Below are 56,759 nucleotides of genomic sequence, written 5' to 3'. Positions count from 1 at the left end.
GGTCGGATTGGCAATTGTGCGGTTCGACGCGGATAGCGACTCTGACCGAACCGTATCGGTCTCGTAACCGTGCTTCTACTTCTTCGGCTATGTAGTGGGCGGTTTCGATGTCAGAAGAGTAGATGACTAAATGCATTTCAATAAAAACTTGCCGACCGACTACGCCACGGGAGGCGATATCGTGACAGTTGATGACTCCTGGTACGGACATGGCGATCGCGTGAATTTCTTCAGGCGCGATCGCGATTTCATCGACTAACCAAGGTAAATTTTCTTTCAGAACTTCCCAGCTACTGCTAAATACTAAAAAAGCGACGGGAAAAGCCAAAATTACATCAAGCCACGGTAGTAGAGGGATACCCGATTCCTGTCCCTGCCAAACACCAATTAACCCCGTCAATACCGTGAGCGTAATCCACCCATCGCTCATCGTATGTTTGGCATCAGCAATCAAAATCGGACTGCCCAATCGTTGTCCTTCACCATCCTCGTAATAGGCAAGAAAAATATTCACGCCCAATACGATCAGCAACAACCACAATTCTGGTGCAGAAACCTTAACTAACTCTGCACCTTTAAGCATTCGCTCTATAGCTGTTTGTAAAATTTCAAAACCTGCAATGCTAATAAAACCCGCGATTCCCAAAGCTCCTATCGCTTCAAATTTTTGATGTCCGTAAGGATGATCGCGATCCGGTTCTGGTGAAGATAGGTTATTGGCAACTAGCCCCAAAATGTTGTTACTACTATCTGTCACGCTATGTAAAGCATCCGAGAACAAGCTGAGAGAACCAGTCCACCAAGCCAGGATTGCTTTGAGTATTGTCACGCTCAAATTCAGCAGTAAGGTAACGAGCAATACCTTCCGTACTGCTCCACGGTTATCGTTTCCCATACCATTTCATGTTATTTGCTCTTAAGTAGTTGTTGTTTTTGGTCATAATTGACACAAGAGTATACAAAATTACTAGATAATAAAAGACTGCTATTGTCTAGTTTTACTTATTAGCTCAAATCACCTGTTTTTAACCTACGATACGTTGTTATTCCATAAATTGAATCATATGGTTTAAATTCTCTTATGGTAAAGTCCAGTTTTACATACTATTACAATAATCAGTCTGTCTTATTGAAAAAGATTATTGTTTAGCTCGGATTGTAAGGCTAAATTTAACAGCGATCGCACCGCTTTAATAAGTAGAGCTTTTCAAAATTGTGAATTAAATTCAATTTTTGTGAGTGGCTAGTGGCTGGTGGCTAGTGGCTAGTCACTGCTCCCTGCTCCCTGCTCCCTTTCCTCATCAAAGCTAATACTGTTTGACTTGTATCCAGGTGGCTCAACGTGAATTAAAACCCGCACGGGGCTAAATTTCTCTTCCAGTTTGGCTTCTACGGCTTCAGTAATCCGGTGGGCAGTATCCACATCAACAGCATCGACAATTAAATGCATTTCAATAAAGACTTGTCGCCCTAGTAAACCACGGGAGGCGATATCGTGACAGTTAACCACCCCAGGTACGGACATGGCGATCGCGTGGATTGCTTCAGGGGCGATCGCGATTTCATCGACCAACCAAGGTAAATTTTCTTTAATCACCTGCCAACCACTCCAAAACACTAATAAGGCAACGGGAAACGCCAAAATTATGTCTAACCATTGGAGTTGAGGCAGATTTAAAACTCGTCCCTGCCAAATACCAATCAATCCTGCTAACACGGTAATCGTCACCCAGACATCGCTCATAGTGTGTTTAGCATCGGCAATCAAAATCGGACTGCCTACCCTTTGACCCTCGCGACGTTCGTAAAAGGTCACGAAAATATTCACGCCCAGGACAATTAGTAGCAACCACAACTCTGATTCAGTAATTTTTACTGGTTGAAGCCCACTAAAAATTCGCTCGATCGCTCCTTGTAAAATTTCAAAGCAAGCAATGCCCAAAAAGGCAGCTATACCTAAAGCTCCTACAGCTTCAAATTTTTGATGCCCGTAGGGATGATCTCGATCTGGTCGGGGAGAAGAAAAGCGGCTGGTAATTAATCCCAAAACGTTATTGGCGCTATCCGTGATGCTATGCAAGGCATCGGCTAATAAACTGAGCGAACCCGTCCACCAACCTATTGTGGCTTTCAACGCCATCACAAATAAGTTGAGCAATAAAGTTATCAGTAAAACCTTACGAACTACAGAACGATTGTCTAAAATCATATATAAAAATTCTGAATTTTAAATACCAAATTCGGAGTCACAAACAATTGAATTATAGGAAATAATCTTTTAATTTGTGGTTTTTATATAGAATTGAGACAATAAAAAAATTGGTAAACTGCATACTTAATGAATAAGATTAGCAATTAATTTTATATCTTTTCGCATTGTTTTGAAAAAGGCTCTTATCAGGGATAAATCAAAATAGCTGCCGAGAGACGAAGGAAGGACGAAAGAATTGCGGAGCAGCTATCAAGTCGTAAGTTGCTCCTTTGCAGTCGCAAGTTGCAAGTCAGAAGTATCTAGCCACCAGCCACTAGCCGCTATCCACGGATAACTGATAACTGTTAACTGATAGAATCAAATTTTAATTACCCGATCGTGACTCCTACACAATTAACCTTAAATTTAGTTGAAGGCTCGGTTTCCTTCAGCTTTTCGCCAACGGCAGCACGGGAATTACAGGCTGCGATCGCTCAGTTGATGGATCGTCTCAAAGCAGTTGCAGTCAAAAGTACACCGATTGGCAAAGCCACTCCTCAACCTCCGATGGAATATCGCCACATGGGAGAAGTTTTTCTCGAAGTATTTTGTAATCCTAATATTTGGGCGAGTCCTTTTGCGGCAAAAGTTCTGCTAACCATCAAGGATAGTAACATTCGCATAACTAGCGAAGCCGAACTCACTCGCATCAGCGAAGACTTAGAGCGATATTTAGCAGAAACTGAGGGCTAGAGAACAGATGAGGGAGCAGTCTAAAATCCGCTAAAGTGGTACTAAATATCAAATGCAAGAATTGGAATGTCACCACGTCTTTTACTAGTCGATGATGAACCTGGACTGCGGGAAGCCGTCAAGGACTACTTAGAAGAAAGCGGTTTCGCCGTGCAGGTTGCAAGTAATGCCCGCGAAGGTTGGGATTTATTGCAGCAAAATACTCCTGACTTGGTGATTTCAGATATCATGATGCCCCAGGTAGACGGCTATCAATTTCTGAAGCAAATGCGCGAAGATCCCCGCTTCAAACGCCTGCCAGTGGTATTTTTGACTGCTAAAGGGATGACAACCGATCGCATTCAGGGCTACAACTCTGGTGTAGATGCTTATATTCCCAAGCCTTTCGATCCCGATGAGTTGGTGGCAATTGTTGAAAACTTATTAGACCGTCGCCCCGTCAGTCAACCCTTAGCAGAAGGTGAAGCCCCCGACATCGCTGAATTAGCCAATCAAATCGCTCAAATTAAGGCAATGCTAACTCAGCGTAGTGCAATTAATACGACTCCCGCCCCAATAAAAATCGATCTAACCCCGCGAGAACAAAGCGTCTTGAATTTGGTGACAGAAGGATTGATGAACAAAGAAATCGCTCGCCGCCTGCAAACGAGCGTCCGTAACGTAGAGAAATACGTCAGCCGCCTTTTTAGCAAAACTGGTACAAATAGCCGTACTGAATTAGTTCGGTTTGCCCTAGAACATGGCTTGATTGAGTAGGTTGTAACTTATGGCTAGAAAGGCGATTGCCAGTGCGTGAAAGTATTATCCACTACAGTTTTTAGCCTACTCTACTTGAGTAAAAAGAGATAGGTGCGATGCTTCAAGGGGCAAAAAGTTCCTAGCTAACGGAGGAATTCCCTTGCATCTGAACTTGCTAGAGTTATGATGAAAGCTCAATTTAAGTGGATTGCTCCATGTTGCGTAAATTCACAATCTTGTTTTTAACCTTAACTTTATGCTGGACAACTGTAGCTTGTGGAGGACCAAATGAAGCGAATAATCCCCAAGCTACTAGAAATGTAGCCACGCGAGAAAGCGTTTCTAGCCAGCTCGCCGATGGTGAGTATCCCGTACAGCAGGCTGAATATAATGATGTTGATGGGACATATAGTTTAGTCTTACTCAATACCCCTCCTGGCACGCCCCCGGTTTACAATACTCAAAACTTACAAATGGCACGGCTGACCGACGAACAAATCAAAGCAGGTCAAAAGAGTTATTTGAAAGTAGAAAACGGACAGCCAGCTTTATATCTAACTGAAGATTTTCGGATTCAGTACGTCCATAACGTAACGGAGACGCAGACGAATCCGCAAACAGGACAGCAAGAAACCGTAGTTGTCCGCCGAGAAACGAGTTTCTGGACACCATTTGCCGGAGCCTTAGCGGGTAATATTGCTGGTCAGGCGATCGGTAGCTTGCTATTTAGACCTCAGTACTACGTTCCACCCGTCTATCAACCAGGGGTAAGCGTTCTCAGAGGCTATGGCGGTTATGGCAATACTTACGATCGCGCCGTAAGCAGCTATCGCACCCGTTACAACGCAGCCCCAGCAGCAGTTAGAAACAGACAAACCTTCCGTACTACTGGTAGAATTAGAACTCCTTCAGGCAGCACGGTACGCACACCCGCACGCACGACTAACCGTCCCACTGGATCGGGTTACGGTACTAACATTCTGCGCCCATCGGGCAATCGTAACTCCACATACAGAAGACCATCTTCTGGTAGTTTTGGTAGTGGTAGTCGCAGCCGGGGTTCTTTCGGTAGTGGTAGCCGCAGCCGGAGTTCTTTCGGTAGTAGAAGACGCTAGACGTTAAATTTATCTGCGGTAGGGGCGCACAGATGTGCGCCCTGACGAATTTTGGGGATGGGCGTTGCCAGCCCTAAGTTATGTCAAAGCAACAACTGGCGGCTGCCAGCGCCCTACTGCTCTGCCAATAACGCTGAGTTCTTGCATGAGGCGATCGAATCTTTGCGGTGTGAGGGATTGAGGTCCATCAGATAGGGCTTTAGCAGGGTTTGGATGGACTTCTATCATCAGCGAATCTGCACCCGCCGCGATCGCCGCCATTGCCATTGATGGTACGTATTCTGCCCTTCCCGTGCCGTGGCTGGGATCGATCGCGATTGGTAGGTGAGTCAGCGATCGCAATACGGGAATCACCGATAAATCTAGGGTATTTCGCGCATACTGGCGATCGAAGGTACGAATGCCCCGTTCGCACAAAATCACGTTAGGATTCCCCGCAGCCATGATATATTCAGCTGCCATCAACCATTCTTCAATTGTGGCTGACATCCCTCGTTTTAAGAAAACTGGTTTGGGTTGCGCTCCCACTTTTTTCAACAGCGAGAAATTTTGCATATTCCGCGCCCCGACTTGGACGACATCGGCAACTTCTACAATCTTGTCCAAATCTTCCGCGTCCATTACTTCAGTAATGATGCCCAAGCCCGTAGCCTCCCGTGCCGCAGCCAGCAAGCCTAAAGCACTTTCACCATGTCCTTGGAAAGCATAAGGAGATGTCCGAGGTTTGTACGCTCCACCGCGCAACAGTTTAGCTCCTGACGCTTTGACATACTGCGCCGTAGCCACGATCATCTCTTCATTTTCAACCGAGCAGGGACCAGCAATTGTCACCACTGGATGATTTTGACCGATGTGAACTGCTCTGTCGGGCGTTTCGATCGCTACGTCTGTAGGTTGTCCGTGACGAAATTCTAAACTCGCACGTTTGAATGGTTGTTCTACTCGCAAAACTTGTTCGATCCAAGGACTAATTTCTTGCATTTGCAACGGATCGAGGGCGGCTGTTTCCCCTACTAATCCGATCACAACTTTATGTTTCCCCACAATTTTTTCAGGCGTCAGCCCTCGACCGCACATTTCTTCACTAATGCGATCGATCTCTTCTTGTGGCGAACCAACTTTCATCACAATAATCATGCCAAATTCCTTATTCAGTTATCAGTTATCAGTGGCTAGTGAAAGCGTGGCTGGTGACAAGAGTTGAGTCTAACAACTAACCACCAGTCACTAACCACTCACGACTCGCTGCTCGCTAAATAAATACTTAGATGAAATTTTTATATAACGAAGGGATGAAAAGTTAAAGGTGGTGCGATCGCCATGCAAAAGCCCTGTTCGTCTCCTTTTCACCCACTCGCCTCGTTCAAGTTAGGTTAAGTACTAAAAGTTGGTGGCTGACATTTTAGTTAAACATTCTTTTGCCGATTTGCTCGCCAAGCTTCTACCATACGCCCCCAGTTAGTCTGGAACTCTTGTCCGCCCCAGATGCCTCCGATTCTATCTTCATCCCAAGAAGCAGAGAGAATACCGTAGGTAATTCCTAACACGCCTAAGCCAAAACATCCCATGCTTACCATCAACACGGCTATGGGAGGCAATCTCAACCAGCCGTTGCTCACAACTATGTAGCTGACAAAAAATGTAGATACCCCGAAAAATGTTGGTATCCCAGCAAACGCCGCCATCCGCCGTGCCATCCGACTGCTAACAACTTTAGGAATAGCGATTTCTTCCTTTTCCCGCTTCGTTAACTTGCGGTTCGGTTGTGCTTTGGTTTCTTGAGTCGCAGAGGCTTGTACCTTGGGGGGTTTTTGGCGCTTCCTAGCAGGTTCAAACGGGAGGCGATCGCTTTGCTTTTGCGGTTCTTCAGCTGCCATAGTTTCCAACCCCTTCTAACCTCGGATACCGAGACGAGCTAATAAATTCTGATATTTTTGTTTGTCTTCGCTTTGCAAGAAGCTTAACAGCCGCTTGCGCTGTCCGATTAATTTTAACAAACCCCGTCGCGAAGAGTGGTCTTTCTGATTGCTGCGTAGATGCTCGCTGAGACGGCTAATCCGCTCTGTTAGCATTGCTATTTGCACTTCAGTCGATCCCGTGTCGGTATCGTGAACTTGATATTCGGAAATAAGCTCTTGCTTGCGCTGTTGTGTCAGTGCCATGATTTACTCTTTAGTCATAAAATGCCGCGATTTTTCATTGTACCACAGGCTTTTATAGTGACCAGTTATCAGTAGAGAGTGGTGCGTGGTGCGTGAAGTAATGTAGCGCCATCCTTCAGTTCTACAATGGAAGTAAGCCACATTTGAGGAATAAGCCATGATTTGGCGCTACATGCTGGCATGGATTCCTATGGTATTTATTGGTATTATCAATGGTTTCATTCGAGAGGTGACATACGGGAAATATTTCAGTGAGTTACGCGCCCATCAAATTTCAACTGCTACTGGTGTCTTGTGGTTAGGTCTTTACATATGGGCGATCGCACATCTGTGGGGCTTTGATTCACCCAAGCAGGCGATCGCCGTTGGATTGCTCTGGCTGGGACTTACTGTTATCTTTGAATTTACTTTTGGTCACTTCGTTGCTGGACATTCATGGAGCAAGCTGCTGAGCGACTACAACATTTTGGCAGGACGAATTTGGCTCTTAGTCCTCATCTGGGTTGCGATCGCTCCTTGGTTGTTTTCCCGGTTTCTAGCTTAAGCAACAATACACAGCGCATCCATAAATCAATTTACTTTTTCATGTGTGGTATCTGGTGATAGCAAATTTCTTGCCTTGGCGGAATCAGCTGCAATTTGTGCTTTCAGTTCATCCAGGGAAGCGAACTTTTTTTCCGCTCGGATAAATTCCTCTAATTGAACGGCGATCGCTTTACCATAAAGATCGCCCGACCAATCAAACAAATGTACTTCTACCGTTAGCCCAATTCCGTTAACAGTAGGACGATAGCCAAGATTCATCACTCCAGACGCTAGAGGTAAAAGGCAAGAGGTAAATTCATCGTTTGATATTCCCCCTTGTCTTCCTTGTCTTCCTTGTCCATCATGTCTCTCACCTTCTATTAAAACCCTGACGGCATAAACACCAAGGCGGGGTAAAAACTTATTTTCGGGTAATTCAATGTTAGCTGTGGGAAAGCCAATGGTTCTTCCTAACTGCTGTCCTTTGACGACCTTACCTTGAAGAGTATAAGGACGAGCTAATAACAACTCGGCGCGTTTGACATTGCCTTCAGTTAATGCTTGTCGAATCGCAGAACTGCTAATCCTCTCGCCTTCACAGTTGTAGTTTGGCAAAATCGCCACGGGAATACCAAATCGAGCCGCGATCGCCTGTAAATCTGTTGCCGTACCGCTCCGCTGCTTGCCAAAGCGAAAATCTTGTCCGATACTAATTGTTTTCGCTTGCAGTTGTTGTACTAATATCTGTTCGACAAAATCTTCAGGACTTAACGCTGCTAGCTCTCGGTTGAAGGGTAGCAACACCAACTGCTCGATCCCCCAACTAGATAACTGCTGGACTTTTTCTGGTAGTGGTGTCAGCAGTTGGCGAGACTGTCCGCTAAAAAACTCCTGCGGGTGAGGGTTAAACGTCACCACTGTTGAATGGAAAGCCGTTAATTCCGAATTCTGACTTCCGAATTCCGAATTCTTCACGACAGGCTGAATCACTTGCTGATGCCCGCGATGCAAACCGTCAAAATTTCCCAGGGCAACAGCAGTTGGAGTTAGAGCGTTAGTAGTAGATTCAGTTATCCACACGCTTTACATTTTGACACAAACTACACTTTGACACAAACTACACTTTGGCACAAATGATTTGCTTGCCGTAAATCGCTCGTGACTTACCGATCGCACCCAGATGGAAAATTTATTTGCCGTTGACTTAATTGTTGTAAACCCGATGCACAAGTCAGGTTATATTGCAACGGCGTGACGGTAATGTAATTTTGGCGAATCGCATCCACGTCGGTAGGAATGTTTTGAGGCAAATGCAGATCCGGTTCTGGTTCCACTTCTTCTAATAGTTCCCCTGCCAGCCAGTAATAAGTTTTGCCACGGGGATCGACTCGTTTTTCAAAGACATCTACATATCGTCGTATGCCCTGACGAGTGAACGTGACTCCAGTAATCTCTGCTTGTGGCACGGGAGGAACGTTAACGTTGAGTAAAATCAATTGCGGTAGCGGTTCCCGTTCCAACTGCGCAACCAAAGACCGAGCAAAGTTAGCTGCGACTTGAAAATCTTGATGGGTAAAACTAGTAAGGCTAAAAGCAATACTAGGGATGCGCTCAATGATTCCTTCCATTGCGGCAGAAACCGTACCGGAATACAAAATATCAGTACCTAGATTCGCCCCTTGATTGATGCCAGACAGAACCAGATCGGGGGGGGTGTCAAGTAAAGCCCACAAAGCCAACTTCACGCAGTCAGAAGGAGTGCCAGAACACGCCCAAGCTTGAATTTTGGGATGAAAAATCGATTCGATCGGTTCGGCGCGGATCGGCTGATGCAGGGTCAAACCGTGTCCAGTCGCCGATCGCTCGCGATCGGGGCAGACGACAAATACATCGTGTCCCGCCTCAGCTAAAGTATTGGCAAGGGTGCGGACACCAAGAGCGTAAATGCCATCGTCATTGCTGATCAGTAGTTTCATTGGGAGAGTAGGGAGTGGCTGGTGGCTGGTGGTTGGTGGCTGGTGGTTGGTGGCTGGTGGCTGGTGGCTGGACTCTTTTCTAGTCACTAGCCACTAGTCACTAATCACTGATAACTGCTTTACACTGATAGGATAGACGCAGTTAGACATTTTATTATTGTTAGCAGCTAAAAGAGCATGACCGACCAGCCTAGTAACTTAGTCACTCAACTAGAAACGCTACGACAGGAAGCGCAAACCGCGATCGCTGCTGCCGATTGCCTGGAGCGATTGGAGGAACTCAGAGTAGCATACTTGGGCAAAAAAGGTCAGTTGTCTGCAATTATGCGGCAAATGGGTCAGCTCTCAGCTGAAGAACGCCCGCAATTTGGCTCGATCGCCAACACCGTTAAAGAAGCGGTACAAGCAAATTTAGACGACCGACGTACAAAGCTTCAAGCAGCCCGACTCCAGGCGAAATTAGAATCTGAAACTATAGATGTGACTATGCCTGGGGTTTTTCGTCCCCTCGGTCACGCCCATCCCCTCAATAGTACTACTGACAGAATTATTGATATTTTTGTCGGTCTGGGTTACACCGTAGCGACGGGACCGGAAATCGAATCGGATTACTACAACTTCGAGGCACTCAATTTCTTACCCGACCATCCAGCACGGGATATGCAGGATACATTATATCTCCCCGACGGAAATTTGCTGCGGACTCATACATCAAACGGGCAAATTCATTATATGGAAGACAACGAGCCGCCCGTGCGAATTGTGGTTCCAGGTCGCTGCTATCGGCGAGATACTGTAGATGCTACCCATGCCGCAGTTTTCCATCAGATAGAATTTTTTGCGGTAGATGAAGGTATAACTTTCACCGACCTCAAAGGTACGATCCAAATATTTTTACAAGAAATGTTTGGTGACGTGCCGATCCGCTTCCGTGCTAGTTATTTCCCCTTCACCGAACCGTCAGCTGAAGTAGACGTGCAATGGAAAGGACGTTGGCTGGAAGTTATGGGCTGCGGCGCGATCGATCCGAACGTGTTGAAAGCTGTAGGATACGACCCAGAGGTATACACCGGTTTTGCCGCTGGTATGGGTGTGGAACGGCTGGCAATGGTACTCCACCAAATCGACGATATTCGTCGCTTTTACAGTAGCGATCTGCGGTTTTTGCGACAGTTTTAAATGAATGTCATTGGTTATCCGTCTTTGGTCATTTGTAACTCAGCGAATGACCTAATGACTAGTGACGAATAACACACTCTGTTTCCAAAACTGTAACCGTAGTAGGAAGACTTATCAGAGGTGTCATACTTAGAATTTAAGTTAAGCAACAACATAAAACAGTTGCTGACTGTTTATAAGGGACAAAAAATTTCGCACGCAAAATACTTATGATAGTTATCGAGAATACAGTGAATGACGGACGATTCAACCGCGAACGAGCAAGTTTTTGGCAGAGGCGATATGCTGTTCGTCTAGGTAGGCTTTACGTACAGCTAGCAGCTAACAACGTCTTCTTGAAGTTATTTGAAGGTTCGGATAGAGATCGCCTCAACTGTTCGGCTTCCTAACTCGTTTCGGTACTATGCTATTTTTGTAGGCAGAGCCTCACAGAATTTTTTTTTGGAGACGAAATGATGCGCCCAGTCTCATTTATAACTCTAGCTCTCCTCATCACTAGCGTGCTTTCTACTACAGCACGGGCAGAGAATCGGCAAATAATTACTCAGCTAGAATTGCGCGATCGCAGCGTTAAAATTATTTCTGGTTCCCAAGGATTAAACTACTCCGTTTTTTCCCAAGATGGCACGGTATTGGATGCAAATTTGAATGAAACCCAATTGGCAGAGAAGCATCCCGAACTGCACGAAAGAATCCGTCCTGCTGTTGCTAAAGATGCTAGTAGTTCTGAGGCAATGCTGTGGATGGGTGAGTTTCCAGATATTTCTAAATAGGTAGACAAGAGAATTCTCGATCTGGCAAAACTCAACAGAATTACCAAAGACAAGCTATTGATAATCTCTCCATAATCTATTGCTGCTAGTCTGAGACACTAATCGACTAGCAGTATTCATATGGAGGATAGTCTGCATGGCATCACCTTTTTATCTGACTATCAAAGGTAAATTTGTCATAGCAGACAAAGAACCAGATGGAGATTCTGTACGCTTCATTGCTGACGATTCAGATTTATATCAAGAACTCCAGCGCAACTATCGAATTAAACCTTCTCGCGATCGCAGCGTTCAATTGCGATTTGAAGGTATAGATGCTCCAGAAGTACATTATGGCAGGTATGCCCAACCTCTAGGGGACGAAACCCGCGATTTTCTTTTAAAAAAGATGGGTTTTGCCAAAATCAAATTTCAAGGCGATCGCGTCCAATCTGCCGATCCCGATACTATATCTGGGGTAATTTTAACTCAGGCAGCTGATGTCAACGGGCGACCTATATCTTATGCACTAATTGGAAAGAATGCCGCACAGCTAGAAAACGGAGACTGGACGCAAGTTGAACCAGAACTTTTGCGCCAAACTCTTAACTTTCTAATGATGGCTGAGGGCAGAGCTTATTATACTGTTTATACTTCTACACCGCGATCGCATCGTCAAGTCCTACGGGAAGCAGCTTTAGCAGCGCGGGAAAAAGATTTAGGAGTATGGGCAGCAGATAGTACTAGTATTTTCAGATTAGTAGACTTCGATTCTATTACTCCTCCCAACGGTCAATTAATTCTACCAAAGTTATTTCGGCGCTGTACGGATTATCTTAAAGCTGTCGCTGACGGTTATAGCGGTAATCTTGCAGATTGGCTAGAAGGTGTTTCTCTCCAGCGATCGCGCAATGAAAATGATGCAGTTATTATTCGCGATCGGACTCAAGTTTCTCTGAGTAGCCTGATCGAACAATATAACAGTCAGATCGCATTTCAAGAAGATTTATTAGATATTACTTTCGTAGAAAAGACGTAACCGATTATCAATTATCAGTGTAGAGACGCTACATGGAACGTCTCTACACGTTGTCAGTGATGCAAGGGAGTACGCGAGCAGCGATCGATAACCATCAACTGTCTCCTCAATTTTAACTTTTGACTTTTAACTTTTAACTTTATTTATCTAATGCGTCATTGCTATTTCTATCCATTTAGGATAAGCATAAGATTTTTGAACTTTTAACTGCGATCCAGTGTAAGTTGTACCTATCAACTCAAATATACTTTGTAGTTTATCCATTTTCTGTGGTTCTGTTCCAAAGGTTTCTAAAGCCAGACTCCACCAGGCATTATTTTGGATAGTTAACTGAGTGAGTTCTAAGGCACAACCGTCATACAGACGTTGCGATCGCACTTTACCGATCCTCACCCAAGATTTTTGGCTCAATACATGCTTTGGTTGAAAACTTTCAGTGGTTGGATCTTCACACAACCATTTGCCCCATTTTTCTAACTTACCCTCCACCCGTTCAAAATGCAAACTCTTTAATTCTGCTTGTCGCCACTTAATTTCCAAACGTCCCTGGCGCAATTTTAATCCCATATATTCGCATTCAGGAACGTAGAGATACACGTCTTCTCTTGTTTCTGGTGCTTGCAATTGTCCGCCTAATTTATCTCGCTCAAACCAAGAGGAAACCTCTAAAGGTAACTCTCCTGAAATAAACCAACGCAGTTCCAAACTATTTAGCATATGTCATCTATTTGGGAACTGTATAACCTGCCTCTTGTGCTGCTAATGTGTTAGGAAAACATCTTAACGGCTCGACCTTATTGTATACGGGAGATTGGGGAGTGAGAGCAATTTTTCCTAATCTTTTGCTATCAATACCTTTGATTGGATTACCATCAGCACAACTTGTTTGTTGTGCTGTATCCTTTCGAGCTGATGGAGTAGATGTAGGTGCAGTATTTGTATTATTTGGTGAGCTTTGGGTATTATTCGTTAACTCACCAGATTGGTTATTACAGCCAGAAAGAATTGCAGCTGCAATAAGGATTAAGGTAGCAGCTGCTCTGCGAGAAGAAATTGAAAGTTTCATCAGCCTCAGCTTTTGTAGTGTGGACGACACTCTTGAAAATGCAACAGTTTATGCTGAAGTTGGTTGGTTAGCTTTGTCTAAGCTCGAACGTCCGCTTAACGAAAGCATTACCCGCGAAATCCCTGTAAACAAAATGCTAGCACCAACTAAAGTACCAATTATCCACGGTGCATTGAAGGGATACTGAAACCAAATCATTCCACCTAAGATTAAGGTGATAATACCGTCACCGAGTACCCAAGTCCAATTCTGTTGCGGACGCAAACGAAAAGCCAGAATTGTTTCAAAAACACCTTCCGCAAGCAGGAAACTACCTAGCAGCAAAGTCAGCGTTAATACACCTGTTAAGGGATAAACAAACAGCATGATGCCTGTAGCAATGTACAGAATGCTCAATACGAGTTTCCAAGCAAAACCCCCATCATTGCGAGTCTGAAACGCATAAAATAGCTTAGCAGCTCCAGAGCTAATTAAAATCAGTGCTACCCAAGTCTCAAAAAATATGGTCGAGACAGCAGGTAAAGCGATCGCAATAACTCCGAATATAGTGAGTAGTATGCCGACGAGCAGAGAGCGATCGATACCTTTGTTACTGTTAGAAGAAATATCTGTTGTCATTTCAATTTTCCCGTACTGGAAACAATACCATCACGCTAGATAATTTCTCTAGTACTTGGGTAGGATCTTAGGGTAGAGTTATCAGGTATCAGTTGTCAGGGAGCAGTTAATCTCGACTTACAACTTACGACTTCTTCTCTTACCATTACTCACTGTTGACTAAAATCCCATTTCCTGTAATTTTTGGGACAATTGCCTTGCTACAGTAGGATTGCTCGATTCGTAAAGTGCGATCGCTTGTTGAAATGCTGCTAAACTTTCTCTTACCTGCCCTAGTTTCAGTAATGCGACTCCTAAATTCTGATAAGCTTGGGCATATTCAGGATTGAGTTGAATGGCGCGTTCGTAAGCTGCTATCGCTTCTACAAATTGTCCCATCGCCTTTAAAGTAATACCTAAATTGTAGTAACCTAAAGCAAAATTAGGGTCGATTTGTAGGACTTTCAAATAGTTAGACTTGGCTTGAGGTAAGTTTCCTATTTTTTGCCATAAGTTCCCTAAATTGTTATAAGCACCAATTTTTAAAAAGGAGGATACATTTAACTGAGCTGCTGTTTGATACGATGCAATTGCCAGCGATATTTGGCGCTCGTAACTATAAGCAAGTCCTAAATGATAGTGGAGTTCGTACAAAATTTCCTCATTGTTTGCCGCAGATTTCAGTCCTCGTTCTAATAATTCAATTCCTGGCACAACTTTTCCTGTTTGTACGTATAAAGCTCCCAACTTACTACAAACATAAGGATCGTCAGGATGACTAGCCAAAAAGCCTGACATGATCTTCTCAGCTTGGACGAACTTATCTTTTTGTGCAATTTGCTGTTGTTGATATCCATAGTGTAAGATAGCAACCCGATCTAAGTTAGCAATTTGCCAGTGGGTTTCGCGACGAAGAATTTCCGTAACGCTATCATCAATCATGGCGTGATAGGGACGCGCAAAATAGATATCTTGATGGCGGCGAAACAAACGAGAGACTAAAGAGTAAGGTGATTGTACTGCACCAACTTCTTGCCTTAGTAAATTAATTACCAAGAAGCGATCGCCGTCCATTGCCTGTTGTAAGTTCGGGATAATTTCTGGTACTAAAATCTCATCTGCGTCTAGCACTAAAACCCAGTCACCAGTCACGTACTTAAGTGCCTCATTTCGAGCTGCACTAAAATCGTTACACCAGTTAAAGTGATATATTTTTGCCCCAAATTGCCGAGCTACTTCTACCGTGCGATCGCTAGATCCAGTATCTAAAACAACTATTTCTTCTACAACATCTTTAACACTATTGAGACACTGAGGTAGTGCTATTTCTTCATTTTTAACAATAATACAAAGGCTAGTTGTCATTTGTCACTTGTCATTTGTTATTTGTCATTTTTATCGATCGCGTCCATCTACGGTCGTAATTTTCTGAACGAGAGATTGCTTAAAAATTAAGTGCGATCGCCATAAATAATAAATGCTAATAAAAATCCGTTCAATTTCAAATTGAACGGAATTACAAGATTATCCTATCAGTTGTTGCTCGTTTGACTCAAAAGCAAAAAGCAACCAAAAGCCATCAGTTTAATGCTTTCCCATTTTGACTTTTAACTTTTGACTTTTGACTTCTTACAAGTCAGGAGGTAGCATCACTTTATCAATCGCGTGGATGACACCATTACTCGCTTTAATATCGGGTTGCACTACACTAGCATCGTTCACAGACACACCCTTGCTGGGATCGGCTTGTACGTTTACAGCACCCCCTTCTACTGTCTTGACTTCCCCAGATTTTAAGTCGCTAGATGTGACATTACCTGGTACTACGTGGTAGGTCAAGATTTTGACCAGAATATCTTTATTTTCAGGTTTCAACAGCTCTTGCAAGGCATCTTGAGGTAATTGAGCAAAAGCTGCATCTGTCGGCGCAAACACAGTGAATGGTCCCTGTCCAGAAAGAGTTTCTGTCAAACCTGCTGCTTTGAGAGCAGCTGTCAAGGTTTTAAAGGAGTCATTAGCGGCGGCTAGAGCCACTACGTTCTCCGTTGAAGGCTCAGTTGCTCCTGGTGCAGGAGTCACAGGACTAGGCGCTGTTTCTGGTGGCTGAGTTTCTGATGGGGGTGTAGTCGGTGTTGTGGGTGGCGTACCAGTACGACGGTTGTAAGGGGGTTCGTTGAAAATACTAGGTCTAGGATTAGTTGCTCCTCCACTCGACTGTTGCGCTTCCACAGGAAGTCCGATGAGGATACTAGCTCCTACAACTCCTATCAGGCTTGCTAGTAGCTTGAGCGTCTTATTGCACATTAAGCTATTGTGACTAATAGTGTGACTTGGAATTTTTCTCACTGTTGCGTTCCTCTATTGCTCCAAGAATTGTTAGACTATCGTTTCTTTGTCGTGTTCCGAGAATCTTAAGTTTTATAACATTCTCCGATCTTTTTGACAAACCGCACAAACATCCACTCTGCGAAAGGCTTTGGGTCAGCGGGGATTTTTAAGAATGGCTCGTTATAGAGACTTTGCTATTAACAGGCATTTTGAGTCAGCTCGCTAGTGTACCTCTAATAAAAAGTGGAAAAAAGATATTCGAGCTTGCATTGCGTTCGTTCAATTGCGTTCGTGCATGAGTGTCACTTCTATCAAGCTAGATTGACTTGATTTATTGCATTTAAAAAATATCGATCCCATCTGCTTGCTACTCGCGATCGCTACCCCTTTCTAAAAAATCGCTGGAATAATTGGGACTATATCAAAAGATATACTATTATCCCAAAGGAATAATTTCAAAATATTAAAATCTAATGTGTTTCGTTTCATTTTTAATCGCTCCACTTGACAGATTGCATTTAGATTTCTTAAAAGTGAATATATCAGCAGACTCAAAAGTTTATATAGTTTAATTGTTGCGTTCATATTTCTTTAGGTTATTACCTGAGGTAGAGGGAATTACAAGTTTGAAAGTGATAGATTGCACTTGAATAAATGATGGATGAGTAGAAACAGGAGTTAATGATATGTGGAACATCATTGCTTGGATTGTTTTAGGACTAATAGCTGGAGCGATCGCTAAAGCCATCTACCCCGGTCATCAAGGTGGTGGTATCCTAGCAACAATTATTCTCGGAATTTTAGGCGCATTAGTAGGGGGCTGGCTAGGGTCTGTCATCTTCCCGGGTAGCGCAGGTGCGGCGGCGGCTGGAGTAGGCGCACTAACCATACCCAGCATTATTTTTGCCGTTCTTGGTGCAATCATCTTACTGTTCATCTGGGGCTTGGTAACTCGTCGAACTGCGTAAAAACTCGATAAGAAGTTGTGAGTTTTGAAATACCTAAACTTTCCTTCCCCAAAATCTCTGCTGGGGAAGGATTATTTTGTTATTAAGTAGTGAGTGGCTGGTGGCTGGTGACTGGGGACTAGATTCTTAGTTTTGGTCTAGCCACAAGTCACGAGTCACCGATAACTGGTAGCAGGGGACTAGATTCTTAGTTTTGGTCTAGCCACGAGTCACTGATAACTGTTTCAAGGAGCAGGCAAATGATAGAACTGTATCAATTCGAGCTATCGCAGTACTCAGAAAAGGTGCGTTTAATTCTAGATTACAAAGGATTAGAGTACCGTAAAATAGAAGTCACACCAGGTATAGGACAGGTAGAACTATTCCGCATGTCGGGACAGCGACAAGTCCCAGTACTGAAAGATGGCAGTACATTTGTAGCAGATTCTACCGAAATTGCTAAGTATCTCGATCGCCAATATCCAGATAGACCTTTATTTCCCAGCGATCCAGTTCAGCGAGCATTATGCTTGATGATGGAGGAATGGGCAGACTCATCCATTGGGATCAAAAGTCGTCAAGCGCTATTTGGTGCAATTAGCCAAGACCAAGGTTTTCGTAAATCTCTCCTTCCAGAAACGACTCCCGATATTGTCAAAAGTTTAGTTGAGTTCATCCCCAGCGAAGTGCTGAAAGTTTTAGGAATTGGCGTGGGTTCTGGTCCTGATAGCGTTAAATCTGCCACGACGGACTTAAAACAAGACCTAGAAGCACTATGTTTGTTGTTAGTAGAACGTCCCTACTTGCTGGGTGACGAACCTTGCTTAGCCGATTTAGCTGTTGCAGGCTTGTCCATGCTGATTAAATTCCCTGATGGACCTTACCTCGACTTGCCGCCAGCCGTAAAAGGAAAAGGTATCCCAGGATTAGCTGACAGCATTGTATACGAACCATTTTTCATTTGGCGCGATCGCCTCTACGCTCAATACCGCAAATCTACCTTCAGCTACAGTACTGCACCCTCAGCACCCACTTCGATTAGTATTGATTAGCTTTGTTGATAGTTTTTTGCCTGGCAAAAAACTATCAATCAATCTTTTTGTAGCCACGATCGAAAATTCGACATAAGATAAGCCAAGGGAAATTGCAAATTTTGCCGTCATTAATACTATGAATTCGGCGCAACCACCCTTGGGTTCTGTTATCCAAGGTTCTCTCAGTCAAGGCTTAGAAGTAAGACTCCATCCAGATGTCTCGGTGGAAGATATGCGGGTGGGTAAATTTCTAGTTGTTGAAGGGGCGCGATCGCGTTTTTTCTGTATGCTGACAGATGTATCCCTTGGTACTTCTAGCAACAGAATTGTTGCCAACCCCCCCCATCCAGACGATGATTTTTTACGGGAAGTGTTAGCTGGTAGCGGCACGTATGGGACGATCGAACTTGCTCCCATGCTGATGTTTACTCCCGAAGAATTTGTAGAGACAACCAACGGTGTATCTTTACAAGGCAAAAAAAACGACTCGAACGGGCAAAATGGATTGGCATCCTATCAGCCGCAAAGTAGCAGCAATATCGAACTGATGCCAGTTAAAACAATTCCTCGCCACTTCAGCCAGGTGTATGATGCTAGCGAACGAGATTTCCGCGCTGTCTTTGGCTGGGAAGATGACCCCCACCGCCGCAATTTTGCCATCGGTCAACCGTTGGATATGGATGTTCCCATTTGCATCGATTTAGACCGCTTTGTAGAGCGCAGCAACGGTGTATTCGGTAAGTCTGGGACGGGGAAATCATTTCTCACCCGTTTGCTGTTGTGCGGCATCATTCGCAAGCAAGCAGCAGTCAACTTGATCTTCGATATGCACTCGGAATATGGCTGGGAAGCAGTGCGCGAAGGCAAGCAATTTAGCACCGTTAAAGGCTTAAGACAGCTATTCCCCGGACAAGTCCAAATCTATACCCTCGACCCCGCATCCACTAGGCGGCGAGGCGTGCGGGATGCGCAGGAACTTTACCTCAGCTATGACCAAATTGAAGTTGAAGATTTGATGCTGGTGCGAGATGAATTAAATCTGTCTGAAGCCAGTTTAGAAAATGCAATTATTTTACGTAACGAGTTTGGTAATGCTTGGATTAGCCAACTCTTAAGCATGACAAACGAGGAAATTCAATTTTTCTGCGAAGAAAAGCGGGGTAACAAATCGTCAATTATGGCGTTACAGCGTAAGCTGAACCGCCTAGAAGACATGAAATATATGCGCCCCGTCTGCCCGCAAAATTATATTAAACAAATATTGGAGTCTCTAACAGCTGGTAAGCACGTTGTGATCGAGTTTGGTGCGCAATCGAATATGCTGTCTTATATGCTGGCAACAAATTTGATCTCGCGCCGGATTCACCAGCATTACGTCCACCAAGCCGAGAAATTTTTGCAGACCAAAAATCCTTGCGATCGCCCCCGGCAATTAGTGATTACAATCGAAGAGGCACACCGCTTTCTCGATTCTGCCACCGTCCGCCAAACTATTTTTGGGATCATCGCCAGAGAGATGCGTAAGTACTTCGTGACGCTGTTAGTGGTTGACCAGCGCCCCTCTGGAATTGATAATGAGGTGATGTCTCAGATCGGTACGCGGATCACAGCTTTACTCAACGACGAAAAAGACATCGATGCCATCTTCACGGGGGTTTCTGGAGGGCAAAGCTTGCGATCGGTTTTGGCTAAACTTGATTCTAAGCAACAAGCTCTCATTATCGGTCATGCCGTACCCATGCCAGTCGTGGTTCGTACCCGTCCCTATGATGAGAAATTTTATACGGAAATCGGCGATGTTGCTTGGGAAGAAAAGCCTGATGACGAAGTTTTCGCCGCTGCCGAACTAGCGAAAGCCGATCTAGGTTTTTAATTTGTAAAGACGTTACCTGCAACGTCTCTACGAAAAAAAATGTATTCGGAATCTACACCAAAACTTCATCTGTTGCAGTTCGGATATCCGGAACCTGCGGCAGGGGGAGTGATGTCATCATATATAACATACCCAATAAAAATGCTTTTGGTCGAAGTGGATAAGCGAAACACTGCGCGAGATTGCCGGAATGGTTCTAGTGTAAGCCCCAAATAAGGCTTTACGTAACCTGGAATCTATTCTAAGATGAGAGTAAGAGTAAACTCATACTGACTTTAAGTTATTGGCAGAGATAGGCAAACGGAGCCAAGCCCAGATAGAGACTAAGGGTTTGCTAACCACTTATCAATTCTGAACCGATCGATCTCGGCGGTAGGAGAAACTTTCTAAAATCAATCCACGTCTCTACATCTTCCGTCAGATGTTAATCCCAATTTACTCGGATAACCTCCAAGTAGGGATAACTGATTACTTCTTGCAGCCGTCCAGCCATTAAGCATTCGTTTTGTTTACGGAGTAGACAACGCACAAATGCCCACCGAAAACACCACCACAACCACCACCGAAAATAACAATACCAGATTCACGGCTGATATGGTACGTACCTATCTGCGCGAGATCGGGCGCGTGCCATTGCTGACTAGGGAACAAGAAATTGTCTACGGCAAACAGGTACAGCAAATGATGGCGCTGCTGGATGCTAAGGAAGCTTTAGTCAAGAAGCTACGCCGCGAACCAACTATGGAAGAATGGACGGCTAAAGTCAACACGTCAGAAGCCGAACTCAACGACCTCATCCGTAAGGGACAGCGGGCTAAGCAAAAGATGATTGAAGCTAACCTGCGGTTAGTTGTCGCGATCGCCAAAAAGTACCAGAAGCGTAACATGGAATTCTTGGACTTGATCCAAGAAGGAACAATGGGTCTGGAACGCGGAGTCGAAAAATTCGATCCCATTCGCGGTTATAAGTTCTCCACTTACGCCTACTGGTGGATTCGTCAAGCGATTACTCGTGCCATTGCCCAACAAGCACGGACGATTCGTTTGCCCATCCATATCACCGAAAAACTTAACAAGATTAAGAAAGTGCAGCGCGAACTAGCACAAACCTTAGGACGCAGCCCGAATGCGGTTGAGATTGCCGAAGCGCTAGAGTTAGAACCAGCCCAGATTCGGGAGTATCTTAACCTTGCCCGTCAACCAGTTTCATTAGATGTCCGCGTCGGCGACAACCAAGATACAGAGTTGCAAGACTTACTGGAAGATGACGGGATATCGCCGGAAAACTATATGACTCAGGAATCTTTGCGTCAAGACTTGGATACCCTGCTGTCAGAGTTAACTCCACAACAGCGAGAAGTCTTGAATCTACGCTTTGGCTTGCAGGATGGCAATGAACTTTCTTTAGCTAAAGTTGGAGAAAGACTCAATCTCTCCCGCGAAAGAGTTAGACAACTCGAACATCAAGCTTTAGCGCACCTACGTCGTCGTCGTGCCAACGTGCAAGAATACATCGCCAGCTAAATTTAGTAGAGGCGCAGTGTATCGCGCCTCTGTAGATTTTTAGCCTGCTGACTTTTGACTTCTGTACGGGCGGGTTTTGAGCAAAAATTGACGGCTTTGGTGGTCGATTGATTGACTAAACCCGCCCCTATCTCTGTCTCCACATGCTAGTGCTTTTGTTTGTAATTTAGATTACAATCTATTTAGGTGGCGCTAGTATAGTTAACAGTATTCATCCCATGTAAAGGTTGTACGTGCTTGTAAAATCTTTACTCTACAAACAAATATTCGCTCTATAGCAAGAACGCCTCCCGGATTCAGGAGGCATTTTTGTCTGTATGAAGAAAGTAGAAACGTAAGTCAAACTCATACTGGTAAAGGTTTTGAATTGAATTCCCTTGTTTGCTAGTTATACCTAGCAGGAAAGAAATTTCAGACCTTTGAAAGAACCAGTGACGGTTAGTAATTATCTATATTTTCTTTAATAGCTGCTGCCAATATTATATATAGAAGCCCCTCAAAGGAGGCACAGTGAAAAATTCTATTTGTTATATTTGCGATCGCTTCAATCATAAACTCGGGCAGCTAAAATTTGTGCTATCTGCTTTAGTAACATTTATAGCGCTCGATCCTACAGCAGCTACCAGTAGCGATCGCCAGCTCGATTCTCTCGCTTCAAGAGTGACATCCACTCCGGTTAAAATTGCCAAAAGAGATAGCGTTCTCAATTCCAAAGGAAAGCTACCAACAGCAGACGGAATATATTTATACGGTCAATCACCCCAAACAAATCAGCTCGGACAAGAGTATATGATCTTTGAAATGCAACAGGGTAAAGTGACTGGAGCATTGTATTTACCACAATCAGAGTTTAGCTGTTTTGAAGGTTCTCTAAAATCAGATCGACTATCTGTAACAGTTGCCGCAGATGCTAATTCTGAAGCTGATGCGGCACAAGTAGCTGCGGTAGGTAATTCACAAATAGAAGATGATTACAGTCAAATATCATCTCCCTATGCAGTGGGGTTGCAAAACTATTATCAATTGCAAAATATTACTGACAACGATCGCCGCATTCTTACTGCTTGCCAACACAATAATCGACAATGATTCGCTACTGAATTGAATTTATATTTAAGCTCGAATGTGTTAAAACAACTAGATTTTGCCATGCGATCGCATAACACAAAAATAGCTGCAAAACTGCTTTTGCGCTTAGTTAGTGGAATTCTTATTTTAGTTCTAGCTTGTCTGTGGTTGCTCTTAACAGCAAAGCCAGCGTTGGCATAGTTTGAGTTATGCTCAATTGAGATACTGAATTTCGACGCGATCGCCGACTTTCAAGCCAATTTGAGCCGTCATTCCACTACGGAGTTCGAGAACTTTGTCGATTTCGGTATCAGTGCCGTAGGTTGGACAAGTCGTCGTTTTACACGGAGGAACATCAGCCGCGATCTCTATGACTCGTCCTTCCCGTAAAAAAATCATATCGAGGGGAATTAGCGTATTCTTCATCCAAAATCGAGTTGGTTGCGGCGACTCAAAGACAAACAACATACCTCGGTTGTCTGCCAAACTAGTACGATACATTAGTCCGATCTGCTGCTGTTGTGGCGTTTTAGCAACTTCTAACTCAAACTTTCGCCCCGCGATCGTCGCATATGCTGAGATTGGTAAGTTTTGTCCTCTCACCTCTTTTGCTGGCGCTTGAACTACGTGAGTGGTTTCTGTGGCAACTATTGGCGTACATCCCAGTAACAAAAGGCTTACTACTATTCCCAGCCATTGATTCATAGATCGGTCATTGGTTATCAGTTATCAGTTATCAGTGTAGAGACGTTACATGTAACGTCTCTACACAGTTATCAGTCACTTACGACTTCTCATTAAGCTTCTCGCAACACGTATCCAACACCGCGCACGGTTTGAATTAATCGCTTTTGTCCTTCATCTTCGAGCTTGAGACGCAAGTAGCGAATGTAAACTTCAATCACGTTAGATTCGCCCATAAAATCATAACCCCAAACATTTTCCAGAATTTGCTCGCGCGTTAAGATTTCTCTAGGATGTTCGATCAGATACTTAAGCAGTTCAAATTCTTTCATTGTTAAATCAATAGCACGTCCGTGGCGCAAAGCTCGACGAGTTGCCAGATCTAAAACTAAGTCTCCAAATCTTAACTGTTCTGTACCAGCAGGATCGGGATGCAAATAGAGCCGAACCAGGCGTAAAAAATCTTCCGTGCGGTAGGGTTTGAGAAAGTAATCATCTGCTCCTGCTTCCAGACAAGCAACGCGATCGTCAACTGTATCGCGCGCCATCAAGACTAATATTGGTACGTGCGTACCCATCCGTCTCAAACTAGTACAGACCGTCAATCCCGATTCTACCCCCAACATTCGATCGATCGCGATTAAATCTGGTTGGCGATCGCGACTGCGATCGATTCCCGTTGCAGCGTCGTGAACTACAATCGGTTCGTAGCCAGATTCTCGCAGATCTAAATTTAACTGCGCCGCCAAGCTTTCATCTGGCACGATCGCTAATACACAAGGGCGATGTTCGTTCATAGTTTGTCATTGGTTAATAGTTAATGGTTAATTGCCAACGGCAATTAACCATTAACTATTAACAATTAACCATTTAAGGTAATTCTACCGAAGTTGGTTTTGCAATGTGAGGTAAACCCCAGCCCAATTTCTCTCGTAAAATGCGGAAAAACTCTGGCGGTTGCAGGCGAACGAACTTAGCCGAGTAGGGCGATCGTTCCAAGTATACTTTGTCTTCTGGAAAGACATAGCAGCCGCCATTGCCATCTACCACCATAACTAACCGCGTCGCGCCAGCGGGATAGACTGTCACAGGTTCGCTATCGGGAAACACTAATGCTCGCGAAGCCAGAGAATGAGGACAAATGGGTACGAGTTGCAGTACTGGTACTCCTGGGGTGACAACGGGACCTCCGGCACTCAGCGAATAAGCGGTCGAACCAGTTGGCGTAGAGACGATGACTCCGTCAGCTGCGATATCGACTGGCGCATGACGACCTACAGCGATTTCAAAATGGCACATACACGTCAATGGTTCTCGGTGTAGCACCATTTCGTTTAAGCATAGAGCTTCCCATAGTACGCCTTCGCCACGCAAAACTTTTACGACTAGCATGGCTCGTTCTTCAACTTCGTACTCGCCTGCTAAAACTTTTTCCAATGCTTGGGGCAATTGATTCAAGTAAGCTTCGGTTAAAAAGCCCATGTGACCCGTATTGAGAGACAGCATGGGAATGCCACTCGGAGCGACCAAGCGCGCTGCCGCAAGCACCGTACCATCTCCACCCAGCACGAACGCCAACTTCATCTCAGAATCAAAACCAGGTGGTGTCAGTCCTTCAATAGGGGTGTGACAGACAGGACTTTCGGGATTAGAATACCCTAACATTCCTCCCACGCCAGTTGTCATACAAACATCCCAGCCAGCAGCGGCGAGTTTGTCACTCAACTCAATAGCAACCCGCTGTGCTATGGGTTTAACGTCGTTATAAATAATGCCTGCTTTCGGCACGTTTGTAGTCAAGGTTGCAGCACTTTAGCTAGATCGTTGCACATTTTTTCGTTACTTGTCATACCCTTCGGGAAGGGCTATTTTTCGAGAAGCCACCCTTCGGGTGTCTACGCCCTACGTCATTTGTCATTCGTCAATTGCTTAACACTCATGAGCTATGACAGATGAGTGATGACCAAATGGTACTAGTTACTCTTTTTAACGGGGATTTTGGCTGTTTTTTTCTTAGTTTTGTTTTTTTCGTATTCCAATTCCTTGAGTTTTTTCAGCATCCGTCCGAAGTATTCTTGCAAGTAGCTTTCTAAAGTCGTCGTCTCCTGAGGGTCTAACCCAAAGGTCTGATAGACTTCATCCATAGGAGCTGTTAGAGGTACGCCAGTTGCGAGTACTTCAGCAAATGCTAAACGATCTGCAACATTCCATCCCCATTGGAAGAACCGCGTGACGTGCCGCATCGTGCGCAAAAAGTTGACTGGCAAACGAGACACTTTTGCTGGTTTTCCAGTCAATCGCTCGCACAAACTCGTTATCTCTTCTGCACTCCAGGCGCGGGAACCAACTACAGGAAAAGTTTGTTTTTCCGTTGCTGGTACGGAGAGAGCGCGAACGGCAAATTTGGCAATGTCTTGGGTGTCCATGTAGGCAACGGGAGAAGATTCACCCGTCACCCAAATTGCTTGTCCCTCTAAAATCGGAATTGCGTACTGACCGATCAAGCCTTGCATGAAGCCACAAAGCCGCAGGATAGTATAATTCATCCCCGCTTCACTCAAAAATAGCTCCGTACAGCGCTTGATTTCCATCAGAGGCACTTGGGGATATTTCTCTGCTTCTAAAATAGAGAAGAAAATGTAGCGATCGACACCAGCAGCTTTTGCTGCCTGAATCAGCGCTACCTTACCATCCCAGTCTACCTGCTTGATACTCAAGCTATCTGTTGCTCTTGCTGTAGCAGCGTCAATCACCACATCCATCCCTTCCAGAGCAGCTGGTAGAGTGTCCGGTTGACTGAGGCTGCCAGAGACAAGTTCAGCGCCCCATTCTTTTAAAAAGGTAGCTTTTTTTTGACTGCGGACGAGACAGCGCACCTTATACCCCTCATCGAGAGCACGACGAGCTACCTGTCTTCCCAAGGTGCCAGTAGCACCGACAATCAAGATATTCATGAGGGATTAGTAACGATTCTTAAGCTTTATTAAAAGAATGGTAACAAAAATCGGTTTATTAAGAAAGGTTACGAAAATTAGTGAGTCGTGAAAAGAAGTGGCGAGAGGCGAGAGTTAGTAAGTTGTCACTTGTCTACTTGTCTTTCTTGTCCCCCGACTCCCGACTCCCGACTCCCAACTCCCGACTACAGAGCTTCTTCTTCATCTCCTTGGATCTTGAGTAGGAGATAACCTAGAGCTATACCGACGAAGATTAAGCTGAAGGATAAGATAGCAGCAGTAAACATTTCGCTCATGGCGATAATTCTCCTAACGTGTTGCTTGCTCAAGATTACAGTGAGCCTAGTGTAAAGTATTTTAAAACAATTCGCGCTTGGCTTGGACACTCACCAGTTATCAGCTCTCAGTGGCTAGTGACTAGTGACTAGTAACTAGATGAAGAATTTAGATGCTAGCCCACTAGCTGCTAACCACTAGCCACTACCCACTCACAAATGACAATGCACCGCTAGTATGGATATCTCAACGACAACCTACAAAACAAGCGATCGCCCCCGTATTGCAATTGCTATGGGAGATCCGGCGGGAATTGGTGCGGAGGTAATTTTGAAAGCCTTGGCAGACCGACAATTATGGGCAGCTTGTCAAATTACGGTGGTTGGTAACAAGCAAGTCTTGCTGGATACATACGATCAATTGCGTCAAAGCCCCTATTGCCCGCTAGATAGTTATATCCACCCAGATGAGTTGAACATTCTTGAGGTGGAAGCTGTGAGGAAAATGGTAGGCGCAGTCAAGCAGGGTACGGGTAATGCGGCTAGCGGAGCAATGAGTTTTGCTTATTTAGAGACTGCGATCGCCCGAACTCTGGTAGGAGATTTTCACGGGATCGTGACAGCACCGATTGCCAAATCAGCATGGAAAGCCGCAGGATACGATTATCCAGGGCAAACAGAATTACTTGCCGAAAAAGCTGGAGTCGAACGATTTGGGATGCTATTCGTCGCGCGATCGCCTCATACTGGCTGGATGCTACGCGCTCTTCTGGCAACCACCCACATTCCCTTGCACCAAGTTCCAGAAGCACTCACACCACAATTATTGACTCGCAAGCTAGATCTGCTAGTGGAATGCTTACAACGGGATTTTGGCGTAGAACAACCAAGAATTGCGATCGCAGGTTTAAACCCCCACAGTGGCGAGCAGGGACAACTGGGACGAGAAGAAGTTGACTGGCTAAATTCTTGGCTGGAAGCAGAACGTCAAAATCGCCCCAATCTTCAATTAGAAGGCTTGCTACCACCCGATACTATGTGGGTTAAGCCAGGGATGGCGTGGTATGGGAAGGGACTAGGGAGCAGGGAGCAGGGAGCAGGGGAGACTAGGGGCAAAGGGGCAGAGGAGCAACTACCAATTACCAATTACCAATTACCAATTACCAATTACCATCCTGCTGATGCGTATTTGGCACTTTATCACGACCAAGGACTCATTCCAGTTAAGCTAATGGCGTTCGATCGCGCTGTTAATACTTCCATCGGTCTTCCCTTCATCCGCACTTCTCCCGATCACGGCACGGCTTTTGATATTGCTGGTAAAGGTATTGCTGATGCAACTAGCATGAAAGCCGCAATTCAACTCGCTACGGAATTAGTCCACACCAGAAACAGCGCCACACCGACTACCAACTACCAATTACCAATTACCAATTAGTTAAGATACATCCTAAGATAGATGCCACGGTTTTGTAATCTACCAACAGTCTGATAGTATTTATCGCGATCGCAGTAGATTATCAAAGAAATCATGAGCAATCAACTTCGTAACCTACTAATCGGCGCTGGAGTCGCTGCTGTTGGCGCAATTGGCACTAAAGTAGCGGTTGACTATTTCAAGAATCGCGGTCAAAAAGAAGTCGTAGATGCCAACCAAGGCGATGCTGAGGCAACCTCGGCTGAGGAAGTGGCTTACGCAACTGTAGAACCCAGTTCCGTTCAAGCATTTCTCGATAAAAGTTTTGGTACTCCTGGTCGTTACACGCCTAATCGCCCGCCAAAAGTATTTGATTATCAGGGTAAGCAATACATGGTGATTTGGGCTTACGATAACAAACAGCAAAAAAATCAAATGCTGGCTTTTATCTACACGGGTCAAGGTCGTGACATGATTGCCAGTGTGGGATACACTGCTCAGAAAACTGACTACAATCTCGAATTAGCGAACACGCCTTTTGTGATTGAAGTCAATGGCAAACAAATTAAATCGGGACAGTCGGAAACCAGCGGTACAAATGATGTCGATTTTGTACTAGCGGCATAGCACTTTGAAATTTGGCGATTTGCTAAATACCCCTACTAAAACTCCGTCCACCGATCTTGAGGGAGGAAGGAACGTTCTTGAGGAATCGGTGCAACTGGTTCGGTGAGGGTAAATGTTCCAGCCTCAATCCATTGTTTCAGCTCCCTGGCAACTTGCCGCGATAAGGCTATGCTTGCCAAGGGAGCAACTCTGACAGACTTACCATCGATCGCCATCCGTCCAGATTTGAGTTGAGCGTAGCTAACTAGCCCAAAAGTCGGACGCACGCGGCGGGGGATGGAAAAGTCTACAATCGGTGCAACCAGATCTCTATCTTGCACGGCACAGTTAGCGACGACTGCTTCAGTTAAAACTGGTAAGGGTACGCCCACACCCAACATCAAAGAAGGACCGTAGCTTTTGAAATAACAACCGCGCACCCACTGAGGATTCATTTGCTTGGCATCGCCGATCAGAGCTAAAGTGGCGGCGGGACCGATGGGGGTTTGATTCGGTAAGCGTTTTTGGAGGGGAAAATGCTGCGTCCCTTCCCATGCGATGTAACCAACACCGCCACCTAAAAATATGCGCGTACCGATGCCAATCAGTTGCAAGTCTGGGTCGTTGAATAAAGGGGAAATAGCGCCAGGGTTGGAATAAACCGCATTGCCTAAGCGAGGTTGCAAAGGACCGAGATAGGTAAACAAGGGGCGATCGCCACCATTGACGCCAACAATAAAATTTTGATAGAGATTGCGGGGATTAAATAAATAAAACTGATTGATCGTCTCGCGGCTAATTGTTGTTTCAAAGTTAGCTCTGGGATAGCAATCCGTTACCTGTCCTACAGCACGCAACTGGACTGTTTTACCAGCAATTAAGTCAGCAATAACGTGTCCGCCACCTTTAACTATCTGCGTTTTAGGTTCGCTGACACTCAGGCGAGATTCTTCCCCGTCTGCGGCTTCAGCTGCCTGCGTTGCGCCTAAATATAAATCCACCGCCCCGAAACCAGAGTAAGCGGGTACGCCATCTAACCAGCAGCGCCGAATTTTAATTGGTGGATCGGTATGCCCCAGATTGATGATTGCTCCAGAAGACTCCATTGGCTCAAATGTGCCAGTGGTGACGACATCAACTTCTTTGGCTGTTTGGGTAATGCCTACCTCTACCACCCGTGCTTTTAATTCTTCTACCGTTAAGACAACAGCATGTTTGCGGCTAATTTTATCGTTAATTTCAGCAAGCGATCGCATTTGACAGTGACCAGTGACCAGTGACCAGTAACCAGTTATCTAACAATTAACAACTAACAACTCTTAAATCTTTGATTTATCAAGACTACGCTAGAAAAAACGATCGCGCTACCTAGCAACGATATGAGCGTAGGTACTTCGTTCAACCACATCCACCTTTTCTATGAATCTAACGCAAATTACCCTAACAGCATACTGAACAAGCACGTATATGACGAAGGAACGAGAAATATTGATTCCTCGCCCGTTTGCCAAATGGCAAATACGCAATCTTGAAACTACAGGTTTGAAACTACAGGCGTTCTGTAACTGCTAACTCTTCTGACAATTCCGAGTTCTGCTGCTTCATACTTTGTAAATGTTCCAACAGCGACTCGATTTCTGCTTTGAGCTGGAAAAACTCGACCAGCCGCTCTTGCTGGTAAGGTGGTTTTTTTATCTCTCTTGCTGGAGTGCTGTGAGTCGATGCATCCGAGCTTTCGATCGCAGCCTGATAAGAGCCAATTGTTACTTGAGCGCGGGTTACACTTGATGAACTGGTTGACATCTGAAACTCAGTAGTTATATTTGCCTACTCACACCGATTCCAATATTCTATATCGATCTGGGGGCGACCACAAAATTAAACTGTGGCGGTTTTAGAACTGGCAATTGGAAGTTGATGATGTGAAGCAGCTACCATCAGGTTAGACTAGAGATAAGAAGCTTTACCTCTGCCTCGTGCAGGATAGCTTTTTGGTTATAAAAACTACCCTTTTTGCATTCCAAATCTGTTGCATTCCGAACCCGTGACTCTAAGCCTGTCTGCTAATACATCATCAAATTGCCAAAATTGGTCTGGACTGATAGAAACATATCGGCACTATTTGCCTGTTACCGACCAAACTCCAGTTGTAACTTTATTAGAGGGGAACACACCCCTAATTCCCGCCCCTGCGATCGCGGCTCAAATTGGCAGACAGGTGCGCGTACTCGTTAAGTATGATGGATTGAACCCCACGGGTAGCTTCAAAGACCGAGGCATGACGATGGCAATCTCCAAGGCAAAAGAAGCCGGAGCCAAAGCTGTCATTTGTGCCAGTACGGGCAATACCTCAGCATCAGCAGCAGCTTACGCGCGACGCGGCGGAATGCGAGCTTTCGTCTTAATTCCCGATGGCTACGTCGCTCTAGGAAAACTAGCACAAGCTTTGCTGTATGGAGCAGAAATACTAGCAATCAAAGGCAACTTCGATCGCGCCCTAGAAATTGTGCGCCAGATGGCAGAGACTTATCCAGTGAATTTGGTGAATTCGGTCAATCCCTATCGTTTAGAAGGGCAGAAAACCGCAGCATTTGAGATTGTTGACAATTTAGGCAACGCCCCCGACTGGTTGTGCATTCCCGTAGGCAATGCAGGAAACATCACTGCATATTGGATGGGATTTTGTCAATATCATAGTCTAGGGAAGTGCGATCGCTTACCTAAAATGATGGGATTTCAAGCAATTGGCGCTGCTCCTTTAGTCACGGGACAAGCCGTAACTCACCCTGAGACAATTGCTACAGCTATCCGCATTGGCAACCCCGCCAGCTGGCAAAAAGCGATCGCGGTACAAACAGCTAGTGCGGGAGAATTCAATGCTGTCAGCGATGCCGAAATTTTGGACGCATACCGTTTTCTCGCTGCCGAAGAAGGCATTTTCTGCGAACCTGCCAGCGCTGCTTCTGTGGCTGGATTATTCAAGGTGAAAGATCGAGTTCCTAGTGGTGCAACCGTTGTTTGCGTTTTAACCGGAAACGGCTTGAAAGACCCAGACACAGCCATCAACCACAGCCAAAATACGTTTAAGCAAGGCATTGAGCCGACATTGGACTCGGTAGCAAAAGTCATGGGATTTTAACAGTTATCAGTGACTAGTGGCTGGTGGCTAGTGGCTAGAATTGAGTCGAGGCACTAGCCACCAATCACGAGCAACTCGCAAATCTATCTTCCGTCGCTAGACGAATCTATCAGTTTTGGCAGATGGTGGAATGAATCGTAGCTGCCACGACTACATTAAATGCTATCAACTCGTTTTTTCCGCTTCTTCCGCTATCTCAACTGGAAGACTTTGACAAAAACAGTGGCTCGCGTTGGGCAACGTCGTCTGTTTGGACTTTCATCAGAAATTGCTTATAATGCGATGCTGTCTTTATTTCCAGCGATTCTTGCTGTCATTACCGCGATCGGTTTATTTGAAGAATCTCTGCAATCTACCTTTAAGGAATTAGCAAGTCAATTGAGTCAAGTCGCACCAGATGAGGCGATGGTACTAATTCGAGATTTCTCCAAACAAATTACTCAAACGAGAAATACAGGTTTGTTTTCGATTAGTTTTATCGTAGCAATTTGGGCTGCTTCTGGGGCTTTAAGCGCAGCAATGACAGCACTCGATCGCATTCATGAAATTCCTCTAGAACAAATGCGTCCTTTTTGGAAAGCAAAACTCATCTCTTTAGGATTGACAATTGGGACAATTTTACTATTAGTTGTCGCTTCCTTTTTAGTATTTATTAGCGACTGGCTGTTAGATTTTTTTGTATTGAAAAGTCAAAATCGGTTATGGTTCTTATTAGTTATTTGGCAACTTTTAAGCTGGCCCATTGCCCTGGCGATCGTAGCGGCTGCTTTTGGTTTTGTCTACCGTTATGGACCGAGCATTTGGAACCCTGGAATGCCACTAATGCCAGGAGCTGTATTAGCTGCTGTTTCTTGGGCGTTGGTTTCTGCTGGTTTCCGACTTTACGTAGCTAATTTTGGTAATTACAATCAAGCTTACGGCGCAATTGGAGCAGTCATTGTTTTAATGCTCTGGCTCTACATGAGCGGGCTAGTATTATTAGTAGGAGATCAACTCAACGTAACGGTAGGAGAACAAATGCGATCGCGTTCCCAGGTTGCTAAACGATCGGCTTCAGTTCAGAATTAGATCGGAATTACATTTTAACAGTACTACCAATTTCTTATAACTGACTACTTTGTAGAGACATTACACGTAACGTCTCTACACTGATAACTGATAACTGTTACTTCAGAAATTGACGTAACTTTGGTATAAGTGGATTGCTCCGATCGGACGATACCGGTTGCAGCCGCGTCACTTTGAGACGAAAGTTACCGACCCCAGTTTCCCCAAATGCTCGCACGCGAACGATATATCTTCCCGTTTTAGCAATTCGCGTAAACAATAGAGCATTGTTACTGCCATCAGGACCATCATCATTTTCTGCTACTGTAGAACCGTCTTCGGCAAGTAGCGTCAAGATTGCGTCAAAACTCTCAGAGGCAAGATCGATCGCCACACTTTCACCCTCTTTAAATTCCATCACGTAATCGCGGGCAAATCCTCCCTGACCCGTGGGAATATCTTTTTCTGATAAAGTATCGTCGATCTGGTTACTGGTAGGCAAGGCAATAGGATTATAAAGCTTGCACTGGCTGCATTGGGCAGCAACAACGGCGCTCATTCCCATGGCGATCGCCACACAGGTAGCAGGGATGAGTACTTGGCTTACTCTAACTACAACAGCCTTTAGGATCATGCAGCGCCAGATTCCAGCAGAACAGCTAAACCCGACTATTATAGTTGCCCTCTAGAATCTTGTGAAGAGTCAGTTATCAGTGACTAGTGGCTAGTGGCTGGTGGCTAGTCATTGTGACTTGTGACTTGTCCCCACACTATTAGTTACAACAGCCACTCTGAAGCCCGTTCGCCCAAATCGAGCGGAATGCTAACAGCTTTACCCAATCGAGGACGATCGCGAGTTTGAGTAATATATGTCCGTACCTGTCCCACCCCGCCAAACTCGTTTAAGTAACTCGCGATCGAATCTAAATGGGCTTTGTACTCTGCCTCCGACAACGGAAACGAGGCTTGTTCGAGATATTTCCACATCACCTGTAGAAAAATCTTGCCCTGAGTGCGCCGCAATTGCACGTCATAAGAGCGCCCCCACTTGTTCAGCAACAGCTGGCGTAAATCTTCTCCAGTCATAAGTCTTAAAATGTATTGCCTATATTGCTGTCGCCTTCACATTTCGTTACAGGGTAAAGCTACGCTACTCAGGTATGATACCAATATAAAGAAATGTAATGTTTGCTCTCATCAAGGCTGGCAACATCCTTGGCAGAGGAATTCTATCATGTTTGTGGATGACAGGGCAGTCTTCGGAACAGTTACTAGTTTTATAGCGATCGATCGCCAAAAGTTTCAGAGGGGAATTTAGAATTTGCCTCAAACGTACTACGCTTAGGATTGTGGAAAAATCTGACTCCCACTGAGAAAAACCTAAAAACTGATAACTGGTCGCTGGTCGCTGGTCACTGTGAAGAGGGTTGTAAACAAAGGTAAAAGCGCAAAAGAAAAGTTATGGCTCAGATTTCTGAATCAATGGATGTCCCAGGAATGGGGCGACGGCAATTCATGAACTTATTGACTTTTGGGACAATCACAGGTACAGCGCTAGGAGCATTGTACCCAGTAGTCAAATACTTTATTCCGCCTGCTGCTGGTGGTGCAGGTGGAGGTGTAACGGCAAAAGACGAACTCGGTAATGACGTGAGCGTGAGTCAGTTTACTGCCAACCGTAATCCAGGCGATCGCTCGTTGGTTCAAGGACTGAAGGGCGACCCCACCTACTTGATTGTAGAAAGCAAAGGCGCGGTCGGCGAATATGGCTTAAATGCCGTGTGTACCCACTTGGGCTGTGTCGTGCCTTGGAACGCAGCAGAAAACAAGTTTAAGTGTCCTTGTCACGGCTCCCAATACGATAATACGGGTAAAGTCGTGCGCGGTCCCGCCCCCCTATCGCTGGCACTGGTTCACACCGCAGTCCAAGATGACAAAGTCGTGTTAACGCCTTGGACGGAAACCGATTTTCGCACTGGGGAAGATCCTTGGTGGGCTTAGAGCTGCCGCAATTTGTAGCGTATGAGTCTTGATGATTAGGGAGTCGGGAGTCGGGAGTCGGGAGTCGGGAAATTTTGACTTTTGACTTTTGACTTTTGACTTTTCCCTTTACCCCTTACTCCTAGTTTTAATTAGTTGTCTGCCGATGAAAAGAGTTTCGATCCGAGCAAGATGGTCTTGCAGTGCTAGAGCGATCGCCAAGATGGTGCTGGTGGCGATCGCTACAGTAGCCTTTTTCTTCTCTAGCGATTTTGCCCTGCCACAAGCGGCTGCTGCCTATCCTTTCTGGGCGCAGCAATCCTATCCTGAAAGCCCTAGAGAAGCAACCGGACGTATTGTCTGTGCTAACTGCCACCTAGCGGCAAAACCAACAGAAGTAGAAATACCGCAATCGGTATTGCCCGATAGCGTGTTTGAGGCAGTCGTAAAAATTCCCTACGACACTAACGTTCAACAAGTTGTTGCCGATGGCTCTAAAGGTGGGCTTCAGGTTGGTGCGGTTTTGATGTTACCAGAAGGCTTCAAAATTGCTCCTCCCGAACGCATCTCTGAGGAAATGAAGGAGAAAGTTGGCGATCTTTATTTCCAACCCTACAGCGAAGACCAGGAAAATGTGGTCATCGTCGGACCCCTTCCTGGCGAACAATATCAAGAAATTGTCTTCCCAGTCCTTTCGCCCGACCCAGCTAAAGACAAGAGCGTTCATTTTGGTAAATACCCCGTTCACGTCGGTGGTAACAGAGGACGCGGTCAAGTCTACCCCACTGGTGAAAAGAGTAATAACGCTGCTTATACTGCTTCTGCTGCTGGCACAATTTCCAAAATTGCCAAAGTGGAAGATGAATTTGGTAATGCTAAATACGAAGTTAGCATCCAGACTGAATCTGGAGAGACAAAAGTTGACACCGTTCCGGCTGGACCTGCTTTTATCGTCTCTGAAGGACAAACAGTTGCAGCTGGTGATGCTTTGACCGATAACCCCAATGTAGGTGGCTTCGGTCAAGATGACGGAGAAATCGTGCTACAAAGTTCTACCAGAGTACAGTGGTTGTTGGCATTCTTGGCAGCAATTATGTTGTGTCAAGTTCTACTAGTACTGAAGAAAAAGCAGGTAGAAAAAGTCCAAGCAGCTGAAATGAATTTCTAAGTGAAGGTATCATCCGGTAGAGCCGGAATTACTTTTGTGTAGGACAGGCATTTTGCTTGTTTTCTATAACTGAAACTGATAAGACAGGCATCATGTCTGTCTTTTTTTTGTGACCACAGATATACAGATTGCGATCGCAACATTAGGTAAGCTCGAAAACTGTAATTTTTTGCAAAATAGCTCACAAAAAAGAGAACACTTAGATTTAGTAGCACCAGAAATTAAACTTTAATACCGTCAGAACAAAATCAGTGAATTAAATTAATCGAACGATTAAAGTTTTTAAATCACTTTAATAAAAGTTAAATATTTGTCACATAAATATTTTCACTACACTCAAAACTTATAATGCTCTACTATTCTCATTTTGGTGAAAAGTAGTTGACAATTGACTGAACGAGTTTGAGAATTTTGAGACAGTATGCCTAGAAATCCAAGCGAATATGCGGTACACATTTTAATGGAAGGCGGACACCGAGAAGAAATTCGGTTTACCGACGTGCAAGATTTCCAGAAGTGGTTTGGTAACGAGCTGTCACCGAAAGCCGCTTCTAATGACTTTATCAGCGTCCCGATTAAAAACATTCAGGGTGAGTACATGGTAGTGCGTCCATCGCGCATCTTGGCAATTCGAGTAGAACCGATGTTTAGTTCTAGTGTAGAAAGATTTTAGTCAGAGGCATGAGAAAGAAGATAGCTTCGATCGCCCTTGGTGTGGGAGTCGTCATTTTTACCGCTAGTTCGTTCCCTGTCGCCCGCGCCGTACCGCGCTTGTTGAGCGTGACACAGCAACAAAATCTTGCTTGTTGTCAGCCCGAACTCTTGGGATTAGACGAGCAAATTTGGGGTGAAAAGGGGCAAGCAGGAGACTGGCGATCGCTACTACGATCGATCGACCATAGTTTGAAGTATATTCAATCGCCAGCAGCGGCGAGGGCATATCGCAAATATCCAGTTAAAGGGATTACCCGCGATCGCGTTTGGCGCAGTTTAGTGCGCTTTCGGCAATTAGTCGTGAAATCTCGTACTCCCGCCGAACTACAAGCCGCAGTCAGGCGCGAATTTGATTTCTATCAATCTTCTGGGCGCAATGGCAGAGGAGAAGTCTTATTTACGGCATACTACGAACCGATATATTTAGCTAGTCGCGTCCCTACCGCAGAATTTCGCTACCCCCTTTATCGTTTACCTCCTAACTTTGACAAATTGCAACATTTAACTCGGTGGCAATTAGAAGGTAAAGATGGCTTGTCGGGATCGAAAAATCGGCTGCGAGGGCTAGAAATTGTCTGGCTGCGCGATCGCTTAGAAGCACTGTTAGTCCAAATTCAAGGATCTGCCCGTTTGCTGCTTCCAGATGGCAAGATGATGACTCTCGGTTACGCTGGCAAAACAGCCCATCCCTACGTCAGTCTTGGTAAGGAACTTGCAAAAGACGGCAAATTGCCTTTAAGCGGTTTAACCTTACCCGTGATGATCGATTATTTCCGCAGGCATCCAGAGGAATTGAATAACTACATTCCCCGCGTGCGAGGTTTCGTCTTCTTTCGCGAAACTCACGGCGCACCTGCAACTGGTAGTCTTGGAGTGCCAGTGACAGCAGAACGTTCGATCGCAACGGATAAATCTCTGATGCCCCCTGGTGCATTAGCATTGATGCAAACCGCACTGCCCTTTGCTAGCAATTTCGGTCAGCTAGAGTATCGAAACGTCAGCCGCTACGTATTAGATCAAGACACTGGTAGCGCCATCAAGGGAGCAGGTAGGGTAGATTATTTCATGGGTACGGGGCAACTTGCAGGCGATCGCGCTGGCGTGACGGGTAGTCGGGGACACCTCTACTATTTGTTGTTGAAACAGTAAGAGAGAAGAGGTAGGGCGATCGTAATTTTATCGATCTTCAAGCGATCGCTCGCTAAGCCGGATCTCGCCTTGCCTGAAATTCGTCTTTCTGGCGATCGTTCCAGCCACCCCATTTGAGACAAGTATCGCCAGCAACTTTATCTTTAACAAGCAGAGTATGTTCGTGCAGTTGGTTACACGCCATTTTTAGTAACTTTTCAACCTTCAGCTCTCGATCCCATAAGCGCACGGTATTGTCCCAACTGCCGCTGACAATGTACTTGCCATCGGGACTAAAGGCGACTGAGTAAACAGAATCCGTATGCCCTTTAAAAGTACCGACCTGTTGCCCTTGCAGATCCCATAAGCGTATGGTGTTGTCATCACTACCACTGACGATAGACTTGCCATCGGGACTAAAGGCGACTGAGTGGACAGCATCCGTATGTCCTTTAAACGGTTTGCCGATCGCTTGTCCTTGGAGATTCCACAAGCGCACGGTGCCGTCCATACCACTACTGACGATAGACTTGCCATCGGGACTAAAAGCGACTGAGGAGACAATATCCGTATGTCCTTCAAACGGTTTGCCGATCGCTTGCCCTTGAAGATTCCACAAGCGCATGGTGTTGTCCCTACTACTACTGACAATGTACTTGTCATCGGGACTAAAGGCGACTGAGTAAACAGAATCCGTATGCCCTTTAAACGGTTTACCGATCGCTTGTCCTTGGAGATTCCACAAGCGCACGGTGCTGTCACCACCACTAACAATGTACTTGCCATCGGGACTAAAGGCGACTGAGAGAACAGAAAATGTATGTAGATGTCCTTTAAACGGTTTACCAATCGCTTGTCCTTGGAGATTCCACAAGCGCACGGTGTTGTCACCACCACTAACAATGTACTTGCCATCGGGACTAAAAGCGACTGAGTTGACAGCCTTCGTATGTCCTTTAAATGGTTTGCCGATCGCTTGTCCTTGGAGATTCCATAAGCGTATGGTGTTGTCATCGCTACCACTGACAATGCAATTGCCATCGGGACTAAAAGCGACTGACCAGACAGCATCTGTATGTCCTTTAAATGGTTTGCCGATCGCTTGTCCTTGGAGATTCCATAAGCGCACAGTTTTGTCCCTACTACCACTGACAATGTAATTGCCATCGGGACTAAAAGCGACTGAGAGAACAGAATTTGTATGTCCTTTAAATGGTTTGCCGATCGCTTGTCCTTGGAGATTCCATAAGCGCACAGTTTTGTCCCTACTACCACTGACAATGTAATTGCCATCGGGACTAAAAGCGACTGAGTTGACAATATCCGTATGTCCTTTAAATGGTTTGCCGATCGCTTGTCCTTGGAGATTCCATAAGCGTATGGTGTTGTCATCACTACCACTGACAATGTAATTGCCATCGGGACTAAAAGCGACTGACCAGACAGCCTTCGTATGTCCTTCAAAAGGATTGCCAATCGCTTGTCCTTGGAGATTCCACAGCTGTAATTTCCCGTCTGAATGACCTGTAACAATCCTCGTACCATCGGGGCTAATGGCAGCAACATTGCCTACACTACTGAATCGATTTCGTTCTCTAATATCAGTTTGGACGACTTGCAATAAACTAGATTCAACTGGAGCCGTTACATCGTTCGGCTCTGATAAACTCTGACCAGTGGCTTGAATAGCGAGAACTAACCGCTCTACAGGCTTTGCCGTTAGTGAGTAATCTATCTTGGTAACTTTTTCACCTAATTCGGCATTGGTTGCCTGTCTTTTAGCATACTGCGAAAAAACCATACTACTTCCTGCGGCAACTACAGCCAATATAGATACAACTCCCAAACCAACTGCTCTACTCCGAAGCTTTTTATTAGTCTTTTTTTGCTCTTCTGCGCGTTGTTCTGCTGCTTGACGCGCCTTTTCTTCGGCTTGTGCTAGTTGTTGTGCTGCTTCTGCACGTTGTTCTGCTGCTTGACGTGCCTCTTCTTGATATTGTGCTAGTTGTTGTGCTATTTCTAGACGTTGCTCTGCTTGTTGACGTGCCTCTTTTTGAAATTGTGCTAGTTGTCGTTCTTTTTCTAATTCTCGTTGTCTGCTTTCTTCCTCTTGCTGACGCAGGCGATCGCGCAGTTTTTGACTTTCCTCAATATACTCCTCTGCTAGTCCATCCAACATCCCTAATGAACTATATTTTTCTAAATACTCTTCTGCCCACCCTAATCTCGTTTCTTGAAGTAAGTATTCTGGTTTACGTTCATTTTCCTGCCATTCCTGTGCAGAGGCTTCAATTCTGCGTTCGATCGCGATCGCGTTTTGATATTCTCTTTTCCACTCATTTAACTGCGTCCAGTGGCGGAGCAAAGCTTCATGGACAACATCTAAAATCACATCATGGGATTCTTCATCATCCGTTTTTGTAATTAACCGTGCATCTTTATCGGCTAACTTCTCGCTAACTTGTTGCAGCAGTTCGAGGGAATGATGAGAATTAGCCATCTCGTGTAAACGCGCGCGCCGCCGTGTATCCGTGGTTTCTCCCATCTGAGTCAATTCTAGAAAAATTCGCCGCGCCACAGTTTTTTCTTCAGCTAAGAGACTGTTGTAGATTTCATCTGCACGTTTTTGTAACGTTCCCTCAATCCCACCTAAACCCTCATAAGTTTTTAGATAAAGAAACTTTTCTCCTTGCTGTCTCGACTCGCGCCATAATTCTGTCAGGGTATATTGCAGCAGAGGCAGACTTCCAGGATAATCCTCAACATCGTCAATCAGTTTGCGTTTTAACTCTCCTTCTATGCCTACTCCTACCAAATCGGCAGGTTTAGTAATAGCTGCTTCAATTTCCTGAGAGTTCAAATGTTCGACAATGAAATGTTTATCAATCTTTTCAGCTACTTGGGGATATTCTCGCAGTCTTGCCCGAAAATCCGATCGCATCCCAATTAAAATACAAATTGTATCTACACTATCAATTAATTCTCGCAAAAATTTAAAGAATTCTTTCTGTTTGCTTTCATTGCACATGGTAAAGCATTCTTCAAATTGATCGATAATCAAGACGGTAGGTGTGTTTAGGACTTTTAACTTCTCCACCGTCTGATGAAAAATATTTACCGTTGCATTTTGAGACAAGGAAAGGTCGGGAAACGAACGCGAAAAAGCAGCCAATAAACTTTTAAGAGGAGTTTCTTTAGGGGTAAATGGAGTAATATATATCCAGCGATCGCTCCCTGAAATCTCCTGTCCAAGCTTCAGTCCATAAAGTAATCCAGCCCGGAGTAAAGATGATTTTCCACTACCAGAAGCTCCTAATACAGTGATTAAGCGCTGTTTATTTCCTAGCTTTTGAATTAACTGCTTTGTCAATGCTTCCCTTCCGTAAAACACCTCTGCATCTTCTTTATTCTCGCTAAAATACGACAGAGAACGATAAGGACATTTATCCTGAAAGCTTTTTTTAGGTAATCCAGTCGTTAGCAGAATTGCTCGTTGAGAATTAGCAATTAAGGGACGCTGACTTGTTTGCGCCATGCGCTTTTCGATATAATCTGCTAATTTGTGGCTATTTACAATCCCATCTGGATCGTTTTGGGGATTTAATCCTTCAAGTAACGCTTGTGTCAACAATCCCTGTTCGTGAGGAATTTCTACTCCAGTTTCATAGGAACGAGTGGCAGTAATTAAACAGTAATCTTTGTCTGTGGGAATATATCCGATCAATTCACCGCTATAACAACAATCTAGCCAAACAATCGCTCGTTTTACTTGGCTTTTTCGCAATTGCTCTCCCAGCCATCTCAGAGATATACCATAGATTTTTTCTTCAGGAAATGCATCGCTAGTCGCTAAAAAGACTTCTCTTTCCCCATTAATAGTGTGATACCATCCATGTCCTGAAAAGAAGAACAAAGCTGTTTCAGCGGGTGGGTTTGGCGGAGGAGGATTGAAGAGATTTGTAATTGCTTCTCGCAGTTCTTTCGCCTTGACAACTGCTTGAAGATCGTTTTGACTCTCTCCTTTTTGATTTGAGGTTTCTGGTAAACGCTGAACGCGAAAGGTTCTATAACCGTATTGTTCTATCTTTTCCGCAATTTTTTTCGCATCCTGTGTTGCTGCTGTTAGCGGTTTCAGTTTGCTAAAATCTGGATAGTAATTAATCCCAATAACTTGAGCTGTCCATTCAGATGCCATTTTCCTACTTCGCTAATGATTGGAACAGTTGTTGAAGCTAGCGGCGATCGCCCCTGACAATATTACACACCACAAATTAGAGATATTCTTCACTAGTTAACTTAAGTTTTACAGAAAAATCGGTTGCAAATCCTGCAATTTTTAGATTAAAAATTTGTTAAAACTTTGCAAAGTTAAAACTATGCGATCGTTTATACTAAATCGAGATAATGAAGCGATCTAAAAGTTTCGTTTAATTTGTAAAAATTAGCACGTAGAGTGGGTAAGGCTTACTTATTTTTTTATGCGAAGAATGTTATATCAAAGTTAGATTATTAACACCGATCGAGCATAAAAATACTGAGGAAATAGCAACAATTGCTGTGCTAATCGATCTTTCAATTCCAATCCACGATTGATGAAACAGGCATCTATAGCCTTTTTCAATTCGATGAAATACAAGATCTGTAGGGGCGCACAGCTGTGCGCCCCTACGAATGTATCGCATTATAACGAGAATCGCTATAAGTCAATTCAAAGGTATTTTATTACTAGTTATAAAGTATACAGCTTAAATCCAAAGAACTGTTTTATACTTGCAAAATATCATAAAATAATCTCTTACGCGAACATAGATTCGATAACATTTATTTAACCAGGATTTTTCAGTAATCGCAGAGCTTAGGTTTGTTTACATTCAGCAGTAGTGAGTTTAAGGTTGAAACCTATGCAAAACAAGACTGACAGTACTGTAATAGCATTTCTCTTGGCGTTTCAAGACTTAAAAACTTCCCTGAGCAAACAAGAGAAGCAGAAACTTAAAGAAGTTGCGAAGCAATTAAACACTCAACCAAAAGCTTGGGAAAACTATACTAAAAAACTTTTACTGGAGATGATTGCTGCTAATTCTGAATTAGATCGTTCATTTCAATATTATAAAACTCGATTGGATAACATAAAACAACTGCCCAGTAATTTACTTCCTAATGAAGCTGAAACTAATAAGCTCAATGCTTTGGGTAGAACTGCTATGACTAAAGGCTTTAAGCCGAAAACCGAAGCTAGCGGATATGAAAGTCAAATCAATAATGTTGTTATCGTCGTTGGTAGTTCTGAAGCACCAGAAGAAACAGTTAAAAACATTAGCTTTTTAGAGAAAGTGAAAGAATTTTTGCAGTGACTAGTCTAAGTGAATTAATGTTTATCTTCCGAATCTCTCATGAGCGATTTAATCTATCCTACTCTCGATCTATTTATCTACGCTTTAAAAACTCCACTCAATGCAACTCATGAAGAAATCCAAAAAAATAAAATAGCCTTTTTATCTCAATTGCCGGATGGTACTCAAATTGAAGATTCTGACAGTGAAACTGAGCATTCTAAACTTACGAAGCCAGCTCAAATTGACTTCAAATCAAACGATGAGGAATTAGAAGGATACTACTATCCTGTCAGACTTAATGACACTTATGGCTTACAAATTGATTGTTCTGTTAAAAATCAAACCGATCCTCAACCAGCTAAATGTTTTAAAACTCTCAAAACTGAAATTGATAGCAGACATCATAAAGAACTAGCAGTCATTGGACAAACCTGGTTACTTTCTGGTTACCTATCCAAAGACTTATTTCAAAATCCTGAAGATATTGCCCAAGATTGCTATTATGCTTTATTTGAAGACAATAACTACCAACAAAAAAGTAGCGGTACTTTTTTAGGTAGCAGTATTTTTGAATTTTTGGGATCGCGAAATCTGGATCGGAATGAAAGTAGCGATCGCCACGTCGTTATTGCTATTTATTCCAACCGAGAAAGCGCCGAAAAAGCGGCGGAATTTTATTCAGATTGGATGGGTTTATTTTGCTATCGAAACAAAATTACTTGGGCTTATCGGCAAAGCCGTTTGGTCAAAGAATCTTTGATTAAGCATTATGGAAAAATTGAAGAAATTCGCAAGATCATCCACCAAAGCAACTACTGGCAGAAAAAACACAACTTTGCTGGTTCTCGTAAAATCTTAAACAATATTAGCGACACTCTTCAACAATATACTATCGATTTACTCAAACTTTCTTTCCAAAAACAAGTTATTGAAATTAATTTATCTAATTATCAAACTCGCTTAAATTTTATTCAAGAAAAAGCAGATCGAAACGATCGATTAGATTTCTTAGAAAAATTTAGCGATCTAGCTATCAAAAAAGATCTACTGCAACTTACTAAAGACATTGAGAATATGCAACTTGGGTTGCAACTGCTAAAAGATACAAGTAATGCAATTCGCAGTCGTGTTGAAGTTGAAAAATCCGAACGCGATCGCAATTTTCAAGAGTTTGTCGCTGTTGTAGGTGCTGGTGTAGCCACAGTATCTCTACTAAAAGAGCCTGTAAAAGATTGCAAAGATATTTTTAGTAAAACTGACATCTGCAATTACCCTTTCAGTTTCAGTCTTGCAATTGGTGTCCTCGTTGGTTTTGGATTTTGGTTGCTGAGAAAACGATTGCTATAGTAGAAAACTCTGGAGTATGTGGGGTATTGCCTTGAGTAGGCTTCTATAGCTGATAAAACTTGAAAAAGCCCTGAAAATATTGAGTTTCAAAGGTTTTAGTCAAAAAGCGGGTAGCGAGAATCGAACTCACATCAATAGCTTGGAAGGCTATGGAAAAGCTTTAATTTACAGGGGTTTCAGTCATTGAGCGAAAATTTTACCCCAACCCTACCCCAAAATACTTTTCTAAAAGCGTAACAAAAGAGTATTACGAGCAGGACTTGATGGTAAGCCCTCTTTTAAGCAAGGAAAAGAGAGTGATGGGCTGATGACACACAAATTACGAATCATTAACCCTTGAAAGTCTCTATGAGCAGCCAAGAAGTGGTGAAGCGAGACACCATTAAAGTCTATGATATTCAAGCTCCTAAATCGATTATTGATTTAAGTCTACGTCATCGGGAATAGATATCTCTATTGGAAAAAGTCCAAAATGCATTATTGGCAGAACAATCTATTTTGATTGACACAGGTGTTGATGTTTGCCCAAGTTGTGGTGCAAAACTGAAGAAGTTTGGATATAGAGAGTCAGATTTCCATGCGGTCTTCAGTGACCATAAGCTGCGCCTGCAAAAGCATATTTGTAGCGATGCCGAATGCAGATGGCAAAGTTCTCCCAGTATCAAAGCTCTATTTAGCACAAATATCCATCCTGATTTAGCCAAACTCCAGTGTGAGCAAGGGGCATTATATAGCTATCGTGAAGCCGAGCAGAACCTAGAGAAGTTAATAGGACTTACGCATTGACAGGAAATGGACTATGTGCATTCAAGCCCACCTGTGATTTAAGGTGTTCCGGAATAGTGCTCGGCGGCACTGCAAGATGGGTTAGAGATAGAGAATTCATACTGAACCAAGAGTCCTGCAGCAAAGTCGTTAGGCACTACAAAAAGCTAACCTGCTTCGCAGCACGAGCGCGTAGCTTGACAAGGCTTTGTTTTCCCGATTCCTAACCCACTCTCTTGAAAGGCTGACCGATTGAGCAACTTCCTTTCTTCTATGAAACTTCATCTCAATCTGGTATAAGGTGTGCCAGAAGCGGTAGAGTTCCTCTACTGGCTTGTTACACCGTCTTTTCAACTTTGATCGATTGGTTCATGGCCATTGCCTCTTGTGCTTGTTGTGCAACCCTCGCGTTTTCGAGCCTCACCGCAGTAGAACAGGTTGCGCGTCGATGCGAACGCGAAAGAGCGTATACGGCTTTTGGCGCAAGTCTTTTCCCTTTTGGTATCTCGCCTGACGATGCAACTGATTGGCTGTGACGTAGAGGTATCCATCTGCCGCAACGGACATCGTATCGGGCCACAGAAGGCGGGGGTCGTGTACTACCGTTTCCCACTCTCCATCAGAACGGCGACGCAGAACCGCATTATGCTCGTAGTTCGTCGAGTAAATATACCCTGCCGCGTCTGTTTCGAGTCCATCGGAAGCACCGCCCCTGTCTCCTTCATCAATTACGGTTGCAGCAACAGCGCTATCGTCAATCGAGCGATCCACGAGTGCATCAATGGCAACACTGTAGAGCCGTCGGCTAGCAAGCGGGCAGTAGTATAGGCGTGACCCGTCTGCACTTATGGCAATCCCATCTGACCCCATTGTGATTGGCTTGGTCTTCCCGTCCGGCTGACGTTCCAACAGTGGACGACCCTCGACGATTGGGCGGAAATTGGATAGCGCCTCAGCCTTTGTAGATGGATGATCGTGCAGCTTGCGCCAGCTCGCGCCTGATGCCAAATCTACTACAATAATTCCGTTTGCCCCTTGGTCAGACGAATCCGTAATGAATGCTATGCCTTCGGTACCGCGCCGTAGGTCGAAGCGGACATCGTTCAGGTAAGTGGTAGGCAGGGCGACATCTTGGGGAAAGAGGATTGTTTTGATCACGCGATCGCTCGTCAAATCCACACAGACGAGCTTCGGTCCACCATACTGCGTCGGCTGGAACATCGGACTACCCGTGTCGAGAATCCATAGGCGATCAACCGGATCGACAACCACACTTTGCACAGATACAAGCGTCCCAGCGAGGTCATTCGGGTTGGTACGATTGAACGCCTCGTCAGGGTAAGCCACAGGACAACCTTCCCGGATTTCCGCCACGGTGAATGCGACCTCATCACCCCACTTCGGAAAATTGACGAAGATGCGCCCCTGATGTGACACTGTCACGCCGGTTAGCATTGCGCCATCAAAGTGAGCAACTGTCTCCAGCGTGCCTAACGACTCATCGGTGGGTAACTTCTGCAACTGACTAACCATTTTTCTATGTCTCCGCTAAACGTCGGTTGTTTGAATCTCGATTCCGTCTGCTCCACGCTCGTTTACCCTGGCTTGCTTCTCCCTTGCCGCCAGCTAGATTGTGTGAGCTTACTGTTCCAATTTCCCAGCCGCGTTCGGCTGCTCTCCGGGCTTGTAGCGTGGCTTGGGCTGCGGTAGCAGGAAGAAGGCGACGCACAGCAGCGCGATGGCCACTCCGACGCGCGGCACCACGACCGCGACCGGAACTGCGGCGATCTGGATCAGCGTCGCACTGCCGTAGCGGCGCGTCATCTGCCGGAGGAAATCGGGTGCGAGCCGTTCGTCCATCACCCGACGGCCCGGCTTTCCGTAGAACCACTTCGCCATCCAGGTGCAGGCGGTCAGGGCAAGACCAGCAACCAGGGTCACTGACGCGACGGGCTCGAAGCCCGTGCCGAGGTGGAAGCACCAGACGCGGATTGGATAAGGAATGACGACGATTGCCAGTAGGAACAGGAGGTTGAGCGCGCCGAACCAATGATCAGTCTTCGCGTAAATGCGACCTGAATAATGGTGCTGCAGCCAGTAGGCACCGATCACGACATAACAAAGAACCAGCGCGAAATATTCGCGCCACTGCTCGGCCATGGCGCTCGCCAGGTCGCTGTAACCATGCGGACCCTCGGGCGATCCGGGGACCTTGATCTCGACGATCAGCAGGGTCAACGCGATTGCGAAAACCGCGTCGCTGAACCCCTCAAAGCGGTCGAGCCCGCGCTCGGCACCGTGCGTTTCCGCGTTGTTGCGTTGGTTAGGCCCTTTGCGTAGAATCATGTGAGTCGTGTCTCCCATGCAGAAGCCGATCCTCGCGGCGCAGCCGTCGCTAAAGTAGTCAGGCTATAAACATAAATCACCCTAGGGGCGCGTAATTTTTGTAGGACGATCTCCTAAGCCCTTAACTAGTGCCAAGGCCCCAGCGCGGCTCAAGAGTCTGGCGATCGCTTTCGGGTAGGCAGTCCAGCAATCCTCCAACCTGCTTAGATAGGAGCGATTGAACGACCAATGATGCTGGACTGGCTGAATCATCAGCAATTCTAAGGTTGCCTCACTGAGATTTCAGGTACTCTGGCCTGGCTTGAGTACGACCTTGATGCAGTGATCCTTTTTGTGCTTAAAGATCTCGTAACCATCCGGGGCTTGCTCTAGCGGTAAGCGGTGGGTAATCACAAACGAAGGATCGATATCGCCGTTCTGAATGTGCTCCAGTAGCGGGGTAAAATACCTGTGAACGTGGGTCTGTCCCGTTTTCATGGTCAAGGCTTTGTTCATAAAAGCCCCCATGGGAATCTTGTCTACAAAACCACCATAAACACCAGGAACGGACACAGTGCCTCCTTTACGACAGGCAAGGATCGCCTGCCGCAAAGCAGGGGGACGATCGGTTTCTAAACGGACTGCTTGTTTCGCTTTGTCGTATAGTCCCTCCAGTCCCATACCGTGGGCTTCCATCCCCACTGCATCCATCACGGCATCAGGGCCACGACCTCCCGTCATTTCTTTGAGGGCTTCCCCAACATCAACCTGTTCAAAATCGAGGACTTCTGCCCCGCCGTCTTTTGCCATCTGGAGGCGTTCAGGCACACGGTCGATCGCAATTACCCGTTCTGCTCCCAACAAAAAAGCGCTGCGAATCGCAAATTGAGCAACCGGTCCACAGCCCCAGATAGCGACAATGTGACCCGGTCGAATATCACAGTTTTCCGCTGCCATATATCCAGTGGGAAAGATATCCGAAAGGAACAGTACCTGTTCGTCTGTTAACCCGTTGGGAATCTTGCATAGACCGACATCAGCATGAGGAACGCGGGCATATTCTGCTTGACCGCCTGCGTAGCCCCCCAACATATGGGAGTAGCCAAAAATGCCTGAGGGTGAATGTCCCATAATCGCTTCTGCCATAAAGGCATTGGGATTGGTGTTGTCGCACAGGGATGTTAGCGATTGTTTGCAGAAGAAGCAGTGACCACAGGCGATCGGGAATGGATTGACGACGCGATCACCCACCTTAATTCGCTTAACTTCACTACCGACTTCAACGACTTCTCCCATAAATTCATGCCCGAGAATGTCGCCCTGCTCCATCGTCGGAATAAATCCATCGTAGAGGTGTAAATCAGACCCACAAATTGCGGTTGACGTAATTTTGATCACAGCATCTCGTGGGTTAATAATTTTGGGATCGGGGACCGTGTCAACTCCCACTTTATTAGCCCCTTGCCAACAGACTGCTTTCATGATTTTTCTCCATTGTTTGTAGTGAGATGAGCCACTAGGTGGGCTGCAACATTACTTTGATGCATTGGTCTTGCTTGTGCTTGAACATTTCAAAGCCCTGCAACAAGCTGCTTTCATCGTGATTAGTCCTTTGAGTTACGGCGACCCGATGGCTGACCATCGTTTGTGGCAATTTCGCCTGCTTCCATCAGCATTTTGAAGCGGGCAAGATCATCTCCAATTTGCTGTTTTGGGTTTTCGCCAAACAGCTTGGAAATCGCATCTCCAACGACTCCAGCAGGTGCATCATAGGTTGTGGTGACTTTTACCTCAGTCCCTCGATCGCCAGGAGCCGGTTGAAAGTGAACCGCACCAGAGTTCGCAATGTCTGCCCCTTCCACCGAAGTCCAGGCAATCACTTCATTCGGGCGATCTTCAGTGATTCTGGCGTCCCATTCAATGCTGTTGCCCATCGGTGCGCTCGTCACCCAGTGCGATCGCCCATCGTCATAGACATTTACACTTTTAAGATGCCTGGTAAAGCGTGGTAAGTTTTCTAAGTTGTGCCAGAAGCGGTAAAGATCTTCTGCGGATTTTTCAATGGTTACCGTTTTTTCGACTTTAATTGGTTGGCTCATGTCTATTGTCTCCCGTGCTTGCTGTATAGTGCTTTGTTTATCGCAGTTGGACAAATTTGTTTGTCCAAACTCTAATACTAGGAGCGGAGAACAGTGTAGGATAAAAGCTTATTAGCGAGAGGTATGTAGAAGTCTCTTGAAAAAATTTACCCTTCGTATCAGCCTTCTAGACTACTAAAAAAATTAACTACTACAAATCAACACCTGAACCTTAAAGCTTTCAACTAAACCTAACCTCTAACTAAAGGAGGTACTATCGGCTGTGGTATATCGATCCTATAACCTACAAGTAGTGGACAAACACCATCGGCAGCTGGTTAATAAAACTTGTGTCATCTCTGCCAAAGATGACAAGTTGCAAACGATCGAGAATTATGTGATTAATGCTGCTCTTAAGCAGGGCATATCTCAAGACACACATCTGATAGCTTTAGCGGATGGAGCCAACAATTGCTGGTCTGTATTAGAAGTACTACAACCGTATTGTGCTAGCAGTGAGTATATCCTAATTAGCAAGAAATTTCAGAGTGTCAAGCAAGCTTTAGAAGAGACTTTTGCGGAATCCTTAGATAGTGCTAAATGGAAACTTTGGTATGGAGAGTCCCCAGAAGCATTGCTAAAGCTAGCATTACTTCGGGTAACATCAGTGATGAGCACAAAAAGTTTAAACTAGTTGAACTCTATAATAACATCGAGAGTAATCAAACTTACTCTTGTTAATTATTAAGCGCGGGCGCAAGCCAATCAAACTTACACTAGTCAGGTAGCCGAATCACAAATTAAATCATTAATTAATGCCCGACAGAAAAGATCAAAAAAGATGCAGTGAACCAGAGAAGGTGCTCATCAAGTCTTACAAATCAGGGCAAAGATGGAAAGTCAAGAGGCTCTCCCGCAAAACAGGTGATAAATTTTTCTAATATGAAAAGCAAGCTAGTAGCCGTTCGCGAAAGTTGTGAAAATTTACGAAGCCGTAAGCTTGCCGTTTAATCAGTTTAATTCGATTGTTAATTCCCTCCATGACTCCATTGGTTGTTCGGTTCCGAAAATAGTTGCAAATCCCATCTAAATGAGTCCGAATTGTTGCCACAACCTGACTATAAATGGTTCGTGCTTTATGCAACCACTACTCAATCTGCTCCTTGCCCTCCTCAACTGTTAGCAGTTTCTCGTAAATCGCACGGAATTCCTCTTTCCACTGATATGCCCGTCTCAACCGCTTTGAGCGATGTAGAATCTCCTCTAATTTTTGGGTTTCCTCTTGGGTCAAATCCAAGCCATTCTTCCACAAAAGAAACTTGCTTCTACGGTCAAATATACCTACCTGTTTGCGAATCTTATTTAACTCTTCATTCACTACTTTCATCACATGAAAACGGTCAATGACAATTACTGCGTTGGGAAATACTGCTTGAACAACTTTAGGAAACCCTCCCCACATATCCACGCTCACCTCCTCAATTTGTTCGCGTACCCGTAATGGTTGCTGAATCAGGGTTTCAATGATAACTTCCTGCCGATGACTATCGATGACTTCTATTAACTTCCCAGCTTTAATGTCTCCGATAACCGTAACGAAGTTTTTATGCCCTTTGCGCTTGCTGATTTCATCGATTCCAATCCGCTTGACCCCTGACCATCCATCGTTTTTTTCTGAGCGTATTGATGCTTAAAGATGCCTTGAATCCGCTCGAATGTTAGTCCCTCTGCTCGACTAACTTGCTCAATACTTGAGAGTTGTACTTGCTGATAAATATACTCTTCATAGCGCCCTTGTATATTGCCGTCCTTCATTCATGAAAGGTAGAGATTCGGTAAAATACTGCTGACACTCACGGCAATAAAACTGGCGACGGGGAACTTTTAAGTATGTGGCTTGACCAAATACAGATAAATCTCGAATTAAAATCGGGCGATTTTGATGAAGTTCTTCACTAATTTTTTGGCAATGAGGACAACTAGCTGCTTCCGTTAAAAAACGCAACTTCAAATACACTTCATTCGGCTGTTGAGCGCAGCTTTCAACTGTTACATTCGGCAGATTTAGCAATATATCAAGATGCAAGTCCATTTGAATACATACTTTTGAAAGTATTCTATTATACAGTTTTCACCTTAGTTCCGGAAGAACCAGTCAAGAATGGAAGCAGCAATGGCAAGCAACAGTGCTATCTGCCCTAGGAGCAGCAGGTTAGAATTGGCAAGATAATACTCTTTTGTTACGCTTCCTTTCAAGTTCATATCGCCAAACCTGTAAAGCCAGAGGCGTTAGTGGGGGCGAGCGCTAACCTAATCAGCACGGCTGGCAAGCGCTAATCTGATCGGCTGGCATTGGAAGCAGGTATCGCACTGTCTAAAGAGTGCTTGTATCATAGTAAATTGAGCAAGCAATTCTCAGAAGTAAAAATTTTTATCTGCTGAAGTTCTTTTGTACTGCTGTCTTGGGGTGAGAATCTTGAGAAACTGTATAAGTCATGAAAATCAGCGGGTAGGAGGAAGCCAAGATAAAATCCATGAGTGACGAGAACTTTAGAGAATATATTCAACTGATTCATCAGCAAATAGCAGTTCTGCACAATTACATGACGCAGTTATCTCCCCCGCTACAAAAAAAGGTGACTGAAGCTCTAGAGGAGATTGCTGTTGCTCTGGAAAATCTCCAACTGTATATAGAGGAGATGCAGACGAGTTTGGAAGCATCAGCCGTCGTTGAGGAGGAGCTTTTCGGGCAAAATCAACAAGCGATGCAAGAGCGTCAGTATTATTACGATTTGTTTCAATTCAGCCCAGATGCTTATTTGGTGACCGATAGCAATGGAGTCATCCTAAAAGCTAATCGGGCGATCGCTACACTACTACATGTGCCACAAAACTATCTGGTTGGTAAACCACTCGCTGTTTATATTGCACAAAGCGATCGCATGAGCTTTCGCGCTCTTCTCAACCAGCTTCCTTTTGTCAGTGACGTGCAAAATTGGGAGATAAACCTATACCCAAGAGGCGATAACTCGTTTGCAGCGCTTTTGAAAGTGGCGCTTGTCCGCGATGATGCTGGTGCGATCGAGGCATTGCGAATTGGCGTGCATGACATTAGCGAGTACAAGCAGGTTGTTACTCAACCCGCCTTTGCACTTAACCGCGAAGATATCCCAACTGAAGTAACTACTCCCCTCACCGTACTGCCACAAGCCCTTGACGGCTTACAGGTTCTTGTGGTAGATGACGAAGCCGATGCCCGCGAATTTTTTACCGCTGTTTTGGAGTCACATGGTATTCGCGTAACGGCAGTAGCAACCGCCGCAGCTGCGTTAGAGGCAATGGAGCAATTCCATCCCGATGTTTTAGTTAGCGACATTCGGATGCCCTATGAGGATGGGTATAGCTTGATTAGCAAAGTGCGGGAACTGGAAGCCAAGAAAGGATGGCATATTCCGGCGGCTGCGCTTACCGCCTATCTAGAAGAGGATCGCTCAAAAGCACTGGCAGCTGGATTTGAGTCGCATCTGCACAAGCTAGCTCAACCTACAGAGTTGATTGAAATGGTGACTCGATTGGCTGGACGCGCTTCTACAAGCACAAGTGCGATTCGTTCAACTGACTGAAAAATCAACATTTTTATTCAGGAGAAGGCACGACAATGACCCCCCAAGCCCAATATAATTCTTTGTCTGAGACGATTTTTGCAGGTGGGGGCGAGATGGGTGCATTGATGCGATCGCACGACTGGTCGCAAACGCCGTTGGGTCCGGTCGAGTTTTGGTCGCAAAGTTTGCGAACAGCCGTGAGTATATGCTTATTGTCTACATCTCCCCTTTGTGCGCTCTGGGGGCGCGATTTAATCCTACTCTATAATGACGGCTATCGCCCGATTATTGCCAAACATCCTCAATCGCTGGGTCGTTCAATTCAGGAATGGTCAGAGTGGCACAATCTGCGTCCTATCGTTGAAAGCGTCCTCCAGACGGGACAACCCACCTATTTTGAAAACAACCGACAGTTGATTAACCGCAATGGCTGTCTTGAGGAAGCTTACTTTACCTTTTTCTGTAGTCCTATTCGCGATGAGACGGGTGAGGTCGCAGGTATTTTTCAACAGGCGGTTGAAACAACGGTACAAGTCGTGAGCGATCGCCGCCTGCGGACGTTACGTGAATTAGGTGCCCAGGCAGCAAACACAAAGACTGTGGACGAAGCGTGCCAGATTTCCGCCAGAGTGCTAGCCAATAACCCTCGCGACACTCCCTTTGCACTCATTTATCTACTCGATGGCGATCGCGCCTCAGCGCAACTAGTGAGTACAACCAATTTAGCTGCTGGAACCCCTGATAGCCCCAGTACTATTGAGTTTTCTACAGTGACAGCCGATTGCTGGTCGCTGAACTCTGTTTTAGCAACTGGGCAAAGCCGAGTTATAGAAAATTTAGTCGCTCGATTTGAACCGCTTCCAGGTGGTGCGTGGTCTCAATTGCCAAACAGTGCGATCGTCCTGCCGCTTAAGCGACCTGAACAAGCAATCTTAGGGTTTCTGATTGTTGGGATTAGCCCTTTTAGACCACTTGATGACGATTACCGAGGCTTCTTTGATTTGGTTGCCGGACAGGTAACAACCGCGATCGCCAACACCTTGGCTTACGAGGAAGGGCGCAAATGGGTGGAAGAAGCGTTGTGCGAATCGGAGGGGAAATATCGTACGCTGTTCAATACGATGGACGAAGGCTTTTGCATTTTGCAGTTGATCTTCGACGAGGAGCAAAAGCCCATCGACTACCGTTATATCGAGATCAACCCGGTCTTTGAGAAGCAAACCGGGATGAAGAACGCCCTCGGAAAAACCATTCGCGAGCTTGTGCCAGATATGGAGCCGTTCTGGTTTGACATCTACGGTAAGGTCGCCCTTACCGGTGAGCCAACCCACTTTGAAGATCATGCCGTAGCGATGGATCGGTGGTTTGACGTTAACGCCATCCGCATTGGTGAGCCGCACGAGCGCAAGGTAGGGGTACTTTTCAACGACATCACCGCTCGCAAGCAGGCAGAAGCAGCGATGCGGGCATTTTTCAGTAATGTGAGTCATGAGTTTCGTACCCCCCTGACCCTGTTACTGAGTTCTATTCAAGAGACCTTGAGCGATCGCACCTATCCTCTGACTCCTACCCAACAGGAGCAGCTGCAATTGGCGGATCGAAACGCGATGAGGCTGCTGAAGCTCGTCAATACCCTGCTTGACTTTTCACGCATCGAAGCGGGTCGCGTGGAAGCAGTTTACGAGCCGACGGATCTAGCAACTTTTACGGCAGAGCTAGCAAGTGTGTTTAGGTCTGCCATCGAGCGGACTTCTTTGCACTTAGCGATCGATTGTCCTCCCCTGCCTGAGCCGATCTACGTCGATCGAGAAATGTGGGAAAAGATTGTTCTCAATTTGATCTCAAACGCTTTCAAATTCACGTTTACAGGTGCGATTACCGTTCGCCTGCATCAAGTCGGCGATTGGGTTGAGCTAGCGGTACAAGACACGGGCATTGGTGTTCCAGCCGCAGAAATTCCACGTCTGTTTGAACGATTCCATCGGGTCAAAGGAGCGCAGGGACGGACATTTGAAGGATCGGGGATTGGTTTATCGCTGGTGCAAGAATTGGTAAAACTGCATGGTGGAACGCTTAAGGTTAGCAGTGTTGAGGGGGAGGGCAGTTGCTTTAGCGTATTTATTCCAACTGGGCGTGCTCATCTCCCCGCTGAGCGGATTGGGGCAAATCGCACGATTACCTCAACCGCAATAGGAGCGTTTCCCTACGTCGAGGAAGTATTGCAGTGGCTACCCCAAGAGGATTTGAGATTGCCGATTGCAGACTTTGGATTAGATCGCAACTCAAACGAGCAGACTAAGAATCTAAAATCCCAAATCCCAAATCCCAAATCCCAAATTCTCCTGGTAGATGACAACGCCGATATGCGTGACTATTTGAAGCGGTTGTTAAGTCAACGCTGGCAGGTGGAAACAGCAGCAAATGGCGCGATCGCCCTTAACTTAATCCAACAACAACTCCCCGATCTGGTGCTGACCGATGTGATGATGCCAGAGATGGACGGGTTTGCGTTGCTAGAAGCATTGCGTGCTGACCCTGTAACCAAAAGTATTCCGATTATTCTACTATCGGCACGGGCGGGAGAAGAAGCAACAATCGAAGGACTGGAAGCGGGGGCAGATGATTACCTGATCAAACCCTTCTCCGCCCGCGAACTGGTGGCGCGAGTAGAGACGCAACTACAAATGTCACGCCTGCGCCAGGAGCAATCCGCCAACCGCCTTAAGAATGAGTTTCTCATGACCGTAACTCACGAACTGCAAGCCCCACTTGCCGCGATTCTCGGTTGGGCGCGCTTATTACAAACAAAACCTTTTGACCAAACCAAGATAGCTCGTGCATTGGCAACGATCGAGCGCAACGCCACAATTGAAGCAAAACTGGTGAAAGATTTGCTGGATGTTTCTAGCATTCTCTCTGGAAAGTTACGCTTGAAGCCTCAACTCGTCGATTTGGTTTCTCTAGTACAAAACGTTGTGACAACATTCCGTGAAGCAGCCGGGGCAAAGACAATTCAACTAGGCGAGACAAGATCGAATGTTACACTAGGTAATGTTTTGGCAGATGGCGATCGCCTGCGACAAGTAATTGCCAATTTGCTGGACAATGCAATCAAATTTACACCTAAAGGAGGACAAGTAGACATCCGGCTAGAACACCTTAACTCTGTTGCTCAAATTACCGTTACCGATACTGGAATTGGCATTGCTCCTGAGTTTCTCCCCCAAGTTTTCGATCGCTTTAGTCAAGCTGAAGTACCCAGCCGTCATTCTCCTGGAGGTGTGGGAATTGGCTTGGCGATCGCCCGTCACTTAGTTGAATTAC

The 56,759-nt window shown here is 45.2% G+C and carries 56 protein-coding genes and 2 pseudogenes (2 of these 58 cut by a window edge); 28 read left to right on the top strand and 30 right to left on the bottom strand.

The window, feature by feature from the left end; all coding sequences use genetic code 11:
* Positions 1-895, bottom strand: the 5' portion of a protein-coding gene (gene cdf31, locus DSM107010_RS12375; protein WP_106216032.1) for a CDF family zinc efflux transporter Cdf31. It extends 29 nt beyond the left edge of the window; the window shows 895 of its 924 coding nt (coding positions 1-895); its start codon is at positions 893-895; the stop codon falls past the left edge of the window.
* 369 nt (positions 896-1,264) lie between these two features.
* Entirely contained in the window at positions 1,265-2,209 is a 945-nt protein-coding gene (gene cdf31 / locus DSM107010_RS12370; protein WP_127023052.1) for a CDF family zinc efflux transporter Cdf31, read from the bottom strand.
* 381 nt (positions 2,210-2,590) lie between these two features.
* Between cdf31 (DSM107010_RS12370) and DSM107010_RS12365 the strand changes: the two genes are divergently transcribed.
* From DSM107010_RS12365 to DSM107010_RS12355, 3 genes are all read left to right on the top strand, one after another.
* A complete protein-coding gene (locus DSM107010_RS12365) occupies positions 2,591-2,944 on the top strand; it encodes a hypothetical protein (protein WP_127023049.1) in 354 nt (117 codons plus the stop codon).
* Positions 2,945-3,010: 66 nt separating this feature from the next.
* Positions 3,011-3,700 carry a response regulator transcription factor gene (locus DSM107010_RS12360; protein WP_015154127.1) on the top strand — a complete coding sequence of 230 codons (690 nt, stop codon included), beginning with the start codon at positions 3,011-3,013 and terminating at the stop codon, positions 3,698-3,700.
* Between the two features lie 197 nt (positions 3,701-3,897).
* On the top strand, positions 3,898-4,797 hold the full coding sequence (locus DSM107010_RS12355; RefSeq protein WP_015154126.1) for a hypothetical protein: 900 nt from the start codon (positions 3,898-3,900) through the stop codon (positions 4,795-4,797).
* A 78-nt stretch (positions 4,798-4,875) separates the two neighbouring features.
* On the opposite strand, the gene aroF is transcribed toward DSM107010_RS12355, so the two are convergent.
* From aroF to rpsO, 3 genes are all read right to left on the bottom strand, one after another.
* Positions 4,876-5,934, bottom strand: a complete 1,059-nt coding sequence (aroF, locus tag DSM107010_RS12350) for a 3-deoxy-7-phosphoheptulonate synthase (RefSeq protein WP_127023046.1) — start codon at positions 5,932-5,934, stop codon at positions 4,876-4,878.
* A 269-nt stretch (positions 5,935-6,203) separates the two neighbouring features.
* Complete coding sequence (locus tag DSM107010_RS12345; RefSeq protein ID WP_015154124.1) at positions 6,204-6,674, bottom strand: PAM68 family protein; 471 nt, start codon at positions 6,672-6,674, stop codon at positions 6,204-6,206.
* A gap of 15 nt (positions 6,675-6,689) precedes the next feature.
* Positions 6,690-6,959 (bottom strand): 30S ribosomal protein S15, encoded by a 270-nt coding sequence (gene rpsO / locus DSM107010_RS12340; RefSeq protein ID WP_015154123.1) that lies wholly within the window; start codon positions 6,957-6,959, stop codon positions 6,690-6,692.
* A 157-nt stretch (positions 6,960-7,116) separates the two neighbouring features.
* Here rpsO and DSM107010_RS12335 point away from each other — a divergent pair, with 157 nt between their 5' ends.
* Positions 7,117-7,503, top strand: coding sequence for a hypothetical protein (locus DSM107010_RS12335; RefSeq protein WP_015154122.1), 387 nt, complete (start codon positions 7,117-7,119; stop codon positions 7,501-7,503).
* A gap of 26 nt (positions 7,504-7,529) precedes the next feature.
* Here the strand turns inward: DSM107010_RS12335 and DSM107010_RS12330 are convergent, their stop codons facing one another.
* Together DSM107010_RS12330 and surE are read right to left on the bottom strand one after the other, a co-directional pair.
* Positions 7,530-8,564, bottom strand: coding sequence for a bifunctional riboflavin kinase/FAD synthetase (locus DSM107010_RS12330; protein ID WP_015154121.1), 1,035 nt, complete (start codon positions 8,562-8,564; stop codon positions 7,530-7,532).
* Between the two features lie 83 nt (positions 8,565-8,647).
* Positions 8,648-9,460 carry a 5'/3'-nucleotidase SurE gene (gene surE / locus DSM107010_RS12325; protein WP_106166004.1) on the bottom strand — a complete coding sequence of 271 codons (813 nt, stop codon included), beginning with the start codon at positions 9,458-9,460 and terminating at the stop codon, positions 8,648-8,650.
* A 177-nt stretch (positions 9,461-9,637) separates the two neighbouring features.
* Here surE and pheS point away from each other — a divergent pair, with 177 nt between their 5' ends.
* The 4 genes from pheS (at position 9,638) to DSM107010_RS12305 (ending at position 12,430) form a co-directional block, all read left to right on the top strand.
* Positions 9,638-10,639, top strand: a complete 1,002-nt coding sequence (gene pheS, locus DSM107010_RS12320; RefSeq protein ID WP_015154119.1) for a phenylalanine--tRNA ligase subunit alpha — start codon at positions 9,638-9,640, stop codon at positions 10,637-10,639.
* 209 nt (positions 10,640-10,848) lie between these two features.
* Positions 10,849-11,028: a hypothetical protein gene (locus DSM107010_RS12315; RefSeq protein WP_015154118.1), complete on the top strand. Its 180-nt coding sequence runs from the start codon at positions 10,849-10,851 to the stop codon at positions 11,026-11,028.
* Between the two features lie 63 nt (positions 11,029-11,091).
* Entirely contained in the window at positions 11,092-11,412 is a 321-nt protein-coding gene (locus DSM107010_RS12310; protein ID WP_051033206.1) for a hypothetical protein, read from the top strand.
* A gap of 136 nt (positions 11,413-11,548) precedes the next feature.
* On the top strand, positions 11,549-12,430 hold the full coding sequence (locus tag DSM107010_RS12305; protein WP_015154116.1) for a thermonuclease family protein: 882 nt from the start codon (positions 11,549-11,551) through the stop codon (positions 12,428-12,430).
* Between the two features lie 147 nt (positions 12,431-12,577).
* On the opposite strand, the gene DSM107010_RS12300 is transcribed toward DSM107010_RS12305, so the two are convergent.
* The 5 genes from DSM107010_RS12300 to DSM107010_RS12280 form a co-directional block, all read right to left on the bottom strand.
* The gene (locus DSM107010_RS12300) at positions 12,578-13,147 is read right to left on the bottom strand and encodes a hypothetical protein (protein WP_015154115.1); all 570 of its coding nucleotides are present in this window, start codon (positions 13,145-13,147) and stop codon (positions 12,578-12,580) included.
* A 7-nt stretch (positions 13,148-13,154) separates the two neighbouring features.
* Positions 13,155-13,496 carry a hypothetical protein gene (locus DSM107010_RS12295; RefSeq protein WP_041462427.1) on the bottom strand — a complete coding sequence of 114 codons (342 nt, stop codon included), beginning with the start codon at positions 13,494-13,496 and terminating at the stop codon, positions 13,155-13,157.
* Between the two features lie 48 nt (positions 13,497-13,544).
* Entirely contained in the window at positions 13,545-14,114 is a 570-nt protein-coding gene (locus DSM107010_RS12290; protein WP_015154113.1) for an HdeD family acid-resistance protein, read from the bottom strand.
* 159 nt (positions 14,115-14,273) lie between these two features.
* Positions 14,274-15,458 (bottom strand): tetratricopeptide repeat protein, encoded by a 1,185-nt coding sequence (locus tag DSM107010_RS12285; RefSeq protein ID WP_181246275.1) that lies wholly within the window; start codon positions 15,456-15,458, stop codon positions 14,274-14,276.
* Positions 15,459-15,722: 264 nt separating this feature from the next.
* Positions 15,723-16,397: a fasciclin domain-containing protein gene (locus tag DSM107010_RS12280; protein ID WP_106166005.1), complete on the bottom strand. Its 675-nt coding sequence runs from the start codon at positions 16,395-16,397 to the stop codon at positions 15,723-15,725.
* Between the two features lie 710 nt (positions 16,398-17,107).
* On the opposite strand from DSM107010_RS12280, the gene DSM107010_RS12275 reads away from it, so the two are divergent.
* From DSM107010_RS12275 to DSM107010_RS12260, 4 genes are all read left to right on the top strand, one after another.
* On the top strand, positions 17,108-17,389 hold the full coding sequence (locus tag DSM107010_RS12275; protein ID WP_015154110.1) for a GlsB/YeaQ/YmgE family stress response membrane protein: 282 nt from the start codon (positions 17,108-17,110) through the stop codon (positions 17,387-17,389).
* A gap of 239 nt (positions 17,390-17,628) precedes the next feature.
* A complete protein-coding gene (locus tag DSM107010_RS12270; RefSeq protein ID WP_106166006.1) occupies positions 17,629-18,420 on the top strand; it encodes a glutathione S-transferase in 792 nt (263 codons plus the stop codon).
* Positions 18,421-18,538: 118 nt separating this feature from the next.
* Positions 18,539-20,275 carry a helicase HerA domain-containing protein gene (locus DSM107010_RS12265; protein ID WP_015154108.1) on the top strand — a complete coding sequence of 579 codons (1,737 nt, stop codon included), beginning with the start codon at positions 18,539-18,541 and terminating at the stop codon, positions 20,273-20,275.
* A 531-nt stretch (positions 20,276-20,806) separates the two neighbouring features.
* Positions 20,807-21,799 (top strand): RNA polymerase sigma factor, RpoD/SigA family, encoded by a 993-nt coding sequence (locus tag DSM107010_RS12260; RefSeq protein WP_015154107.1) that lies wholly within the window; start codon positions 20,807-20,809, stop codon positions 21,797-21,799.
* A gap of 2 nt (positions 21,800-21,801) precedes the next feature.
* Here DSM107010_RS12260 and DSM107010_RS38375 read toward each other — a convergent pair whose 3' ends face one another.
* On the bottom strand, positions 21,802-21,942 hold the full coding sequence (locus tag DSM107010_RS38375; RefSeq protein ID WP_158631778.1) for a hypothetical protein: 141 nt from the start codon (positions 21,940-21,942) through the stop codon (positions 21,802-21,804).
* 367 nt (positions 21,943-22,309) lie between these two features.
* Between DSM107010_RS38375 and DSM107010_RS12255 the strand changes: the two genes are divergently transcribed.
* Positions 22,310-22,888, top strand: a complete 579-nt coding sequence (locus tag DSM107010_RS12255; RefSeq protein WP_106166007.1) for a hypothetical protein — start codon at positions 22,310-22,312, stop codon at positions 22,886-22,888.
* A 36-nt stretch (positions 22,889-22,924) separates the two neighbouring features.
* Entirely contained in the window at positions 22,925-23,068 is a 144-nt protein-coding gene (locus tag DSM107010_RS38370) for a hypothetical protein (RefSeq protein ID WP_158631777.1), read from the top strand.
* Positions 23,069-23,080: 12 nt separating this feature from the next.
* Here DSM107010_RS38370 and DSM107010_RS12250 read toward each other — a convergent pair whose 3' ends face one another.
* The 5 genes from DSM107010_RS12250 to petM all read right to left on the bottom strand — a co-directional run bounded on the left by DSM107010_RS12250 (position 23,081) and on the right by petM (position 26,801).
* Positions 23,081-23,572, bottom strand: a complete 492-nt coding sequence (locus DSM107010_RS12250; RefSeq protein WP_106166008.1) for a DUF192 domain-containing protein — start codon at positions 23,570-23,572, stop codon at positions 23,081-23,083.
* Positions 23,573-23,664: 92 nt separating this feature from the next.
* Positions 23,665-24,348: a response regulator transcription factor NblR gene (gene nblR, locus DSM107010_RS12245; protein ID WP_015154104.1), complete on the bottom strand. Its 684-nt coding sequence runs from the start codon at positions 24,346-24,348 to the stop codon at positions 23,665-23,667.
* Positions 24,349-24,421: 73 nt separating this feature from the next.
* Positions 24,422-25,339, bottom strand: a complete 918-nt coding sequence (locus DSM107010_RS12240; protein ID WP_106166009.1) for an NAD(+) kinase — start codon at positions 25,337-25,339, stop codon at positions 24,422-24,424.
* Positions 25,340-25,524: 185 nt separating this feature from the next.
* Entirely contained in the window at positions 25,525-26,505 is a 981-nt protein-coding gene (locus DSM107010_RS12235; RefSeq protein WP_015154102.1) for an SDR family oxidoreductase, read from the bottom strand.
* 185 nt (positions 26,506-26,690) lie between these two features.
* The gene (gene petM / locus DSM107010_RS12230) at positions 26,691-26,801 is read right to left on the bottom strand and encodes a cytochrome b6-f complex subunit PetM (RefSeq protein ID WP_015154101.1); all 111 of its coding nucleotides are present in this window, start codon (positions 26,799-26,801) and stop codon (positions 26,691-26,693) included.
* A gap of 217 nt (positions 26,802-27,018) precedes the next feature.
* On the opposite strand from petM, the gene pdxA reads away from it, so the two are divergent.
* Together pdxA and DSM107010_RS12220 are read left to right on the top strand one after the other, a co-directional pair.
* Positions 27,019-28,218: a 4-hydroxythreonine-4-phosphate dehydrogenase PdxA gene (gene pdxA, locus DSM107010_RS12225; RefSeq protein WP_106166010.1), complete on the top strand. Its 1,200-nt coding sequence runs from the start codon at positions 27,019-27,021 to the stop codon at positions 28,216-28,218.
* A gap of 93 nt (positions 28,219-28,311) precedes the next feature.
* Positions 28,312-28,824 (top strand): hypothetical protein, encoded by a 513-nt coding sequence (locus DSM107010_RS12220; protein WP_181246276.1) that lies wholly within the window; start codon positions 28,312-28,314, stop codon positions 28,822-28,824.
* 35 nt (positions 28,825-28,859) lie between these two features.
* Here the strand turns inward: DSM107010_RS12220 and DSM107010_RS12215 are convergent, their stop codons facing one another.
* Positions 28,860-30,059: a homocysteine biosynthesis protein gene (locus DSM107010_RS12215; RefSeq protein ID WP_015154098.1), complete on the bottom strand. Its 1,200-nt coding sequence runs from the start codon at positions 30,057-30,059 to the stop codon at positions 28,860-28,862.
* Between the two features lie 292 nt (positions 30,060-30,351).
* Positions 30,352-30,606, bottom strand: a complete 255-nt coding sequence (locus DSM107010_RS12210) for a hypothetical protein (RefSeq protein WP_015154097.1) — start codon at positions 30,604-30,606, stop codon at positions 30,352-30,354.
* 241 nt (positions 30,607-30,847) lie between these two features.
* Here DSM107010_RS12210 and thrC point away from each other — a divergent pair, with 241 nt between their 5' ends.
* Together thrC and DSM107010_RS12200 are read left to right on the top strand one after the other, a co-directional pair.
* Complete coding sequence (gene thrC, locus DSM107010_RS12205; RefSeq protein WP_106166012.1) at positions 30,848-31,942, top strand: threonine synthase; 1,095 nt, start codon at positions 30,848-30,850, stop codon at positions 31,940-31,942.
* Positions 31,943-32,101: 159 nt separating this feature from the next.
* Positions 32,102-33,010 (top strand): YihY/virulence factor BrkB family protein, encoded by a 909-nt coding sequence (locus tag DSM107010_RS12200; protein ID WP_015154095.1) that lies wholly within the window; start codon positions 32,102-32,104, stop codon positions 33,008-33,010.
* 97 nt (positions 33,011-33,107) lie between these two features.
* Here the strand turns inward: DSM107010_RS12200 and DSM107010_RS12195 are convergent, their stop codons facing one another.
* Positions 33,108-33,623 carry a PPC domain-containing protein gene (locus DSM107010_RS12195; protein ID WP_015154094.1) on the bottom strand — a complete coding sequence of 172 codons (516 nt, stop codon included), beginning with the start codon at positions 33,621-33,623 and terminating at the stop codon, positions 33,108-33,110.
* A gap of 143 nt (positions 33,624-33,766) precedes the next feature.
* Complete coding sequence (locus DSM107010_RS12190; protein WP_015154093.1) at positions 33,767-34,075, bottom strand: DUF3067 family protein; 309 nt, start codon at positions 34,073-34,075, stop codon at positions 33,767-33,769.
* Between the two features lie 375 nt (positions 34,076-34,450).
* Between DSM107010_RS12190 and petC the strand changes: the two genes are divergently transcribed.
* The 4 genes from petC to mltA all read left to right on the top strand — a co-directional run bounded on the left by petC (position 34,451) and on the right by mltA (position 38,000).
* Positions 34,451-34,990, top strand: a complete 540-nt coding sequence (gene petC, locus DSM107010_RS12185; protein ID WP_015154092.1) for a cytochrome b6-f complex iron-sulfur subunit — start codon at positions 34,451-34,453, stop codon at positions 34,988-34,990.
* Positions 34,991-35,135: 145 nt separating this feature from the next.
* Complete coding sequence (gene petA, locus DSM107010_RS12180) at positions 35,136-36,137, top strand: cytochrome f (protein ID WP_015154091.1); 1,002 nt, start codon at positions 35,136-35,138, stop codon at positions 36,135-36,137.
* 421 nt (positions 36,138-36,558) lie between these two features.
* Positions 36,559-36,810, top strand: a complete 252-nt coding sequence (locus DSM107010_RS12175) for a hypothetical protein (RefSeq protein ID WP_015154090.1) — start codon at positions 36,559-36,561, stop codon at positions 36,808-36,810.
* 8 nt (positions 36,811-36,818) lie between these two features.
* Positions 36,819-38,000, top strand: coding sequence for a murein transglycosylase A (gene mltA, locus DSM107010_RS12170; RefSeq protein ID WP_015154089.1), 1,182 nt, complete (start codon positions 36,819-36,821; stop codon positions 37,998-38,000).
* 52 nt (positions 38,001-38,052) lie between these two features.
* Here the strand turns inward: mltA and DSM107010_RS12165 are convergent, their stop codons facing one another.
* A complete protein-coding gene (locus tag DSM107010_RS12165) occupies positions 38,053-42,174 on the bottom strand; it encodes an nSTAND1 domain-containing NTPase (RefSeq protein ID WP_127023043.1) in 4,122 nt (1,373 codons plus the stop codon).
* 706 nt (positions 42,175-42,880) lie between these two features.
* Between DSM107010_RS12165 and DSM107010_RS12160 the strand changes: the two genes are divergently transcribed.
* From DSM107010_RS12160 to DSM107010_RS12150, 3 genes and pseudogenes are all read left to right on the top strand, one after another.
* Positions 42,881-43,333 (top strand): hypothetical protein, encoded by a 453-nt coding sequence (locus DSM107010_RS12160; RefSeq protein ID WP_106166583.1) that lies wholly within the window; start codon positions 42,881-42,883, stop codon positions 43,331-43,333.
* A 39-nt stretch (positions 43,334-43,372) separates the two neighbouring features.
* On the top strand, positions 43,373-44,662 hold the full coding sequence (locus tag DSM107010_RS12155) for a hypothetical protein (RefSeq protein ID WP_106166580.1): 1,290 nt from the start codon (positions 43,373-43,375) through the stop codon (positions 44,660-44,662).
* Positions 44,663-45,010: 348 nt separating this feature from the next.
* A pseudogene (locus DSM107010_RS12150) lies at positions 45,011-45,427 on the top strand (ISKra4 family transposase); the annotation flags it as partial.
* Between the two features lie 420 nt (positions 45,428-45,847).
* Here DSM107010_RS12150 and DSM107010_RS12145 read toward each other — a convergent pair.
* The 5 genes from DSM107010_RS12145 to DSM107010_RS12130 form a co-directional block, all read right to left on the bottom strand.
* Positions 45,848-46,960, bottom strand: a complete 1,113-nt coding sequence (locus DSM107010_RS12145) for an L-dopachrome tautomerase-related protein (protein WP_106166578.1) — start codon at positions 46,958-46,960, stop codon at positions 45,848-45,850.
* A 108-nt stretch (positions 46,961-47,068) separates the two neighbouring features.
* The gene (locus DSM107010_RS12140; RefSeq protein WP_106166582.1) at positions 47,069-47,773 is read right to left on the bottom strand and encodes a TMEM175 family protein; all 705 of its coding nucleotides are present in this window, start codon (positions 47,771-47,773) and stop codon (positions 47,069-47,071) included.
* 81 nt (positions 47,774-47,854) lie between these two features.
* The gene (locus DSM107010_RS38365) at positions 47,855-48,025 is read right to left on the bottom strand and encodes a hypothetical protein (RefSeq protein WP_158631776.1); all 171 of its coding nucleotides are present in this window, start codon (positions 48,023-48,025) and stop codon (positions 47,855-47,857) included.
* Positions 48,026-48,055: 30 nt separating this feature from the next.
* Positions 48,056-49,234: a zinc-dependent alcohol dehydrogenase gene (locus tag DSM107010_RS12135; RefSeq protein ID WP_106166577.1), complete on the bottom strand. Its 1,179-nt coding sequence runs from the start codon at positions 49,232-49,234 to the stop codon at positions 48,056-48,058.
* A gap of 122 nt (positions 49,235-49,356) precedes the next feature.
* On the bottom strand, positions 49,357-49,953 hold the full coding sequence (locus DSM107010_RS12130; RefSeq protein ID WP_373425455.1) for an SRPBCC family protein: 597 nt from the start codon (positions 49,951-49,953) through the stop codon (positions 49,357-49,359).
* Between the two features lie 160 nt (positions 49,954-50,113).
* On the opposite strand from DSM107010_RS12130, the gene DSM107010_RS12125 reads away from it, so the two are divergent.
* The gene (locus tag DSM107010_RS12125) at positions 50,114-50,524 is read left to right on the top strand and encodes a hypothetical protein (RefSeq protein ID WP_106166575.1); all 411 of its coding nucleotides are present in this window, start codon (positions 50,114-50,116) and stop codon (positions 50,522-50,524) included.
* Between the two features lie 243 nt (positions 50,525-50,767).
* On the opposite strand, the pseudogene DSM107010_RS41215 reads toward DSM107010_RS12125, so the two are convergent.
* Positions 50,768-51,466, bottom strand: a pseudogene (locus tag DSM107010_RS41215) (ISL3 family transposase).
* A 147-nt stretch (positions 51,467-51,613) separates the two neighbouring features.
* On the bottom strand, positions 51,614-51,922 hold the full coding sequence (locus DSM107010_RS39570; RefSeq protein ID WP_199755504.1) for a transposase family protein: 309 nt from the start codon (positions 51,920-51,922) through the stop codon (positions 51,614-51,616).
* 442 nt (positions 51,923-52,364) lie between these two features.
* On the opposite strand from DSM107010_RS39570, the gene DSM107010_RS12115 reads away from it, so the two are divergent.
* Both DSM107010_RS12115 and DSM107010_RS12110 read left to right on the top strand, forming a co-directional pair.
* Positions 52,365-53,453 carry a response regulator gene (locus DSM107010_RS12115; protein ID WP_106166574.1) on the top strand — a complete coding sequence of 363 codons (1,089 nt, stop codon included), beginning with the start codon at positions 52,365-52,367 and terminating at the stop codon, positions 53,451-53,453.
* Between the two features lie 35 nt (positions 53,454-53,488).
* Positions 53,489-56,759: the 5' portion of an ATP-binding protein gene (locus tag DSM107010_RS12110; RefSeq protein WP_127023041.1), read on the top strand. The gene runs 77 nt beyond the window's last position; only the first 3,271 of its 3,348 coding nucleotides appear in the window; the start codon lies at positions 53,489-53,491; its stop codon lies off the right edge, out of view.

It is taken from the genome of Chroococcidiopsis cubana SAG 39.79, from assembly GCF_003991895.1.
In the GTDB taxonomy this organism is placed as follows: Bacteria; Cyanobacteriota; Cyanobacteriia; order Cyanobacteriales; family Chroococcidiopsidaceae; genus Chroococcidiopsis; species Chroococcidiopsis thermalis.
Note: the sequence above shows the minus strand (reverse complement) of the source record. Positions and strands in the feature narration are given on the sequence as shown.

Excerpts from the sequence above, each read along its gene's own strand:
- DSM107010_RS12145 (WP_106166578.1), bottom strand. The coding sequence starts at position 46,960 with ATGGTTAGTCAGTTGCAGAAGTTACCCACCGATGAGTCGTTAGGCACG.
- DSM107010_RS12210 (WP_015154097.1), bottom strand. The coding sequence starts at position 30,606 with ATGTCAACCAGTTCATCAAGTGTAACCCGCGCTCAAGTAACAATTGGC.
- DSM107010_RS12360 (WP_015154127.1), top strand. The coding sequence starts at position 3,011 with ATGTCACCACGTCTTTTACTAGTCGATGATGAACCTGGACTGCGGGAA.
- DSM107010_RS12190 (WP_015154093.1), bottom strand. The coding sequence starts at position 34,075 with ATGACTGGAGAAGATTTACGCCAGCTGTTGCTGAACAAGTGGGGGCGC.
- petM (WP_015154101.1), bottom strand. The coding sequence starts at position 26,801 with ATGAGCGAAATGTTTACTGCTGCTATCTTATCCTTCAGCTTAATCTTC.
- DSM107010_RS12345 (WP_015154124.1), bottom strand. The coding sequence starts at position 6,674 with ATGGCAGCTGAAGAACCGCAAAAGCAAAGCGATCGCCTCCCGTTTGAA.
- surE (WP_106166004.1), bottom strand. The coding sequence starts at position 9,460 with ATGAAACTACTGATCAGCAATGACGATGGCATTTACGCTCTTGGTGTC.
- nblR (WP_015154104.1), bottom strand. The coding sequence starts at position 24,348 with ATGAACGAACATCGCCCTTGTGTATTAGCGATCGTGCCAGATGAAAGC.
- DSM107010_RS12315 (WP_015154118.1), top strand. The coding sequence starts at position 10,849 with ATGATAGTTATCGAGAATACAGTGAATGACGGACGATTCAACCGCGAA.
- DSM107010_RS12305 (WP_015154116.1), top strand. The coding sequence starts at position 11,549 with ATGGCATCACCTTTTTATCTGACTATCAAAGGTAAATTTGTCATAGCA.
- DSM107010_RS12135 (WP_106166577.1), bottom strand. The coding sequence starts at position 49,234 with ATGAAAGCAGTCTGTTGGCAAGGGGCTAATAAAGTGGGAGTTGACACG.
- DSM107010_RS12265 (WP_015154108.1), top strand. The coding sequence starts at position 18,539 with ATGAATTCGGCGCAACCACCCTTGGGTTCTGTTATCCAAGGTTCTCTC.
- aroF (WP_127023046.1), bottom strand. The coding sequence starts at position 5,934 with ATGATTATTGTGATGAAAGTTGGTTCGCCACAAGAAGAGATCGATCGC.
- DSM107010_RS12310 (WP_051033206.1), top strand. The coding sequence starts at position 11,092 with ATGATGCGCCCAGTCTCATTTATAACTCTAGCTCTCCTCATCACTAGC.
- DSM107010_RS12250 (WP_106166008.1), bottom strand. The coding sequence starts at position 23,572 with ATGAATCAATGGCTGGGAATAGTAGTAAGCCTTTTGTTACTGGGATGT.
- mltA (WP_015154089.1), top strand. The coding sequence starts at position 36,819 with ATGAGAAAGAAGATAGCTTCGATCGCCCTTGGTGTGGGAGTCGTCATT.
- DSM107010_RS12220 (WP_181246276.1), top strand. The coding sequence starts at position 28,312 with ATGAGCAATCAACTTCGTAACCTACTAATCGGCGCTGGAGTCGCTGCT.
- DSM107010_RS12140 (WP_106166582.1), bottom strand. The coding sequence starts at position 47,773 with ATGATTCTACGCAAAGGGCCTAACCAACGCAACAACGCGGAAACGCAC.
- DSM107010_RS12115 (WP_106166574.1), top strand. The coding sequence starts at position 52,365 with ATGAGTGACGAGAACTTTAGAGAATATATTCAACTGATTCATCAGCAA.
- DSM107010_RS12285 (WP_181246275.1), bottom strand. The coding sequence starts at position 15,458 with ATGACAACTAGCCTTTGTATTATTGTTAAAAATGAAGAAATAGCACTA.
- DSM107010_RS12270 (WP_106166006.1), top strand. The coding sequence starts at position 17,629 with ATGATAGAACTGTATCAATTCGAGCTATCGCAGTACTCAGAAAAGGTG.
- DSM107010_RS12215 (WP_015154098.1), bottom strand. The coding sequence starts at position 30,059 with ATGCGATCGCTTGCTGAAATTAACGATAAAATTAGCCGCAAACATGCT.
- DSM107010_RS12175 (WP_015154090.1), top strand. The coding sequence starts at position 36,559 with ATGCCTAGAAATCCAAGCGAATATGCGGTACACATTTTAATGGAAGGC.
- DSM107010_RS39570 (WP_199755504.1), bottom strand. The coding sequence starts at position 51,922 with ATGGACTTGCATCTTGATATATTGCTAAATCTGCCGAATGTAACAGTT.
- rpsO (WP_015154123.1), bottom strand. The coding sequence starts at position 6,959 with ATGGCACTGACACAACAGCGCAAGCAAGAGCTTATTTCCGAATATCAA.
- DSM107010_RS12195 (WP_015154094.1), bottom strand. The coding sequence starts at position 33,623 with ATGATCCTAAAGGCTGTTGTAGTTAGAGTAAGCCAAGTACTCATCCCT.
- DSM107010_RS12355 (WP_015154126.1), top strand. The coding sequence starts at position 3,898 with ATGTTGCGTAAATTCACAATCTTGTTTTTAACCTTAACTTTATGCTGG.
- DSM107010_RS38365 (WP_158631776.1), bottom strand. The coding sequence starts at position 48,025 with ATGATTCAGCCAGTCCAGCATCATTGGTCGTTCAATCGCTCCTATCTA.
- cdf31 (WP_127023052.1), bottom strand. The coding sequence starts at position 2,209 with ATGATTTTAGACAATCGTTCTGTAGTTCGTAAGGTTTTACTGATAACT.
- DSM107010_RS12200 (WP_015154095.1), top strand. The coding sequence starts at position 32,102 with ATGCTATCAACTCGTTTTTTCCGCTTCTTCCGCTATCTCAACTGGAAG.
- DSM107010_RS12300 (WP_015154115.1), bottom strand. The coding sequence starts at position 13,147 with ATGCTAAATAGTTTGGAACTGCGTTGGTTTATTTCAGGAGAGTTACCT.
- DSM107010_RS12280 (WP_106166005.1), bottom strand. The coding sequence starts at position 16,397 with ATGTGCAATAAGACGCTCAAGCTACTAGCAAGCCTGATAGGAGTTGTA.
- petC (WP_015154092.1), top strand. The coding sequence starts at position 34,451 with ATGGCTCAGATTTCTGAATCAATGGATGTCCCAGGAATGGGGCGACGG.
- DSM107010_RS12160 (WP_106166583.1), top strand. The coding sequence starts at position 42,881 with ATGCAAAACAAGACTGACAGTACTGTAATAGCATTTCTCTTGGCGTTT.
- DSM107010_RS12235 (WP_015154102.1), bottom strand. The coding sequence starts at position 26,505 with ATGAATATCTTGATTGTCGGTGCTACTGGCACCTTGGGAAGACAGGTA.
- pdxA (WP_106166010.1), top strand. The coding sequence starts at position 27,019 with ATGGATATCTCAACGACAACCTACAAAACAAGCGATCGCCCCCGTATT.
- DSM107010_RS12260 (WP_015154107.1), top strand. The coding sequence starts at position 20,807 with ATGCCCACCGAAAACACCACCACAACCACCACCGAAAATAACAATACC.
- pheS (WP_015154119.1), top strand. The coding sequence starts at position 9,638 with ATGACCGACCAGCCTAGTAACTTAGTCACTCAACTAGAAACGCTACGA.
- DSM107010_RS12295 (WP_041462427.1), bottom strand. The coding sequence starts at position 13,496 with ATGAAACTTTCAATTTCTTCTCGCAGAGCAGCTGCTACCTTAATCCTT.
- DSM107010_RS12155 (WP_106166580.1), top strand. The coding sequence starts at position 43,373 with ATGAGCGATTTAATCTATCCTACTCTCGATCTATTTATCTACGCTTTA.
- DSM107010_RS12290 (WP_015154113.1), bottom strand. The coding sequence starts at position 14,114 with ATGACAACAGATATTTCTTCTAACAGTAACAAAGGTATCGATCGCTCT.
- DSM107010_RS12335 (WP_015154122.1), top strand. The coding sequence starts at position 7,117 with ATGATTTGGCGCTACATGCTGGCATGGATTCCTATGGTATTTATTGGT.
- petA (WP_015154091.1), top strand. The coding sequence starts at position 35,136 with ATGAAAAGAGTTTCGATCCGAGCAAGATGGTCTTGCAGTGCTAGAGCG.
- DSM107010_RS12165 (WP_127023043.1), bottom strand. The coding sequence starts at position 42,174 with ATGGCATCTGAATGGACAGCTCAAGTTATTGGGATTAATTACTATCCA.
- DSM107010_RS12275 (WP_015154110.1), top strand. The coding sequence starts at position 17,108 with ATGTGGAACATCATTGCTTGGATTGTTTTAGGACTAATAGCTGGAGCG.